The sequence below is a fragment of the Noviherbaspirillum phoenicis genome, from assembly GCF_047237965.1.
Lineage (GTDB): Bacteria > Pseudomonadota > Gammaproteobacteria > Burkholderiales > Burkholderiaceae_D > Noviherbaspirillum_A.
In genome coordinates, this window is sequence record NZ_JBDFLX010000001.1 from 2047687 (window position 1) to 2105357 (window position 57671).

The 57671-nt window shown below is 64.0% G+C and carries 47 protein-coding genes (2 of these 47 only partly in view); 21 read left to right on the forward strand and 26 right to left on the reverse strand.

Translation table 11 applies throughout. The features are described 5' to 3' along the window. Window positions 1-195: the beginning of an MDR family MFS transporter gene (locus ABC383_RS09360; RefSeq protein ID WP_413013378.1), read on the reverse strand. The gene continues 1329 nt to the left of window position 1, outside the view; 195 of the gene's 1524 nt are visible here — the first part of the coding sequence; the start codon lies at window positions 193-195; its stop codon lies off the left edge, out of view. 228 nt (window positions 196-423) lie between these two features. On the opposite strand from ABC383_RS09360, the gene ABC383_RS09365 reads away from it, so the two are divergent. The 3 genes from ABC383_RS09365 to ligD all read left to right on the forward strand — a co-directional run bounded on the left by ABC383_RS09365 (window position 424) and on the right by ligD (window position 4393). Then, complete coding sequence (locus ABC383_RS09365) at window positions 424-615, forward strand: hypothetical protein (protein ID WP_413013380.1); 192 nt, start codon at window positions 424-426, stop codon at window positions 613-615. 290 nt (window positions 616-905) lie between these two features. After that, window positions 906-1787 (forward strand): non-homologous end joining protein Ku, encoded by an 882-nt coding sequence (ku, locus tag ABC383_RS09370; RefSeq protein ID WP_413013382.1) that lies wholly within the window; start codon window positions 906-908, stop codon window positions 1785-1787. Continuing rightward, window positions 1784-4393 carry a DNA ligase D gene (ligD, locus tag ABC383_RS09375; protein WP_413013384.1) on the forward strand — a complete coding sequence of 870 codons (2610 nt, stop codon included), beginning with the start codon at window positions 1784-1786 and terminating at the stop codon, window positions 4391-4393. Before ku ends, ligD begins: the two co-directional genes overlap by 4 nt. Window positions 4394-4479: 86 nt before the next feature. On the opposite strand, the gene boxA is transcribed toward ligD, so the two are convergent. From boxA to ABC383_RS09400, 5 genes are all read right to left on the reverse strand, one after another. Further along, window positions 4480-5727 (reverse strand): benzoyl-CoA 2,3-epoxidase subunit BoxA, encoded by a 1248-nt coding sequence (gene boxA / locus ABC383_RS09380; RefSeq protein WP_413013386.1) that lies wholly within the window; start codon window positions 5725-5727, stop codon window positions 4480-4482. Window positions 5728-5775: 48 nt separating this feature from the next. Next, a complete protein-coding gene (gene boxB / locus ABC383_RS09385; RefSeq protein WP_413013388.1) occupies window positions 5776-7203 on the reverse strand; it encodes a benzoyl-CoA 2,3-epoxidase subunit BoxB in 1428 nt (475 codons plus the stop codon). A 51-nt stretch (window positions 7204-7254) separates the two neighbouring features. After that, window positions 7255-8913 (reverse strand): 2,3-epoxybenzoyl-CoA dihydrolase, encoded by a 1659-nt coding sequence (gene boxC, locus ABC383_RS09390; RefSeq protein ID WP_413013390.1) that lies wholly within the window; start codon window positions 8911-8913, stop codon window positions 7255-7257. A gap of 180 nt (window positions 8914-9093) precedes the next feature. Further along, window positions 9094-9879 carry a hypothetical protein gene (locus ABC383_RS09395; RefSeq protein WP_413013392.1) on the reverse strand — a complete coding sequence of 262 codons (786 nt, stop codon included), beginning with the start codon at window positions 9877-9879 and terminating at the stop codon, window positions 9094-9096. 97 nt (window positions 9880-9976) lie between these two features. After that, window positions 9977-10876 (reverse strand): helix-turn-helix transcriptional regulator, encoded by a 900-nt coding sequence (locus ABC383_RS09400; RefSeq protein ID WP_413013394.1) that lies wholly within the window; start codon window positions 10874-10876, stop codon window positions 9977-9979. Window positions 10877-11065: 189 nt separating this feature from the next. Here ABC383_RS09400 and ABC383_RS09405 point away from each other — a divergent pair, with 189 nt between their 5' ends. The 9 genes from ABC383_RS09405 (at window position 11066) to ABC383_RS09445 (ending at window position 19516) form a co-directional block, all read left to right on the forward strand. Next, a complete protein-coding gene (locus ABC383_RS09405) occupies window positions 11066-11536 on the forward strand; it encodes a DUF4863 family protein (protein ID WP_413013396.1) in 471 nt (156 codons plus the stop codon). A 96-nt stretch (window positions 11537-11632) separates the two neighbouring features. Then, window positions 11633-13198 (forward strand): benzoate-CoA ligase family protein, encoded by a 1566-nt coding sequence (locus ABC383_RS09410; RefSeq protein WP_413013398.1) that lies wholly within the window; start codon window positions 11633-11635, stop codon window positions 13196-13198. Window positions 13199-13200: 2 nt separating this feature from the next. Continuing rightward, a complete protein-coding gene (locus ABC383_RS09415; protein WP_413013400.1) occupies window positions 13201-14007 on the forward strand; it encodes an alpha/beta fold hydrolase in 807 nt (268 codons plus the stop codon). A gap of 56 nt (window positions 14008-14063) precedes the next feature. Continuing rightward, window positions 14064-15233, forward strand: coding sequence for an ABC transporter substrate-binding protein (locus ABC383_RS09420; RefSeq protein WP_413013402.1), 1170 nt, complete (start codon window positions 14064-14066; stop codon window positions 15231-15233). A gap of 629 nt (window positions 15234-15862) precedes the next feature. Continuing rightward, window positions 15863-16126, forward strand: coding sequence for a hypothetical protein (locus ABC383_RS09425; RefSeq protein ID WP_413013404.1), 264 nt, complete (start codon window positions 15863-15865; stop codon window positions 16124-16126). Window positions 16127-16152: 26 nt separating this feature from the next. After that, complete coding sequence (locus ABC383_RS09430) at window positions 16153-17025, forward strand: branched-chain amino acid ABC transporter permease (protein ID WP_413013406.1); 873 nt, start codon at window positions 16153-16155, stop codon at window positions 17023-17025. A gap of 2 nt (window positions 17026-17027) precedes the next feature. Further along, complete coding sequence (locus ABC383_RS09435; RefSeq protein ID WP_413013408.1) at window positions 17028-18050, forward strand: branched-chain amino acid ABC transporter permease; 1023 nt, start codon at window positions 17028-17030, stop codon at window positions 18048-18050. Further along, entirely contained in the window at window positions 18040-18807 is a 768-nt protein-coding gene (locus ABC383_RS09440; RefSeq protein WP_413013411.1) for an ABC transporter ATP-binding protein, read from the forward strand. The genes ABC383_RS09435 and ABC383_RS09440 overlap by 11 nt, the downstream gene beginning before the upstream one ends. Before the next feature lie 7 nt (window positions 18808-18814). Next, window positions 18815-19516 (forward strand): ABC transporter ATP-binding protein, encoded by a 702-nt coding sequence (locus tag ABC383_RS09445; RefSeq protein WP_413013413.1) that lies wholly within the window; start codon window positions 18815-18817, stop codon window positions 19514-19516. A gap of 283 nt (window positions 19517-19799) precedes the next feature. Here ABC383_RS09445 and ABC383_RS09450 read toward each other — a convergent pair whose 3' ends face one another. Together ABC383_RS09450 and ABC383_RS09455 are read right to left on the reverse strand one after the other, a co-directional pair. Continuing rightward, window positions 19800-21224, reverse strand: a complete 1425-nt coding sequence (locus tag ABC383_RS09450) for a DUF4135 domain-containing protein (RefSeq protein ID WP_413013415.1) — start codon at window positions 21222-21224, stop codon at window positions 19800-19802. Further along, window positions 21218-21697 (reverse strand): GNAT family N-acetyltransferase, encoded by a 480-nt coding sequence (locus tag ABC383_RS09455; RefSeq protein ID WP_413013417.1) that lies wholly within the window; start codon window positions 21695-21697, stop codon window positions 21218-21220. Before ABC383_RS09455 ends, ABC383_RS09450 begins: the two co-directional genes overlap by 7 nt. Before the next feature lie 740 nt (window positions 21698-22437). Between ABC383_RS09455 and ABC383_RS09460 the strand changes: the two genes are divergently transcribed. The 5 genes from ABC383_RS09460 (at window position 22438) to ABC383_RS09480 (ending at window position 28446) form a co-directional block, all read left to right on the forward strand. Next, on the forward strand, window positions 22438-23250 hold the full coding sequence (locus ABC383_RS09460) for a phytanoyl-CoA dioxygenase family protein (protein ID WP_413013419.1): 813 nt from the start codon (window positions 22438-22440) through the stop codon (window positions 23248-23250). 334 nt (window positions 23251-23584) lie between these two features. Next, entirely contained in the window at window positions 23585-24748 is a 1164-nt protein-coding gene (locus ABC383_RS09465) for an ABC transporter substrate-binding protein (protein ID WP_413013421.1), read from the forward strand. 95 nt (window positions 24749-24843) lie between these two features. After that, on the forward strand, window positions 24844-25899 hold the full coding sequence (locus ABC383_RS09470; protein WP_413013423.1) for a branched-chain amino acid ABC transporter permease: 1056 nt from the start codon (window positions 24844-24846) through the stop codon (window positions 25897-25899). Beyond that, window positions 25899-27680: a branched-chain amino acid ABC transporter ATP-binding protein/permease gene (locus ABC383_RS09475; protein WP_413013425.1), complete on the forward strand. Its 1782-nt coding sequence runs from the start codon at window positions 25899-25901 to the stop codon at window positions 27678-27680. Before ABC383_RS09470 ends, ABC383_RS09475 begins: the two co-directional genes overlap by 1 nt. 16 nt (window positions 27681-27696) lie before the next feature. Next, the gene (locus tag ABC383_RS09480) at window positions 27697-28446 is read left to right on the forward strand and encodes an ABC transporter ATP-binding protein (RefSeq protein WP_413013427.1); all 750 of its coding nucleotides are present in this window, start codon (window positions 27697-27699) and stop codon (window positions 28444-28446) included. 161 nt (window positions 28447-28607) lie between these two features. On the opposite strand, the gene ABC383_RS09485 is transcribed toward ABC383_RS09480, so the two are convergent. After that, on the reverse strand, window positions 28608-29636 hold the full coding sequence (locus ABC383_RS09485; RefSeq protein WP_413013429.1) for a Rieske 2Fe-2S domain-containing protein: 1029 nt from the start codon (window positions 29634-29636) through the stop codon (window positions 28608-28610). A gap of 3 nt (window positions 29637-29639) precedes the next feature. Continuing rightward, a complete protein-coding gene (locus ABC383_RS09490; protein ID WP_413013431.1) occupies window positions 29640-30143 on the reverse strand; it encodes a nucleoside deaminase in 504 nt (167 codons plus the stop codon). Window positions 30144-30545: 402 nt separating this feature from the next. Between ABC383_RS09490 and ABC383_RS09495 the strand changes: the two genes are divergently transcribed. Next, window positions 30546-30701 (forward strand): hypothetical protein, encoded by a 156-nt coding sequence (locus tag ABC383_RS09495; protein WP_413013433.1) that lies wholly within the window; start codon window positions 30546-30548, stop codon window positions 30699-30701. A gap of 263 nt (window positions 30702-30964) precedes the next feature. On the opposite strand, the gene ABC383_RS09500 is transcribed toward ABC383_RS09495, so the two are convergent. The 3 genes from ABC383_RS09500 to ABC383_RS09510 are packed head-to-tail and all read right to left on the reverse strand — an operon-like array spanning window position 30965 to window position 33635. Beyond that, complete coding sequence (locus tag ABC383_RS09500; protein WP_413013435.1) at window positions 30965-31816, reverse strand: ABC transporter permease; 852 nt, start codon at window positions 31814-31816, stop codon at window positions 30965-30967. A 3-nt stretch (window positions 31817-31819) separates the two neighbouring features. Continuing rightward, a complete protein-coding gene (locus ABC383_RS09505; RefSeq protein WP_413013437.1) occupies window positions 31820-32653 on the reverse strand; it encodes an ABC transporter ATP-binding protein in 834 nt (277 codons plus the stop codon). After that, window positions 32637-33635 (reverse strand): ABC transporter substrate-binding protein, encoded by a 999-nt coding sequence (locus ABC383_RS09510; protein WP_413016289.1) that lies wholly within the window; start codon window positions 33633-33635, stop codon window positions 32637-32639. The genes ABC383_RS09505 and ABC383_RS09510 overlap by 17 nt, the downstream gene beginning before the upstream one ends. Before the next feature lie 405 nt (window positions 33636-34040). Between ABC383_RS09510 and ABC383_RS09515 the strand changes: the two genes are divergently transcribed. Continuing rightward, a complete protein-coding gene (locus tag ABC383_RS09515) occupies window positions 34041-35438 on the forward strand; it encodes a metallophosphoesterase family protein (RefSeq protein WP_413013439.1) in 1398 nt (465 codons plus the stop codon). 85 nt (window positions 35439-35523) lie between these two features. Here the strand turns inward: ABC383_RS09515 and ABC383_RS09520 are convergent, their stop codons facing one another. Together ABC383_RS09520 and ABC383_RS09525 are read right to left on the reverse strand one after the other, a co-directional pair. Beyond that, window positions 35524-36387 (reverse strand): pirin family protein, encoded by an 864-nt coding sequence (locus tag ABC383_RS09520; RefSeq protein ID WP_413013441.1) that lies wholly within the window; start codon window positions 36385-36387, stop codon window positions 35524-35526. A 122-nt stretch (window positions 36388-36509) separates the two neighbouring features. After that, window positions 36510-37535: an XdhC family protein gene (locus tag ABC383_RS09525; RefSeq protein ID WP_413013443.1), complete on the reverse strand. Its 1026-nt coding sequence runs from the start codon at window positions 37533-37535 to the stop codon at window positions 36510-36512. A gap of 254 nt (window positions 37536-37789) precedes the next feature. Here ABC383_RS09525 and ABC383_RS09530 point away from each other — a divergent pair, with 254 nt between their 5' ends. Continuing rightward, window positions 37790-39394 carry a histidine kinase famiy protein gene (locus ABC383_RS09530; protein ID WP_413013445.1) on the forward strand — a complete coding sequence of 535 codons (1605 nt, stop codon included), beginning with the start codon at window positions 37790-37792 and terminating at the stop codon, window positions 39392-39394. Between the two features lie 28 nt (window positions 39395-39422). Here the strand turns inward: ABC383_RS09530 and ABC383_RS09535 are convergent, their stop codons facing one another. The 6 genes from ABC383_RS09535 to dcd all read right to left on the reverse strand — a co-directional run bounded on the left by ABC383_RS09535 (window position 39423) and on the right by dcd (window position 51298). Next, complete coding sequence (locus ABC383_RS09535) at window positions 39423-44531, reverse strand: cadherin domain-containing protein (RefSeq protein WP_413013447.1); 5109 nt, start codon at window positions 44529-44531, stop codon at window positions 39423-39425. Between the two features lie 333 nt (window positions 44532-44864). Beyond that, window positions 44865-46256 carry an HlyD family type I secretion periplasmic adaptor subunit gene (locus ABC383_RS09540; RefSeq protein ID WP_413013448.1) on the reverse strand — a complete coding sequence of 464 codons (1392 nt, stop codon included), beginning with the start codon at window positions 46254-46256 and terminating at the stop codon, window positions 44865-44867. Further along, entirely contained in the window at window positions 46243-48438 is a 2196-nt protein-coding gene (locus ABC383_RS09545; RefSeq protein ID WP_413013450.1) for a type I secretion system permease/ATPase, read from the reverse strand. The genes ABC383_RS09540 and ABC383_RS09545 overlap by 14 nt, the downstream gene beginning before the upstream one ends. Before the next feature lie 90 nt (window positions 48439-48528). Next, window positions 48529-48774 carry a hypothetical protein gene (locus tag ABC383_RS09550; RefSeq protein WP_413013452.1) on the reverse strand — a complete coding sequence of 82 codons (246 nt, stop codon included), beginning with the start codon at window positions 48772-48774 and terminating at the stop codon, window positions 48529-48531. A 140-nt stretch (window positions 48775-48914) separates the two neighbouring features. Continuing rightward, the gene (locus ABC383_RS09555) at window positions 48915-50717 is read right to left on the reverse strand and encodes a chorismate-binding protein (RefSeq protein ID WP_413013454.1); all 1803 of its coding nucleotides are present in this window, start codon (window positions 50715-50717) and stop codon (window positions 48915-48917) included. Window positions 50718-50728: 11 nt separating this feature from the next. After that, window positions 50729-51298, reverse strand: a complete 570-nt coding sequence (gene dcd / locus ABC383_RS09560) for a dCTP deaminase (RefSeq protein ID WP_194715837.1) — start codon at window positions 51296-51298, stop codon at window positions 50729-50731. Between the two features lie 427 nt (window positions 51299-51725). Between dcd and ABC383_RS09565 the strand changes: the two genes are divergently transcribed. Further along, window positions 51726-53105: an IS701 family transposase gene (locus tag ABC383_RS09565; RefSeq protein WP_413012379.1), complete on the forward strand. Its 1380-nt coding sequence runs from the start codon at window positions 51726-51728 to the stop codon at window positions 53103-53105. Between the two features lie 661 nt (window positions 53106-53766). Here the strand turns inward: ABC383_RS09565 and ABC383_RS09570 are convergent. The 5 genes from ABC383_RS09570 to ABC383_RS09590 form a co-directional block, all read right to left on the reverse strand. Further along, on the reverse strand, window positions 53767-54060 hold the full coding sequence (locus ABC383_RS09570; RefSeq protein WP_413013456.1) for a hypothetical protein: 294 nt from the start codon (window positions 54058-54060) through the stop codon (window positions 53767-53769). After that, on the reverse strand, window positions 54057-54308 hold the full coding sequence (locus ABC383_RS09575) for a MoaD/ThiS family protein (protein WP_217345455.1): 252 nt from the start codon (window positions 54306-54308) through the stop codon (window positions 54057-54059). The genes ABC383_RS09570 and ABC383_RS09575 overlap by 4 nt, the downstream gene beginning before the upstream one ends. A gap of 9 nt (window positions 54309-54317) precedes the next feature. After that, entirely contained in the window at window positions 54318-55577 is a 1260-nt protein-coding gene (locus ABC383_RS09580) for an NAD(P)/FAD-dependent oxidoreductase (protein WP_413013459.1), read from the reverse strand. Window positions 55578-55651: 74 nt separating this feature from the next. After that, the gene (locus ABC383_RS09585) at window positions 55652-57499 is read right to left on the reverse strand and encodes an aldehyde ferredoxin oxidoreductase family protein (protein WP_413013461.1); all 1848 of its coding nucleotides are present in this window, start codon (window positions 57497-57499) and stop codon (window positions 55652-55654) included. Window positions 57500-57519: 20 nt separating this feature from the next. Further along, window positions 57520-57671, reverse strand: partial view of a 4Fe-4S dicluster domain-containing protein gene (locus ABC383_RS09590; RefSeq protein ID WP_194715832.1) — the final stretch only. 334 nt of this gene lie beyond the right edge of the window; only the last 152 of its 486 coding nucleotides appear in the window; its start codon lies beyond the right edge, outside the window — the gene reads right to left on this strand; it ends in the stop codon at window positions 57520-57522.

A 57671-nucleotide genomic window follows, 5' to 3' on the forward strand; every position in this document is an offset into this window, starting at 1 on the left:
ATAGCCGGACACGACCCAGGCCAGCCAGGCGAAGCCGCCCAGTTCGGCCGACAGCACCGGCAAGGCAACCGAGATGATGGTCTGGTCCAGCGCGCCCATCAGGATGGCGAGCAGCACGCCGATGATGATGGAGCGGACCTGGGCATGGGTAAAGGCGGGACGTTCGGTTGCGGCGGGCTGGGACAGATCGGTCATGATGCGAGGATGGCGGACGCGGGTGGCATGGCAAGGCGGCAAGTATCGCAGATTGGCGCGGCGGGCGTATTGCGGCGAATCGGGCGGGCGCATGACGCGCCGAAAGGGAAGAACAGCGTCAATTCCTGAAACGATGGGAATTTTTTTGGTAATTACATAAGCAAGCGGGCGGCCCGTTGCACAAAGCAGGCCATCGCTTTCCCTGTTCTTCCCAAGCAAAGGATCACCATGAAATTCGAAAACAACAGCAGCAAGCAATTCCAACCACGCGGCAATAATGCGGGAGTCCAGTTGGATGACACAGCCCTCGATGCGATTTCCGCTGGCGACAAGGATGCAGTCAAGGTGCTGTTAGCACCTATTGCCGCGATGATCGACGACGCAATTAACGCCATTGCTGCTATTTTCAAAAAAAAGTAGCCCAATCAATTCTGAAACGGATGATGCGAAGTGCCGACGTGGCGTGGCACTTCCTATCTTGCCATGGCACATGGAAACATGCCGTTGCTGGAAGCACTAGACCGCTGCCTTTCATCGAAACTGGCACCTTTTTCAATCAAGGTCGAGATTCCTCGGCTGTCCTGCAGACGCAGTGGCCAAGCTGCACCGCCTGCATGCCATTCCTACATTGTTTTCAGTAATTGTCCTATGGCGTGCCTGACTGCCCTGTCCTAGCCTGAAATGGGGCAAGGTAAAACAAGGAGGACGCCATGCAGAGAAGCCTGTGGAAAGGCGCGATCAGCTTCGGCCTGGTTCATATCCCGGTACAGATGTTTTCCGCCGAGGACCGCGGCCACGAGCTCGATCTCACCATGCTGGACAAGCGCGACTTCGCGCCGATCGGCTACAAGCGGGTCAACAAGGACACCGGCAAGGAAGTCGACTGGGACGACATCGTCAAGGGCTACGAATACGAGAAGGACCATTTCGTCGTGCTGTCGCCGGAAGACCTGCGGCGCGCCAATGTCGAAGCCACCCAGACCGTGGACATCATGACCTTCGTCGATGCCGCCGAAGTGCCGGTGGTGTACTTCGAGCATCCCTATTACCTGACGCCCGACAAGGGCGGCGAGAAAGTGTATGCCCTGCTGCGCGAGGCGCTGTCCCGCTCCGGCATGATGGGCATTGCCCAGGTGGTGATACGCGCCCGCCAGCATCTGGTCGCGTTGCTGCCCATGGGCGACATGATCGTGATGAACACGCTGCGCTACAACGACGAGATCCGCAGCGTAGACGACTTCGAACTGCCGCGCAGCAATAGCCGCAAGCTGGCGCTGCAGGAAAAGGAAATCGAGATGGCGCTGGCGCTGGTCAAGGGCATGGCCGGCGACTTCGCGCCCGCGGACTATCACGACACCTACCGCGAAGACGTGCTGGCCCTGGTGCAGCGCAAGATCAAGGCCAACCAGACCAGGCTCATCACGCCGCCCGAAGCCGAAGAGGAAGCGCCGGCCCGTGGCGACAATATCGTGGACCTGATGGCGCTGCTGCGGGAGAGCGTCAACAGCCGAGGCAAGCCGGCCGCGAGGAAGGCGCCCGCAAAAAAGGCGGCGAATCATGAACCCGCCAGGAAAACCCGGGCCCGCGCATGACACTCGATAAATATGACGCCAAGCGCGATTTCAGCAAGACGCCGGAGCCACGCGGTGAAATGGCCCAGTCCGGCTCCCGGCTGTCATTCGTGATCCAGAAGCATGCGGCCAGCAAGCTGCATTACGACTTCCGGCTTGAGCTGGACGGTACGCTCAAGAGCTGGGCCATTCCCAGGGGCCCCAGCCTTGATCCGAAGGAGAAGCGGCTGGCAGTCCACGTGGAAGATCACCCAGTGTCCTATGGCAGCTTCGAAGGCACCATACCGGCGCATGAATATGGCGGCGGCGAGGTCATCGTATGGGACCGCGGCAGCTGGGCGCCGGTTGGCGACCCGGCCGAGGGCTATCGCAAGGGCCATCTGAAGTTCAGGCTGGACGGCGAGAAGCTGTCCGGCGGCTGGGCCCTGCTGCGCATGCGCAGGCCGGGCTCGGACAAGGACAATTGGCTCCTGGTCAAGGAGCGCGACGAGGCCGCGCGCGACGGCCCGGAAGCGGAGATCACGGAGCGCCTGCCGGACAGTGTGTTGTCAGGCAAGGAAATCGGCAAACCGGCGCGGGCAGCCCGGGCCAAAGCCGGGAAAGCCGCGGCACCCGTCCGCGCCGAGGCCAAGCCCAAGGCCGCGAAGCGAGCCAGCCCCGCCAGGACAGGCCAGGGCGTCAAGGCGCCGTTGCCCGCCATGCTGGAGCCGCAACTGGCCACGCTGACCGACCGTGCGCCGGAAGGCGACGACTGGCTGGCCGAGATCAAGTTCGACGGTTACCGCGCCCTGTGCCGTATCGACAAGGGCAAGGCGGTGTTTTATACCCGCGCCGGCAATGACTGGACCGCAAAGTGGCCCGACATTGTGCAGGCCGCCGCACAACTGCCGGCCGACAATGCCTGGCTGGACGGCGAAGTGGTGGCGCTGGATGAAAAGGGCAATGTCAGCTTCCAGATGCTGCAGAACATGGCGCAGCACCGCGGCCGCCTGGCCTACTATGCGTTCGACCTGCCTTACCTGAACGGCTATGACCTGCGCGCAATGCCGCTATCGCAGCGCAAGGAGCTGCTGCGCACGCTGCTGGAGAAGGCCGACCCGGCCGGACCGGTGCGCTACAGCGACCATCTGCAGGGCAAGGTGGCCGACGCCTTTTCGCATGCCTGCATGCATGGCCTGGAAGGCATCATGGTCAAGCGCGCCGATGCGCCCTACGCCGCCACCCGCAGCGAAAGCTGGCTCAAGGTGAAGTGCCAGCAACGCCAGGAGTTCGTGGTGGGCGGCTATACCGACCCGGCCGGCAAGCGCGAGAAGTTCGGTGCGCTGCTGCTGGGCGTGTTCGAGGACGACGGCAGCCTGCGCTACGCGGGCCGGGTCGGCACCGGCTTCAATGCCGACACCTTGCGCGCGCTGCACAAGGATTTTGCCGATCTGGCCACTGATGCGCCGCCGTTTCGCGACCCGCCGAAAAAACGCGGCGCGCCTGGCCTGCACTGGCTGCAGCCCAGGCTGATCGCCGAAGTGAAGTTTGCGCAATGGACCAATGACGGCCTGATACGCCAGGGCGCCTTCATGGGCATGCGCAGCGACAAGCCGGCGCGCGAGATCCGCCAGGAACGGCCGGTGCCGGTGGAAGAGGCCGAGCAGCATGCGCGGGAAGAAGCCGGCGACGCCGCGCCAACTGCCGCCACGACCGCCCGCGCAAAGCGCGGCGCAGGCAATGGCAAGCCCGCGCCAGACCAGGCCGTGGTGGCCGGCGTCAGGCTCAGCCATGCAACCCGCATCCTGTTCAGCGAGGCCCGCGTGACCAAGCTTGACCTGGCGCATTACTACGAAGACATCGCCGACTGGATCCTGCCCCACCTGAAACAGCGGCCGCTGACCCTGGTGCGATGCCCGCAGGGCCATCACTGCTTCTTCCAGAAGCATGCGAACGAGACCACGGCCGAAGGCGTGGGCCGCATCGAAGTGCCTACCGGCGGCGCCACCGCAACCTACATGAGCGCCGGCACCCTGCCCGGCCTGATTAGCCTGGTGCAGATGGGCGTGCTGGAACTGCACACCTGGGGCGCCCGCGAAGGCCATCTGGACCGGCCCGACCGCATGATCTTCGACCTCGACCCGGATGCCGACCTGGAATGGAAGAACGTGGTCGAAGGCGCGCAGTTGGTGCGCTCGCTGCTGCAGGACATCGGCCTGACCAGCTTCGTCAAGACCACCGGCGGCAAGGGCCTGCATGTGGTGGTGCCGCTGGCGCCGCGGCATACATGGGATGAGGTCAAGGCGTTCTCGAAGGCGGTGGCGGCGCAGCTGGAGCAGGTGCTGCCGGACCGATTCATCGCCAACATGAGCAAGGCCAAGCGCGGTGGCAGGATCTTCGTCGATTACTTGCGCAATGCGTCCGAGGCGACCGCGGTGGCGGCCTACTCCACCCGCGCCAAGCCGCATGCGCCGGTGTCGACGCCGCTGCACTGGGATGAGCTGGCCGACAGCGATCTACGCTCGGACCGTTACACCGTGCTGAACCTGCGGCAGCGGCTGGCCGACCTCAAGCAGGACCCGTGGGCGGACTACTTCAAGCTGAAGCAGGAGATCAGCAAGAAGATGCGCAGCAGGTTCGAGGTGTGATGCTGTGATGCTGGCGGGCCTGCGCCTGCGGCCGCTGTTGCCGCAGGCGCAGGCCCGCCAGCCGCAACAGGCTGGCCGCCTCTGGTTCAGTACGTCTCGACGTGGAAACGCCCTTCCTTCACCATCTTTGCATGCAGTGCGGCCCAGTCCATGCCGGACGCGGCGCAGGCTTCGCGCAGCGCTTCCATCACGCCCGCCTCCATGCCCTTCAGGCCGCAGATGTAGACGTAAGTATCGCCGCCGAGCAGCTCGGTCACGGCCGTGCCGGCCTCGCGTATCTTGTCCTGCACATAAGCGCGCGGCTGGTCGGGTTGGCGCGAGAAGGCCAGGTGCATGTCGATGAAGGCCGGCGGCAGCTTGAGCAGCGGTCCGAAGTACGGCAGCTCCTCGGGCGTGCGGGCGCCGAAGAATAGCATCAGCTTGCCGTCCAGCGGCTGGCCCCTGGCGAACATGCGGCGGCGGTGCTCGGTCATGGCGCGCATCGGCGCCGAGCCGGTGCCAGTGCAGATCATCAGGATGTTGGAGCCGGCATGGTTGGGCATCAGGTAATTGGCGCCGAACGGGCCCGTCACCTGCACCTGGTCGCCCTTCTGCAGGTCGCACAGATAGTTGGAGCCGATGCCCCTGACCGCCCTGCCCTCATGGTCCGACACCACCCGTTTCACCGTCAGCGACAAGTTGTTGTAGCCTTCGCGCTCGCCGCCGCGCGGGCTGGCGACCGAGTACATGCGGATGTAGTGCGGCTTGCCGTTCTCATCCAGGCCGGGCGGGATGATGCCGATCGACTGGCCTTCCAGTATCGGAAAGAACTGGTTGCCGAAGTCGAGCACGATGTGATGGATGTCGCTTTCGGTGTCGGCCGCCGTGAGCCGGTAATTGCCGGCGACGGTGGCCGTCACCGGGTTCTTGTTCAGGTACAGGTTGATGTAGGGATGGGCTGCCGACCATGGCGCGATCGCCGAAGTGGGCGACACCGCGGCATTGATCTGCATGCCTTCGGCCAGCGCCTGCTCCACCGCGGTCTCGGCCGGGGTTTCCACCGCGCTGTCTTCCGGCACGTCCTGCTGCGGCGGCAGCTCGTCCCAGCTGAACTGTTCTTCCAGGCTGTAGGCCGCGCTCCTGGGCAGGGTGCGCCAGTGGTCGATCGAGCCGGTGGGGCATGGCGAGATGCAGGCATTGCAGCCGTTGCAGACCGCGGGGTCGACCACGTAGTTGCGGCCGTCATGCGTGATCGCGTCGATCGGGCAGGTCTCCTCGCAGGTGTTGCAGCGTATGCAGACCTCGGGATCGATCAGGTGCTGGCGGATCAGGACAATCTGTTCGGGAGCGTTCATGGGGCTGATTCCATCGAAGGCGCGCCGGACGGCGCGCCTGTGCATTGCTTAATTGAAGCGGACGTACTCGAAGTCCACCGGCTGGCGGTTGATGCCCACCGGCGGCGGCGCGATCCAGTTCGCCATCTTGCCCGGCTCGACCACGCGGCCCATCAGCGAGGCCACATAGGCACGGTCTTCTTCGGTAGGCAGCCAGTTGCGCACGTTCGCAGCCCATTCGGCTTCGGAAATCACGCGGCCGTCCGGCGACACCTTCTGGCCGGCGAAGGTGCCGATGTGGCGGTTGAAGGCCTTGTGCGGCGTGACCAGGCGGAATGCCAGGCCGGCCTTTTCCAGCACCCGGTTCCAGCGCGCCACGCCGGCCACCGAGTCGCGGATGTAGTCGTCGCGCAGCACTTCGTTCAGGGCATTCAACATCGGCACTTCGCGCTCGACCAGCTGGCCGTTGGCGATGTCGAGGATCTTGTACTGGTTGTTCTTCAGCAGATGGTCGTCATCGCGCTTGGTCTCTTCATAGCGGCCCTTCAAGCCCGTGCTGTAGAAGGTGGCCGCATTGGACGACTGGTCCGCGCCGAACAGGTCGATGGTCACGCTGAAGTGGAAGTTCAGGTAACGCTGTATGGTCGGCAGGTCGATCACGCCATGCTTCCTGACTTCTTCCGGGTCCTCGATGCCATGCTGCTTCATGATGGCGGCGGTGCGCGAGAGCACGCGGGAAATGCCCGACTCGCCCACGAACATGTGATGCGCTTCCTCGGTCAGCATGAAGCGGCAGGTGCGCGACAGCGGATCGAAGCCGGATTCCGACAGCGCATTCAACTGGAACTTGCCGTCGCGGTCGGTGAAGTAGGTGAACATGTAGAAGGCCAGCCAGTCCGGCGTTTCCTCGTTGAAGGCTTCGAGGATGCGCGGATTGTCCTGGTCGCCGGAATTACGCTGCAGCAGCGCTTCGGCTTCCTCGCGGCCATCACGGCCGAAATACTTGTGCAGCAGGTAAACCATGGCCCACAGATGGCGGCCCTCTTCCACGTTGATCTGGAACAGGTTGCGCAGGTCATAGTTGGATGGCGCGGTCAGGCCCAGGTGGCGCTGCTGCTCGACCGATGCCGGCTCGGTGTCGCCTTGGGTGACGATCATGCGGCGCAGGTTGGCGCGGTGCTCGCCCGGCACTTCCTGCCAGGCCGACTCGCCCTTGTGCTCGCCGAAATTGACCTTGCGGTTCTCGTCCTGCTGCGCCAGGAAGATGCCCCAGCGGTAGTCCGGCATCTTCACATGGTCGAAGTTGGCCCAGCCTTCCGGGGTCACATTGATGGCGGTGCGCAGATAGACGTCGAAATTGTTCGAGCCGTCCGGCCCCATGTCGCGCCACCACTGAAGGTAGTTGGGCTGCCAGTGCTCCAGCGCGCGCTGCAGGGTGCGGTCTTCCGAGAGATTGACGTTGTTCGGGATCTTTTCGCTGTAGTCGATTGTGCTCACAATATTTCCCTTTAAGAGAGGCTGTTGCCGATGTGCTGACTGTGTATGTGATTAAACGCGGTTCATGTCGAACTGGGCCTTGTTGCCGCTGCCGTAGACCTTCAGCGCGCCAAGCTCGCCCACCGCGTTCGGGCGGATGAAGATCCAGTTCTGCCATGCGGTGAGGCGGCCGAAGATGCGGGTCTCCATGGTCTCCGGGCCGTTGAAGCGCAGGTTCGCTTCCAGGCCAGTCAATGCGTCCGGCGACATGCTGGCCCGCTCCTCGATCACCATCCGGGTTTCATCGGCCCAGTCGATGTCGTCCGGGTTGGAAGTGATCAGGCCGAGCGCCATCGCCTGATCGGCATCGAGCGGCTGGCCCAGGGTCTCGCGCACCTTGGCGATGGTCGCCTCGTCGTCATAGAAGCGGCGCTGCAGGCGCGACTGGCGGGTCACCATGGGCAAGGCGCCGAAATTCATCTCGGACACCGCAATCTTCGGCGCCTTCTCGGGGCTGTCCGGCAGTGCCAGCATGTAGATGCGGTCGGCCGACAGCGCCACTTCCAGCAGCGAGCCGGCAAAGCAGGAGCCTTCCTCGATCAGTGCAAACAGCGAGCGCGAGGACACGTCCAGCCGGGCAAAGGTGCGGCGCATCAGGCCCATGGTCTGGCGCACCAGCCAGTGCGACTGGTTGGCCAGCATCACGGCATCGGCATCGAGCACGGCCTGCACGTCGCCCTCGGTCTTGAGCAGCCAGGTGCCGATGTCGAGTTCATTGGTGCGCATGTGCAGGATCGCATTGTCGAGTTCACGCGCCATCTGCAGCGGCCACCATTGCACGCCGGCTTCCTCGATCGCGGCAACCGTCGCCGGTTGCGGGCCTTTCGGGCCGCGCACCGTCAGCACCGCATTGCGGGCGGCGCGGTCGATGGTAACGCTTACATGGTCGTAGTCGATGCTGTTGTCGCCGACCTTGCGGTTCAGGGGCGTGAGCTTGACGCCGCGGCCGTCGGCCGGACGGTCGCTCTGCGCCGCCAGTTCCTGGGCGCGCTTTTGCACCGCTTCCTTGAACTGGGCTGGCTTGGCGATGGCATCCACTAGTTTCCAGTCCACCGCGCGCTGGCCGCGCACGCCTTCGGACGTAGTGCAGAAGATGTCGGCATGGTCATGGCGCACACGCCTCTTGTCGGTCAGGCGGGTCAGGCCGCCGGTGCCCGGCAGCACGCCCAAAAGCGGCACTTCCGGCAGGCTGACCGACGAGGAACGGTCGTCCACCAGGATGATTTCATCGCAGGCCGCAGCCAGTTCATAGCCGCCGCCGGCGCAGGCGCCATTGACCGCGGCGATGAACTTCAGGCCTTCATGGCGGCTGGAGTCTTCCAGGCCGTTGCGGGTTTCATTGGTGAACTTGCAGAAGTTGACCTTCCACGCATGGCTGGACTTGCCCAGCATGAAGATGTTGGCGCCGGAACAGAAGATGCGGTCCCTGGCGCTGGTGATCACCACCGTCCTGACTTCCGGATGCTCGAAGCGGATGCGCTGCACCGCGTCGTTGAGTTCGATATCCACGCCCAGGTCATAGGAATTGAGTTTCAGCTTGTAGCCTTCGCGCAGGCCGCCATCCTCGTTCACGTTCATCGTTAAGGTCGCTACCGGGCCGTCGCAGCTCAGGGTCCAGTGCTTGTACTGCTCGGGGGAAGTTTGATAATCGACCTGCGGCGTAGTGCTCATGACGTCATCCTTGAAAGCAATATGGTGCATTAACGAAGTGGTGAACGCACTATATTGCATCAATGTGGAGGCGTCAAGAATTTAAATGCAGTTTAATTCGACATGCATATGCAGCAATTGGCTACGGCCTGCCATCACCCGTCGGGGACGAAAGGCTTAGTGCATGTACCTTCTATTTGATTAGGCCGCGAAACTTTTTTGGAACTGGACGACCAGTTCGTCCAGAAACCCGAGTTTACCGGTGCAAACGGTATGTTTATGCCGTTCGGGCTTTAGCGCCTTCTGGCCAGCCCATGCCGTGCAAAACTGGCGCGCCTGCTCGACAAGATGCTGCCGCGTGTCCACAGGAACGAGTCTGAAATCATCGCTCTGAAGCCCTTCGGCGAACGCAATGAATTTTTCGAACATATCATCGGCCTTGCTGCAGCGTGGCGACAAGCCCACGCATGACCGCATATAAACAATCTGGCTCCCGGCAAAACCCCATTGGCTTGGCAAGTAGCCCTTGCCCGGATGGCGGTCCAGAACTGTCCGGAATGCTTCAGCGGCTTGTTGCCATGAAATACGGAATGCGGCGGACGCTTTCTTGCGCGGTTCGACCTTGTCGTCGAGCGTCCTTATCGTGATACGGTCTTTTTCAAATAAGGACGTCAGAAATGTTTTTTTCTCGGTGCCCTGCCACTCCGGAAAGGCCCGCTCGACAAGCTGTCTGCCGAGCTTCTGGTCCTGCCTGCTGAAAAACCAGTTCTCGATCGATTCGAGGATGGATTCCTTGCCGGTGCGGACAAACAGCACAGTCACTGTTATTTCAGAACCATCAGCAGCCTTGCTCTTGAGCTCCCTGGCGCGCACGCTCCGGTCAGGATCAAAGCCGGCGGTTTTTCTTGCCATTTCCATTAGCCTGACCAACTGCCTACGCTGTTCGGAAGCATGCTTGCTTGCAATAAGGGAGACATGATTTTGCATGGGAAGTCCTGACACAGAAGGATCCGGGCAGGGTCCTTGGTTGATTCAGTCAGTACTCAGTTGCGTGCTACCCGTTCCGGCGCCATGCGTCCAAAGATCAAGCCACTCCCTTCGCCCCCGCCAGCGCCTTGCCCCGCAACTGCTCCGTCAACCCGACAAACGCCGCCTCCTGCGTGATGTCACTCGTATCGAAGGTCAGGTCCGCCTTCGAATAGAACTGCGCGCGGCTGTCTAGGATGTTCTTCAGGTCGTCCATCGCTTCCCGGTTGCCCGACATCGGACGCTTGTCGCCCTGCGCCAGCACCCGCTCCATATGTTCCTCGGGCGTGGCCTTGAGCCAGACCGTATAGCAATGCGACAGCAGCAGGTTAAAGGAAGCCGGGTCGGACACGATGCCGCCGGGAGTGGCGATGACGGCAGTGGGAAAGCGCCGGATCGCGTCTTCCAGCGCCCGGTATTCATAGCGGCGGTAGGCATTGGCGCCGTACAGCGCATGGATCTCGGCGATGCTGCAGCCGGCCAGCGCCTCGATCTGTCGGTTCAGTTCAACGAAGGGCACCATCCAGGTATCGGCCAGCATCTGGCCCAGCGTGGACTTGCCGGCGCCACGCAGGCCCACCAGCGCCACCCGCTGGCGCCGCGCGCTTTCGCTGGTGGGCGTTTCGAACAGGTCGGTCATCGCGGCGCGCGCCTGTGCCAGTTCGGCTTCGGACCGGCCGCGCAGGATCTCGCGGATCATCAGCCATTCCGGCGAGGAAGCGGTTTCGTCGCCGATCATCTCGGCCAGCGTGCAGTTGAGCACCAGGGTAAGTTGCCGCAGGAACTGGATCGAGGCATTGCCAACGCCCGACTCCACATTGGCCAGATGGCGTTCGGACACGTCGGCCAGCCTGGCCAGCGCCTTGCGCGTCATGCCGCGCCGGGCGCGCAGCGTCTTGAGGCGTTCGCCCAGGGTAATCAGGAAAGGGTCTTTGATTGGGTCGGATAAGTCCGTCATGCTGTTTTTACCCTTGATTGCCGCTCGCCTGGGCCAGCCGCATTTTTGCGATGAATTATATTATGACTTACGGTATTGACCGTTGCAAGATAGTGCATGTACACTCGATTTCAGATGCAATATAAGTTGCGGTCTTAACGAAAATAAAGGCACTCACTATAAGCGAAGTGCTGTTCGAGGAGAACCTGTGTGGATGTTCAACAATTCCAGCAACGCATTAGCCGTTTGACGTCGGAGATCTCGGGCGCGCCGCTCGATGCATCGCTCGAAGCTCACCTGAATGCCGACCATGGCCCTGGCAGCGACACCTATGAAGCGCTGTTCGCTGCCTGCCAGGCCGGCGTCGCCGAAGGCTGGCTGTGCAATCGTGAAGGCGGCGGCATCAAATACGGCCGGGTGCTCAAGGCCACCGACGCCACCCATGGCTTCTCGGTCGACGTGGTCGACATGCAGGACCTGGCCGGCCCGCACCACAGCCATCCGAACGGCGAGATCGACCTGATCATGCCGCTGACGCCCGGCGCCCGCTTCGACGGCTGCCCTGCCGGCTGGTGCGTGTATGAAGCCGGCAGCGCCCACCACCCTACCGTGACCGACGGCCGGGCGCTGGTTCTGTACCTGCTGCCGCAGGGTTCGATCCAGTTCACCGCCGCGGCCTGACCATGAGCAAACCGCCGCGCCACCGCATTCCTGGCGCGGCGCCACCGGGCTAGCCGGCGGCACCGCACCAAGACTTCAGCAGCTGGAGGAGACACCATGCAGCACCCACACAAGCAGCCGCCCGAGCGGTTCAACTTCGCGCAACACATCCTGGAAATCAATCGCAGCCGCGCTGGCAAGCCCGCCTATATCGATGACCGAGAGACCCTGAGCTATGGCGATCTGGACGAACGGGTGCGCCGCTGCGCGGCTGGCCTGCTCGCCCTAGGCCTTCGCCCGGAAGAGCGGGTGCTGGTCATCATGCACGACACCACCGACATGCCAGTGGCGCTCTTGGGCGCGATGCTTGCCGGCATCGTGCCGGTGCCGGTCAACACCCTGCTGCCGGCGGCCGACTATGCCTACATGCTGGCCCACTGCGGCGCGCGCGTGGTGCTGGCCTCGGCCGGCCTGCTGCCAGTGGTGCAGGACGCCATTGCCCAGTCGGGCAGAAAGCCGCAGCTGGTGGTATCGGGCGACGCGCAGCAACTGCCCGACGGCGCGCTTGGTTTCAACGCGCTGCTCGACGCCCGGCCGCTGCCCGAAGGCAGCCATGCCGACACCCATGCCGACGACTTCGCCTTCTGGCTCTATTCCTCCGGCTCGACCGGCCGGCCCAAGGGCACGGTGCATTCCCATGCCAACCTGTACTGGACCGCCGAACTGTATGGCAAGCCGGTACTGGGCGTGCGCGAGGACGACGTGGTGTTCTCGGCCGCAAAGCTGTTCTTCGCCTATGGCCTGGGCAACGGCCTGACTTTCCCGCTGTCGGTCGGCGCCACCACGGTGCTGATGGCCGAGCGTCCGACGCCGCAGGCGGTGTTCAGGCGGCTGATCGAGCACAGGCCCACGGTGTTTGCCGGCGTGCCCACGCTGTATGTCGGCATGCTGGCCTCGCCCGAGCTGCCGGCGCGCGAGCAGGTGGCGCTGCGCATCTGCGCCTCGGCCGGCGAAATGCTGCCGCGCGAAGTCGGCGAGCGCTTCCGCGACCATTTCGGCGCCGACATCCTCGACGGCCTGGGTTCCACCGAGATGCTGCATATTTTCCTGTCCAACCGCAGCGGCGACGTGCGCTATGGCGTGACCGGCAAGCCGGTCGAGGGCTATGACATCGAGCTGCGCGACGAACTGGGCAAGCCGGTCGGCGTCGGCGAGGTCGGCGACCTGTACATCCGCGGCCCGAGCGCGGCGCTGATGTACTGGACCAACCGCGACAAGACACGCGCCACTTTCCAGGGCGAATGGGTCAGGAGCGGCGACAAGTATGTGAAGGACGCCGAGGGCTACTACAGCTATGCCGGCCGCAGCGACGACATGCTCAAGGTCAGCGGGCAGTATGTATCGCCGATCGAGGTCGAGTCGGCGCTGATTGCCCACCCGGCGGTGCTGGAATGCGCGGTGGTCGGCAAGCCCGATGAACAGGGCCTGACCAAGACCATGGCCTATGTGGTGCCGCGCGCCGGCCAGGCCGCCGGCGATGCGCTGTGCGCCGAGCTGAAAGCCTTCGTCAAGGGCCGGCTGGCGCCGCACAAGTACCCGCGCGACATCATCTTCGTGGAAGACCTGCCCAAGACCGCCACCGGCAAGATACAGCGCTTCAAGCTGCGCGCGCTGGAGGCATGAGGATGGCCGAGCAGAATCCCGCCCTCGCCTCTTCCTTCATCGAGCTGGACTGGCGCGGCCGGCCGCTGTCGCTGGAGTACCAGTGGGTCGGCAGCGCCGATGCCGGCCGGCCGGTGGTGGTGTTCCTGCATGAGGGCCTGGGCTCGGTGGCGATGTGGAAGGACTTCCCGCAACGCTTCTGCGACGAGCACGGCCTGCGCGGCCTGGTCTATTCCCGCTATGGCTATGGCGAGTCGACGCCGCGCCCGCAGGGTGAACACTGGGCGCCGGACTTCATGCATCGCCAGGCGCATGAAGTGCTGCCGGCGCTGCTCAGCGCGCTGGGCATCGAGCGGCCCTGGCTGTTCGGCCATAGCGACGGCGGCTCTATTGCCCTTTTGCATGCGGCACGCTTTGCAGAACACCTGCGCGGTGTTATCGTCCTCGCTCCGCATATCTTCGTCGAGGACATCAGCGTCGCCAGCATCGCGGCGGCGCGGGAAGCCTACCTCTCGCAGGGCCTGCGCGAGCGGCTGGCGCGCTATCACGCCGATGTCGATTCAGCCTTCTGGGGCTGGAATGACATCTGGCTGGATGCTGCCTTCCGCGACTGGAACATCGAAGCCGAACTGGCGCGCATCGGCTGCCCGGTGCTGGCGGTTCAGGGCGAGGACGACGAATACGGCACGCTGGAACAGGTCCATGGCATTGCCCGCAAGGCGCCGCAGACCAGGGTCCTGGTGCTGCCGCAATGCGGACATTCGCCCCACCGCGACCAGCCGGCGGCGTTGAGCAGGGAAGCTGGCAGATTCATCAACGGCCTGGCCTGAAGAAGCCTGGCAAACAGCAGTCATACAACAAACAAGAACGTAAATCAGGAGACACCATGCAGATCAGATTCACGCCCGCACGCCTGGCCATCGCCGCCGCCGTATTCGCCCTGGGCAGCCAGGCCCATGCGCAGAACGCGCCGATCAAGGTCGGCCTGATGCTGCCGGCCACCGGCACCTTCGCCAATCTCGGCACGATGATAGAAAACGGCTTCAAGCTGTATGTCGCCGAGCAGGGGGGCAAGCTGGGCGGCCAGGAGGTGCAGTACTTCAAGGTCGACGATGAATCCGACCCCGCCAAGGCGGCCGACAATGTCAACAAGCTGATCAAGCGCGACCAGGTCGACGTACTGGTGGGCACCGTGCATTCGGGCGTGGCGCAGACCATGGCCAAGGCGGCGAAGGAATCGAACACCCTGCTGATCGTGCCCAATGCCGGCGCCGACGTCGTCACCGGCCCGATGTGCGCCAAGAATATCTTCCGCAGTTCCTTCTCCAACTGGCAGCCGGCTTATGCAATGGGCAAGGTCGCGGCCGAGCGCGGCCACAAGAAAGTGGTCACCATCACCTGGAACTATGCAGCCGGCAATGAATCGGTGAAGGGCTTCACCGAAGGCTTCGAAGCCGCCGGCGGCAAGGTCATGCAAGCGCTGACCCTGCCCTTCCCCAACGTCGAATTCCAGGCGCTCCTGACGCAGATTGCGGCGCAGAAGCCGGATGCGGTGTATGCCTTCTTCGCCGGCGGCGGCGCGGTCAAGTTCGTCAAGGACTATGCGGCCGCGGGCCTGATGAAGAGCGCGCCGCTGTACGGCCCCGGCTTCCTGACCGACGGCACGCTGGAAGCGCAGGGCGAGTCGGCGCAGGGCATGTACACCACGCTGCACTATGCCGACAACCTCAACACCCCGCGCGACAATGCCTTCCGCCTGGCCTTTGCCAAGGCGTACAAGGTCAATGCCGACGTCTATGCGGTGCAGGGCTACGACGCGGCGCAGATGCTGGCGGCGGGCCTGAAGGCGGCCGGCGGCGACATCAAGAACCGGGACAAACTGGTGGCGGGCATGGAGAAGGCCGAGATCGACAGCCCGCGCGGCAAGTTCAAGCTGTCGTCCGCGCATAACCCGGTGCAGGACATCTATCTGCGCCAGGTAAAGGGCAACCTGAACGAGGTCAAGGGTGTGGCGGTGAAGGCGCTTGCCGATCCGGCCAAGGGATGCAAGATGTAATGTGGGGGCGGCCCGGCGTACCGGCCGAAGCGGCGCGTATGGAGGACTGTCGGGGTTGTCTTTGACGTACGCGCAGCGACAGTTGCCGTTGCTTTTGAAGTGGCCGTTGCAGTTGCAGTTGCTTTTGCTTTTGAAGTGGCCGTTGCCGTTAGGGTCCCCGTCTGTGTACCGCCGTGACGGCGGTGCCCGGAGCGGGAAAAGGTGCGGCGTCTGTCTGAGCGCCGCGCAGCGGAGCGAGTTTAGCCGCGCCCCGCTCCGGGCATCGACGGCACGGGAACCCCGCGTAGCGGGGCGGCACAGTCGGGGTCGCCTTTTCTTGCCTACTTCTTTTGGCGAAGCAAAAGAAGTAGGTCGCCCGCCGGGGCGAACACCCGGCCTGGTCATGACGACAGTGCAGTGGGCTTGTTTCACCCGGCGGAAAGACGTCACTGCGAAGCAGCAGTTGCTTTTGAAGTTTGAAGTTTGAAGTTTGCCGAAAAACGTCAAAAGCAAAGACGACAGTGCTGCCCGTGCCTTGCCGGGTGACGCAAGGCGGCTGCACTGCCGTGGAGACAAGCCGGGAATCCGTCCCGGCGGCCGGGTCACTTTTTTTGCTTCGCCAAAAAAAGTAACCAAAAAAAGGCGACCCGGTGATCGCGCCCCGCTGCGCGGGGTGCCCGTGCCAGCGGTACCCGGAGCGGGGCGCGGCTAAACTCGCCAAGCTGCGCTTGACTCAGACAGACGCCGCACCTTTTCCCGCTCCGGGCACCGCTGACACGGCGCGCTCAACGGGATTTCACGGCAACGGCAACGGCCACTGCAACGGCAACGGCAACGGCTACGGCTACGTCAAAAGCAACGGCAACTGTCGCTGCGCGTACGTCAAAGGCAACGGCAACATTAGAGGCATCTGAAATCTGATTCACAAATAGACATCATCATGGATCTCCCCACCTTCCTCATCCAGTGCCTCAACGCCATCCAGTATGGCCTGCTGCTGTTCCTGGTCGCCAGCGGCCTGACCCTGATCTTCGGCATCATGGGCGTGATCAACCTGGCTCATGGCAGCTTCTACATGATCGGCGCCTACATGGCCTTCGCCCTCGCCCCGCTGTTCGGCGAACAGTTCATCCTGCAACTGCTGGCCGGCATCGTGCTGGCGGTGATCCTGGGCTTCGTGCTGGAGTGGGTGTTCTTCAGCTACCTGTACCAGCGCGACCACCTGCAGCAGGTGCTGATGACTTATGCGCTGATCCTGGTATTCGAGGAGGTGCGCAGCATGTTGTTCGGCAATGACGTGCACGGCGTCACCGCCCCGCCCTGGCTGTCAGGCGGCATCTCGCTCGGCGGCATGATGACCTACCCGGTCTATAACCTGTTCGCCTCGGCGGCGTGCATCGTCGTCGCCATCGGCCTGTACTTCGTGGTCAACCGCACCCGCCTGGGCATGATGATCCGCGCCGGCGCCAGCAACCGTGACATGGTGCGCGGGCTGGGCATCAATATCCGCCTGCTGTACCGTATCGTGTTCGCCGCCGGCGTGGCGCTGGCGGCGCTGGCCGGCATGATCGCCGCGCCGGCCGCTTCCGTCTATCCGGGCATGGGCGGGCAGATCCTGATCATCTGCTTCGTGGTGGTCGTCATCGGCGGCATCGGCTCGATTTCCGGCGCCCTCATTGCCGCGCTGCTGGTGGGCTTCGTCGATACCTTCGGCAAGGTGTTTTTCGCGCAATACAGCGGCATCAGCGTCTACCTGCTGATGGCGCTGATCCTGATCTGGCGGCCGGAAGGCCTGAAGAGCAAAGGTTACTGATCATGAACAGCACGCCTCTTTCCCTTCCCGTAACCCGCACTTCGCGCCGCGGCCTGCAAGCCTCGCTGCTGCCGCTGGCAGTGGTGCTGCTGCTGGCCGCCCTGCCCGCCTTCATGTCCTCGTACAGCGCCGACCTGGTGCTGCGCATCATGGTCTATGCGATCTTTGCGCTGAGCCTGGAACTGCTGGTGGGCACCACCGGCCTGGTCAGCCTGGGCCATGCCGGCTTCTTCGGCATCGCCGCCTATGTCACAGTGCTGGCCTCCGGCGACAATGCCGCGTCGGTGTTCTGGCTGCTGCCGGCATCCATGCTGGCGGCCGGGCTGTATGCGCTGGTCACCGGCGCGCTCAGCCTGCGCACCCGCGGCGTGTACTTCATCATGGTCACGCTGGCCTTTGCCCAGATGGCCTACTTCGTCTTCCACGACACGCCGGTCGGCGGCGGCAGCGACGGCATCTTCCTGACCTCGCGTCCAGTGCTGGCCATCGGCGGCGCCACCCTGCTCGACCTGGAAAAGTCCAGCCACATGTACTACCTGGCGCTGGCCTGCCTGGTCGGCACCTATGCGCTGCTGGCCGCGGTGCTGCGCTCGCGCTTCGGCCATGCGCTGGCCGGCATCCGCATCAACGAGCAGCGCATGCGGGCCGCCGGCTTCAACACCTATTTCTACAAGCTGGCCGCCTTCGTGCTAGCGGCGATGCTGGCCGGCGTGGCCGGCTTCCTGATGGCCGCCAAGAATGGCGCGGTCAACCCGGAGCTGCTGTCCTGGCACGAGTCGGGCGGCGTGCTGATGATGATCATCCTGGGCGGCCTGGGCAGCCTGCGCGGCGCGGTGCTGGGCGCGGTAGCCTTCGTGCTGTTGAAGGAGTTCTATGCATCGTCGGACATCTTCGGCGCCTTCGCCGAGCGCTGGCAGCTGACGCTGGGCCTGACCATGATCCTGTTCGTGGCCCTGCTGCCGCAGGGCCTGATCGGCCTGGCGCGCCGTTTCACACGTTCACCGGAGTCGCATCATGCGCACTGAACAAACCGCTACCACGCCCCTGCTGCAGGCCGGGTCGCTGACGCGCCGCTTCGGCGGCCTGACCGCCGTGCGCAATGTGTCGATCGACCTGCATGTCGGCGAACTGCATGCCGTGATCGGCACCAACGGCGCCGGCAAGTCCACGCTGATCAACATGCTGTCCGGCGAGATCGCCGCCTCCGAAGGCGTGCTGAAGTTCGACGGCGTGGATGCCACCGCCTGGCCGCAGCCCAGGCGCTCGCGCGCCGGCATCGGCCGCAGCTATCAGCGCACCACCATCTTTCCGCAGTTCTCGGTGCTGGAAAACTGTCGCCTGACCGCGCAGGCCGCGCTGCAGCGGCCTTGGCACCTGTGGCAGTCGGCGCGCGACTGCGAACACAGCGTGGGCATCGCGCGCGAGGTGCTGGAAGTAGCGGGCCTGGCGTCCTTCGCCGAGCGCCCGGCCGGCAGCATGAGCCATGGCCAGAAGCGCCAGCTGGAAATCGCGATGTGCCTGGCAACCCGCCCGCGGGTGCTGCTGCTCGACGAGCCGCTAGCCGGCATGGGCGCCGAGGAATCCGAGCGCATGCTGTCGCTGCTGGAACGTTTGAAGCGCGACCATGCGGTGCTGCTGGTCGAGCATGACATGGACGCGGTGTTCCGCGTGGCCGACAAGATCACCGTGATGGTCAACGGCGAAGTCATCGCCAGCGACATCCCCGACAACATCCGCACCAATCCCGACGTCCAGACCGCCTACCTGGGCGAGGCCCACTGATATCGCCATGCTAGATCTCACCGGAATCAACACCTACTACGGCGACAGCCACATCCTGCAGGGCGTGGACCTGCACATCCCGGCCGGGAAGGCCGTGGGCCTCCTGGGCCGCAACGGCATGGGCAAGACCACGCTGATCCGCTCGCTGATGGGCTATGTGCCCATGGCCGGCGGCAAGGTGGTGTGGAACGGCCGTGACGTCACCGGCTGGCCGCCGGAGAAAATGGCGCGGCTGGGCATGGGCTATGTGCCGGAAGGCCGCGGCATCTTTCCCAACCTGTCGGTGAAGGAAAACCTGATCATGAGCGCGCGCCCCGGCGTGGATGGCGGCAACGCATGGACCTACGACCGGGTGCTGTCGCTGTTCCCACGTCTGACCGAGCGGCTGGAGAACGGCGGCGGCCAGCTCTCCGGCGGCGAGCAGCAGATGCTCTCCATCGGCCGCGCGCTGATGACCAACCCGACCCTGATGATTCTTGACGAAGCCACCGAAGGCCTGGCGCCCCTGATCGTGCAGGAAATCTGGCGCGTGATCGGGCAGATCCGCGAAACAGGCATCAGCACGCTGATCGTGGACCGCAATTACCGGATGGTGTTGGCCAACACGGACCTGGCGGTGGTGATGGAAAAGGGACGCATCGTGCTGGCCGGCGAGTCGGCCGGGCTGGCGCAGGATCATGAGGCGCTGACGCGGTACCTGGGAGTGTAGGTGTGCGATGGAATAAAAGTGCGCGCTCTACTAGATAGCTGGAGAGGACGACTCGGACGTCGGCTTTACTCTCCAGAGTGGCCCGATAGCAAGCTAACAAATTGACGACGCTGGCAGATACTTCAAACGGGTTAAGCAATCAAAATACAATGATTCAGGCAATTTTTGTTACAAAGCAAAAATTCAAACAGAAACTGCCCTTATCGAATTTTTATTGTTGATTTTCGAATCGCCGTCGTTCTTGATTATAAAAGAAGCTGCAATATTAAAATGCAAGATGCAGTTAGGCGCCCACTAATGAAATATCAATATCTAAGAAATTATTTATTGTTCGTATATGCTCATCAAAATTCAGATCACGTAGCATCTGGAGATGGTTAATTGCACGACTTCTAACAGTTCCTTTTAAATTAAGGTGATGCACGACACCCGATTGATGCGTAACGATACCATTTTCACCAGCCCTCGTCCAAAAATAGGGGATGTCACGTCTTTTTATGTCTCCTATTTCAGCATTTATTAATTTCTCAGAAATAGATTCTGGAAAAAATCCTGAATTTCGGAAGCGTTTCAGAACGTACTCCATCCACAAATTATAATCTTCTTCAATAGGAAGGTTTAACATATATATAACAGACGCATAGTGTCGAGTTTTTCTAGCTAAAAAGCGAACACGAAAATCATCTGGGACGTTTTCGATAATAAATTCGCTTAGTTGATCGGCATTTTCGACGAACCATCTATATCCCGCGTGGTAACCCGCTAAGATTTCATTTCTATAGTTACAGGGATCAGCATACGATCCATCAGCCAATTTCACTTTATTTCTGTGACTACTAACGGGCTTTTTGTAACGCAAAAATCCGTCCTCGTCAACGCACATGCTGAAGTCATATAACGGAACGGCTGATGAAATCCCGCCTCTCAATGCGGATAAATGTACGTTATGACTCAAAAACCCTGTATTTAACAACCGCTCAGAAACGGACTCACCATCAGAGAAACAATAAAAAATACATTCCGGATCGATAATTATTGGTTTATTATCTTTTACAATTATGTTCTCAAGATGAAGATCGACAAAGCCGAGACAAAAGGCGACCGAGGTTAACACTCCCATACCAAACATCAATAGTGAAGGATCACAAGGCCTATGGTGATCATTTTCGGCAACATAATCGACGCAATACCATTGATTATCTGGCGCTGCGAAGCATGCCGGAGGATTTAAATCAACAGATAATGCTTCAGACAATCTTTTCAGAATTTCAGCCAAAAACTGATAAGGGCGAGGATCGGCAAACTTTATGACTGTCGGCTTCAACCCAGGCCCTGTCAGCAGAAAAGGTCGAAACCCTTCTCTATGAGAATCACCTGACAGCGCATTTAAATCAAAAACTTTTCCTTCGTGATTCCATAAGGTGTGGTTGCCGTAGTATAAAGAAGCGTCAACGGCCGCCTCTACCGCCTCAATCACTCGACCAAGACGTTCTTCCGCAATTTTTATTAAATTCTTTGAAACAGAGGAGAAAGAATGTGGACCACTTTTATCAGAATGATGAAACTGAAGAGTGCTCAGCGTTGGCTGCAAGATTTCAAATAAATCAGCCTTGACAATATTTTTAAGACTCTGTTTATTTATTTTATGAAATTTATTACAATCATTCAAAAAGCCTGCAATTATTTTCTCTGCAAGCTCGTCTAACATTTTGCACCCGGCATTTTTTTAGTTAAGTCTATTGAATCCGGCGAGGCATGGTTTGGTCTTCCCGCACGACTGCATGCCACCAACCTTTTTTTAGGGCTTATACCGCGCTTGGAATAAAAACCCTCTACTCCGGAAAGGGCTTCCACATAAATGGCGGTGTGCCCAGATCTTTCTAGCACCATATCCAGGAGTCCATTTCCTACGCCGTGGTTGCGCCACTCAGGATGCACGCACAATTCAGCTATCCATGAGCATATTTTGTTATCGCTAAACACTCGAGCCATGCCAATGAGGACTTTATTTTGACCAAAGGCGAAGCATCGGTAACTACCATGCGCAAAAAAAGCAGACTTGAATTCAATATCATTAAGATAGAATTCTGAAGATCCGAATCCAACACTTTCATAAAGATCAGCCACCTCTTTAAAGGTTACGAATTCATCACAAGCAGTATAAATTATCGCTGTATTCATATTGAATATCTCTTTCGAATTCCATAAAATAACCAAAACATATCATTGTTATAGAAAGTCCAAATAAAATAGTCGGTTAATTAAAAAAATACTGCACACTTTGTGTGCAGTATTTTTCATTGATAACAAAGATCAGTGATCGATGTCGCACGTTCCTGTGCCACAGCATTTAGTACTACCGCCCGCCGAACCATTATTTCCTGTCTTATAATACGAAACGTCATTATAAACCTCAAAAGTCTTCACTAAGCTTTTGGTCTTAACTGCCTTATTGGAATCATCAACCAAAGCTTGGTAAGTCTTGTCAATGCCAAATTGGACTTTCATTCATAACTCCCTTTTCAACTGGTTTATTTAAAATACATTTTTCGGCTTAGTGCAAATCATTGCAGTCTTTTTACAGCGTCGCAATGACGCGCAAAACTAACATCCCGACGAGAGGCCAAACTATATTTATTAATGACCTCTGAAAATATTAACCACCTCTCAGGGTAAAGGCGAAAATTTTATATGAGAGCATATCTATATCATTTAACATACGAAGCAATATGGCGATAACAATTCTTCGCCAACTTATCTTTCAATAGCTTTTGCGCGTTGCGAGTGTCATTATATTTTTTTACTCTTTCAGTTGTCAGTCAAAAATTTCTTATAAAATCCAATTTTGTTGCCGCCTCTTTAGATCATCAACTTGTGTTTTACCATCCATATTTCAGCACTTCCTCAAACAAGGCAAGACTATGAAGATTTCGGACTTTTCAACCGAATTTGAAAAAAAAGTTCGCGAGGCAAAAAGACAGTTTTTACTTGAAGGATTTGCGATTATTCCTGAAGTCTGGAATATACCGTCGCTAGATAAGGTGTTACATGCATTGGAAGAAGTGATTGCATCCGCGCATGCGGATCCAGTTAAGTGGAGCGAATACGTCCTTTGGCAAAAGGACATTCCAATTGCCCAACTTAATGGCATCCCAGAAAGCAAAATGCGGGATGCATTTTCGCAGATCTATATTTTCGGAGACATTGCAATGCATCATTTTGAATTAAGAAATATAATTCTTTCTCCATATTGCATAGCGGTAGCTCAGCATATATTGGGCGAAGAAGTCATATGCCATTTCAGCAATTTTACGGGCCGTGCAGCAAGAATAGGAGCATGTTGCCAATGGCATCGTGATTGGCCAAATTCTTACTGCTCTACTCGCGATGGCTTCCAAATCCGCCTCATGATTTGCTTGGATGGGATGAAAAGCGGACAGGGTGCAACCCGAGTGATTCCAGGAAGTCAGCATTGGGACAATGCGAGGTTTAAAAGTTGGCAACGACATAAATGGCCGTTGGAAGCAATGGGGAAGGCGCTACTCTGCCCATCGGGTAGTCTAGTTGTTCTAGGGCCAACAATTGTCCATGGCGCTGAGGGCAACCGTTCGTCAAAAGCTCGCCGTAACCTCATTGCCCAGTGGGGGCGAAAACGTGACACTTTATGTATGCAATCAGTCGAAAGCCTAACTGGCTATATTCCCCAATGCCCGCACTTTTTCACCAATATTTAGGCTTTAGCTGAACACGACCGCTGTCCCAGCCTAGACCTTAATGCGGCGTGATCCTGGCCAACTTTCATTACACTTACAATCGGGTCAGATCTCCAGCACTTTTAACAAGGGCACCCAATGCCCTATAGCAAGCAAATCGGGACCTTCCCACCCTCTTTGATGCTATAGTTCGGCGAGCAAAAATCCCGGAGTTCCAGCTGGCATGCACCGCCGGCCATCCGGCCCAGGCGCCCGGGCCATGCCGCCCGCGCCCTTTTAGCCCGCCCAGGATCAACGCGACCAACAACCGACGGGACCACCCCGCAAACCGCTTTTCCCAATCCGGAGACCCAACATGAAAAAAACCTTCGCCGCCGCCCTGCTGCCCGCCCTGATCGCCCTGGCCTATGCCGGCACCGCCGCTGCCCAGATCAAGGTCGGCGTGAGCGTCTCGGCCACCGGCCCGGCCGCTTCGCTCGGCATTCCGGAAAAGAACACCATCTCGCTGCTGCCCAAGACCATCGCCGGCAAGACCGTCGAATACATCGTGCTCGACGACGCCACCGACCCGACCACCGCGGTGAAGAATGCCCGCAAGCTGGTCAGCGAGGACAAGGTCGACCTGCTGATCGGCTCCACCGTCACGCCCAACTCGCTGGCCATGACCGACGTCGCCGCCGAGTCCGAGACGCCGATGATCTCGATGGCCGCGTCGGCCTCCATCATCGAGCCGCAGGACGCCAAGCGGCGCTGGGTGTTCAAGACGCCGCAGAACGATTCCCACATGACCACCGCCATCCTGTCGCACATGGCCGACAACGGCGTCAAGACCGTGGGCTTCATCGGCTTTTCCGATGCCTACGGCGAAGGCTGGTACCGTGAAATCTCCAAGCTGGCCGACACCCGCAAGATCAAGCTGGTGGCCAACGAGCGCTTCGCCCGCCCGGACACCTCCGTCACCGGCCAGATCCTGAAGATCCTGTCGGCCAATCCGGATGCGGTGCTGATCGCCGGCTCCGGCACGCCGGCCGCGCTGCCGCAGAAAACCCTGAAGGAGCGCGGTTACAAGGGCAAGATCTACCAGACCCACGGTGTGGCCAACAATGACTTCCTGCGCGTCTGCGGCAAGGACTGCGAAGGCACCTGGCTGCCTTCCGGCCCGATCCTGGTGGCCGAGCAGCTGCCTGACTCGAACCCCGTGAAAAAATCCGCCCTGGCCTACAAGTCCGCGTATGAAAAGGCGTATGGCGCAGGCACCGTGTCCACCTTCGGCGGCCATGCCTGGGATGCCGGCGCGCTGCTGGCCAATGCCGTGCCGGCCGCGCTCAAGGCCGGCCAGCCGGGCACGCCGGCCTTCCGCAAGGGCCTGCGCGACGCCATCGAGAATACGAAGGAAGTCGCCGGCGCCCATGGCATCTTCAACATGAGCCCGACCGACCACCTCGGCTTCGACCAGCGCTCGCGCGTGATGGTGCAGATCGTCGACGGCAAGTGGAAGCTGGGCGGCGACGCCAAGTAGGAAACGGCGAACACGGCGACGCCACAGGCGGTCGCCGAAACCGGGGCGCGATTATAATCGCGCCTTTTTAACGTCCTCCATCCGGGGAATCAAACATGGATTTATCAATCGCCGCCATCCTGGCCCAGGACGGCATTACCAGCGGCGCGATCTATGCGCTGCTGGCGCTGGCGCTGGTGCTGGTGTTTTCGGTCACGCGCGTGATCTTCATTCCGCAGGGCGAGTTCGTCGCCTTTGGCGCGCTGACCGTGGCCGCGCTGCAGTCCAGCCGCTTTCCGCATTCGGCCACGCTGCTGGTGGCGCTGGGCGTGGCCTGCTTCCTGTATGAGGTGGTAGGCACGCTGCGCAACGCCGAACGCCGGCATGGCGCGGCGCGCAGCATCCCGGTGGCGGCATTCAAATTCCTGGTGTTCCCGATTGCCCTGTTCTTCGTCGCCCGCGCGGTGGCGGCGGCGCAGGCGCCGATGCTGGCGCAGGTGGCGCTGGCGCTGGCCATCGTGATCCCGATGGGGCCGATGGTGTATCGCCTGGCCTTCCAGCCGCTGGCCGAGGCCAGCACCCTGGTGCTCCTGATCGTGTCGGTCGGGACCCACTTCGCGCTGATCGGCCTCGGCCTGGTGATGTTCGGCGCCGAAGGCTCGCGCACCACGCCGTTTTCCGATGCCCGCCTCGAGGTCGGCGCGCTGGCCATTTCCGGCCAGAGCCTGGTGATCGTCGCGGTGTCCATCCTGCTCATCGTCGGCCTGTATCTCTACTTCGAGCGTACCCTGTCGGGCAAGGCGCTGCGCGCCACCGCGGTGAACCGCTTGGGCGCGCGCCTGGTCGGCATCGGCACCACCCAGGCCGGCCGCCTGGCCTTCACGCTGGCCGCCGCCATGGGCGCGCTGTGCGGCGTGCTGATCGCGCCGCTGACCACGGTCTATTACGACAGCGGCTTCCTGATCGGCCTGAAGGGCTTCGTCGGCGCCATCATCGGCGGCCTGGCAAGCTATCCGATCGCCGCCGCCGGCGCGGTGATGGTGGGCCTGCTGGAATCCTATTCCTCGTTCTGGGCCAGCGCGCTGAAGGAAGTGATCGTCTTCACCCTGATCATCCCGGTGCTGCTGTGGCGCTCGCTGACCTCCAAGCATGTCGAGGAGGAGGAAGAATAATGAACAAGTCCTTTCTGCTGTTTGCCGTGATCATGGCGGCGCTGCCGCTGCTGCCCACGCCGGAATTCTGGATCACGCTCGCCAATTACATTGGCCTGTATTCCATCGTTGCATTGGGCCTGGTGCTGCTGACCGGCGTCGCCGGCCTGACCTCCTTCGGCCAGGCGGCCTTCGTCGGCCTGGGCGCCTACGCCACCGCCTACCTGTCCACCCAGTTCGGCCTGTCGCCGTGGGTGGGCCTGGCGGCCGGCCTGCTGGTGACCGCCGGCGCGGCCTTCTTCATCGGCGCCATCACGATGCGGCTGTCCGGCCACTTCCTGCCGCTGGGCACCATCGCCTGGGGACTGTCGCTGTATTTCCTGTTCGGCAATCTGGACTTCCTCGGCAAGTACGACGGCCTGAACGGCGTGCCGCCGATCACGCTGTTCGGCATCACGCTGGGCAGCGGCCGCGCGATGTTCTACCTGATCTGGTTCGTGGTGCTGGCCACCGTGATCGCGCTGCAGAACCTGCTCAATTCCCGTCCCGGCCGCGCGATCCGGGCACTGAAGGGCGGCGGCGTGATGGCCGAGGCGATGGGCGTCAACACTGCCTGGATGAAGATCGTGATCTTCGTCATCGCCGCGCTGCTGGCCTGCATCTCGGGCTGGATGTATGCCCACATGCAGCGGGCGGTGAACCCGACGCCGTTCGGCCTGAACCAGGGCATCGAGTACCTGTTCATGGCAGTGGTGGGCGGCGCCGGCCATCTGTGGGGCGCGATCCTGGGCGCGACGGTGCTGACCGTGCTGAAGGACCAGCTGCAGTCGCTCTTGCCCAAGCTGCTGGGTGCCAGCGGCAACTTTGAAGTCATCGTGTTCGGCATCCTGATGGTGCTGCTGCTGCAGCGCGCGCGCGAAGGCCTGTGGCCCTTCATCCGCCGCCGCTTCCCGCAGAAGCCGCAGGTGGTGGCGCCGGCGTCGGCGCCTGCCCTGCCGATGCGCGCGAAGCAGACCGGCGGCGAGATCGTGCTGGAAGTGGACAAGGCGCGCAAGGAGTTCGGCGGCCTGGTCGCGGTCAACGACATGCAGTTCAATGTGCGGGCCGGCGAGATCATGGGCCTGATCGGGCCCAACGGCGCCGGCAAGTCCACCATGTTCAACCTGGTGACCGGCGTGCTGCCGGTAACGCGCGGCGAGATCCGCTTCAGGAGCGGCGGCCAGCTGCAGCGCATCGACGGCCTGGCCTCGCGCGAGATCGTGCGGCGCGGCATTGCCCGCACCTTCCAGCATGTGCGGCTGATGCCGACCATGAGCGTGCTGGAAAACGTCGCCATCGGCGGCCATCTGCGCGGCACCCACGGCGACGTGGCCGGCATCGCCACCAGCATCGTGCGCGCCAACCGGGCCGAGGAACAGGCGCTGCTGTTCGAGGCGAAGACCCAGCTGGAACGGGTCGGCCTGGGCCACCTGATGCACGAGGAAGCCGGCAGCCTGGCGCTGGGCCAGCAGCGCATCCTGGAAATCGCCCGCGCGCTGTGCTGCGACCCTACCCTCTTGCTGCTCGACGAGCCGGCGGCCGGCCTGCGCTACAAGGAAAAGCAGGCGCTGGCCGAGCTGCTGAAGAAGCTCAAGGCCGAGGGCATGAGCATCCTGCTGGTGGAGCATGACATGGACTTCGTGATGAACCTGACCGACCGCCTGGTGGTGATGGAATTCGGCACCAAGATCGCGGAAGGCCTGCCGGCCGAGGTGCAGCAGAGCCCGGCGGTGCTGGAAGCCTACCTGGGCGGCATAGACTGAAGCGGCGGGAAAGACAATGAGCACACCTATTCTTGAAGTAAGCGACCTGCATGTGGGATACGGCAAGGTCGAGGCGCTGCATGGCGCCAGCCTGACGGTCGGCGCGGGACAGATCGTCACCGTGATCGGTCCCAACGGCGCCGGCAAGTCCACCATGCTGAACGCGATCGCCGGCGCCTTGCCCGCCGCCGGCGCGGCCCGCGGCCGGGTCATGCTGGACGGCCACGACATGACCGGCGTGGCGATCGAGTCGCGGGTGGCGCGCGGCATGTGCCTGGTGCCCGAGAAGCGCGAACTGTTTGCCAGCATGACGGTGGAAGACAACCTGCAGCTGGGCAGCTACCGCCGCTACAAGGCGCGCGAGAGCCATTACAACGACCAGCTCGACGAGGTCTACCGCCTCTTTCCGCGCCTGAAGGAAAGGCGCAAGCAGGAAGCCGGCACCCTGTCCGGCGGCGAGCGCCAGATGCTGGCGGTGGGCCGCGCGCTGATGGCCAAGCCGCGCCTGCTGATGCTGGACGAGCCCAGCCTGGGCCTGGCGCCGCTGATCGTGAAGGAAATCTTCCACATCATCGTCGGCCTGAAGGAAACCGGCGTGGCGATCCTGCTGGTGGAGCAGAATGCCCGCGCGGCGCTGCAGGTGGCGGACCATGCCTATGTGCTGGAAACCGGCGACATCGCGCTGGAAGGCCCGGCGCAGCAGCTGGCCAATGATCCCAAGGTGATCGACACCTACCTGGGCCTGACGCGCAAGGCGCAGGACTAGGAGCCTGCGCGGCAGAAGGCGGCGAAGCGAAACGTGCGAAAAACGAGGCCAGTTTGGTAGTACCGACAAGCCCAGGGTGGCCCCCTGGGCGCAGGTGGTGATACCGAACTGGACCGTTTTCTCGCGCGTTGCAGCCGCCGACCCTTCTGCCTTACATGCTCCTAATACCGGCCCTGCCCGGCCTGCAGTACCCCATAGCGCAGCCCGATGCGCTTCAACATGCGGCGATAGGCCGCCGACAGCCGGTCGGCCCGCTGCGGCACTTCCAGGCCCGGTTCCAGCGGTACCCGCTTCGGCCGCTGCGATTCCAGTATCTGCAGGTCCTGCAGGAAAATGCGGTCCTGGAAGGCGCGCAGGTCGTCGTCGCTGGAACTGTCGTTGTGCATGGCCAGCACGATCCAGGCGTGGGCATGCTCCTCGTCCAGCGGCTGCACATGCAGGCTGATGGCTTCGGTCAGGCCGTCCGGCGTCTGCGGCAGCTTGGTCAGGATGGCCGTGAGCGGACGCACCACGCGGTAGGTGTATTCCACCATGGCGCCGTCGGCGGCCAGCAGGTTGGCCTGCGGCTGGTAAGCCCGGCAGCCGGTGGCGATCACGCCTTCCATGCCCTGCGCGCCCAGGCCGTCGTCATACGGATCGACCCAGTAGTCCGGTACTTCGGTGAATTGCGGGTCGCCCAGGATGCCGGTGTGAATGAACGGGAAATGCGCCATGTCGAGGAAGTTCTCGATGATGCGCGGGCCGCAGGCATGCACCGGATAAGGCCCGCACAGCACCTGCCGCAACTGGTCGTTGCCGTGTTCCGGAAACGGCGGCAGCGCGCGCGCCGGTTCGCCCAGGCAAACCCAGACCATGCCGTAGGCCTCCTTCGCCTGGAAGCGCGTGGCGCAGGCGGTGCGCGGCGGCGTGTCGTGCGGATGGGCCGGCTGCAGGCGGCAGGCGCCGGCATGATCGAACTGCCAGCCGTGGTAGGCGCAGACCAGTCGGTCGTCCTTCACCCAGCCCAGCGAAAGCCGCGCGCCGCGATGCGGGCAGCGGTCGTCCCAGGCCTGCACCGCGCCGTCAGCGCTGCGCCAGATCACGAGGTCCTGCTCCAGCAGCCGCACCGGCTGCATCGCGCCAACGGCCAGGCTGGCGCCGGCGGCAACCGGATGCCAGTCATTCCACAGTACCGGATCGATGGTTTCCATCGCCTACTCCCAGAAGCCGATATGGGGAGCGGCCGCTTCCTGCTCCATCTCGGGCAGCGGACCGACGACCTCGGTCGGCCGCTGGCCGCTGGCGAACACGGTGCGGCAAGGCAGCGCCAGGGTGGGGTTTTCCGGATGGCTGCCGGTCAGTTCCAGCAGCTTTTCCTCGGACATCGCATATACCACGCGGCCAATGTTGCACCAGTAGATGGCGCCGGCGCACATCGCGCACGGTTCGGCGCTGGTGTAGAGCGTGCAGCGGGCCAGCGCTTGCGGCGCCAGCTTCTGCGCCGCAAGCGCCGCGGCCACGCGCTCGGCATGCTGGGTCGGGTCGCCCTGCGGCGGCATCGAATTATTGCCGGCTTCGGCAATGATGTTGCCCTGCTCGTCGGCGACGACGGCGCCGAAGGGATGGCGGCCGGCGGCCTTGGCGCGCTCGGCAACGGCAAGGGCCGCGCGCATCAGGCGGCGGTCGGTTTCGGTGAAGGATGCGTTGGATAGAGACATGCGGTTTCCTGATCAATGGTCCGTGGGCCTGGTCAAAGCCCGGGACGGTTCTGCCAGCTGTTTCGGGCGGCACTATACCGGTATTTGGCGGGCAATGGATCGGCGCTGCCGACCGCATACGCCCGCGCCGGCCTGGTCGAGCAATTTTCGTGCGATGCCGTCGCTGGTGCGGCAGGCTGCAGCGAGGCCGGCACCAGGAAGAATGGCGGCCTGATGTGTCTGGCGCACCACAAAAGACCAAACGCCTGCCCCGCCGGCGCTCCACTATCACCACCAAGTAGCAAGGGAGCGCCCCTGGCATTCATTGACGTGATAACTCACATCAAAGATCGCAATTGGCTTTCCAGTGCGGCCGGCCTTATCTTCGCCCTATAGAAAAATTCACCTTCAGGAGCAATCGCAATGACCACCGCAACACTGCCATCCCTGTACGTCCCGTTTGAAGAAGCGAAAAAAATCCCGGCGAAACTGGCTGCCATCTTTGCCGTGCTGTTCATGGTCGATTTCCGTGAAGCGCAGTCGGACGAGTCCTGCAGCTACGCCGCCTACCTGGCATAAGCGTCAGCCGCGATACGGGCTGCCCACAGCCCGCCGCCAGCAGAAAATCGGAAAAGCCGCCAGTCAGGGCGGCTTTTTTTATTGCGTCGGACGCCGTCCTAGGAGCCTGCGCGGCAGAAGGCGGCGAAGCGAAACGTGCGAAAAACGAGGCCAGTTTGGTAGTACCAACAAGCCCAGGGTGGACCCCTGGGCGCAGGTGGTGATACCGAACTGGACCGTTTTCTCGCGCGTTGCAGCCGCCGACCCTTCTGCCGCGCAGGCTCCTAGAGCCGCTCGGTCTCACCCGATTTCGGCTGCCACTTCATCAGCCGCTTCTCGATCGCGCCGACCAGCCCGTCCAGCACCAGCGCAAACAGGGTGAGCACGACGATGCCGGCGAACACCGTGTTGATGTCGAAGGTGCCTTCGGCCTGCAGGATCAGGTAACCGACGCCGCGCGCCGAGCCCAGGTATTCGCCGACGATGGCGCCGACGAAGGCCAGGCCGACCGAGGTATGCAGGCTGGAAAACACCCACGAGGTGGCTGAAGGCAGGTACACCGAGCGCAGCAGCTGGCGGGCATTGGCGCCCATCATCCTGGCATTGGCCAGCACCACCGGGCTGACTTCCTTGACGCCCTGGTAGACGTTGAAGAAGACGATGAAGAACACCAGCGTCACCGCCAGCGCCACCTTGGACCAGATGCCCAGGCCGAACCACATCGCGAAGATGGGCGCCAGGATCACCCGCGGCATCGAGTTGGCCGCCTTGATGTAGGGGTCGAGTATGGCTGACGCCACCGGCGACAGCGCCAGCCACAGGCCCACCACCAGCGCCAGCGCGGTGCCGATCACGAAGGCAAGCAGCGTCTCGGTCAGGGTGACCAGCAGGTGCGGATAGATTTCGGCCGGAAAATGGAGCGTGAACCAGGTGTTGTCGCCGGTGCCCACGTCGAGCGTGCCGCTGCCCACCGTGAACCATTGCCAGATCCTGACCAGCACCTTCAGCGGTTCACCGAAGAAGAACGCGGCCTGCGGATTGCGGGTGGCGACGTGCCAGACCAGCAGCACCGCCACCAGCACCAGGAACTGCCAGACGCGCATGTTCCTGTGATTCGGTTTGATGACATTCCACATGCTCTACGCCAGCCTCTTCTGTTGCTGATAGCCTTTCAGTACCTCGTCGCGCAGCACGGCCCAGATCTGGCTGTGCAGCGCGACGAAGCGCGGATGCGCGCGCACTTCGGCGACATCGCGCGGACGCGGCAGGTCGATGATGAATTCGCCGATCGGATGCGTGGCCGGGCCGGCCGACAGCACCACCACCCGGTCCGACATCGCGATCGCCTCGTCCAGGTCATGGGTGATGAACAGCACCGCCTTGCGCCGGGCGCTCCACAGGTCCAGCACTTCGTTTTCCATCAGCTGGCGGGTCTGGATGTCCAGCGCCGAGAACGGCTCGTCCATCAGGATGATGTCCGGGTCCAGGATCAGGGTCTGCGCCAGCGCCACCCGCTTGCGCATGCCGCCCGACAGCTGATGCGGATAGCGGTCGCCGAAGCCCTGCAGCCCCACCCTGGCCAGCCACTGCTCGCCCAGCGCGCGGGCATCGGCATCGGGCATGCCGCGAAACTGCAGGCCGGCAATCACGTTCTCCAGCGCGCTGCGCCACGGCATCAGCGCTTCGGCCTGGAACATGTAGCCGGCGCGGCGGTTGATGCCGTCCAGCGGCTCGCCGAATACGCTGACCTCGCCCGAGGACGGCTGCAGCAGGCCGGCGCCGACGTTGAGCAGCGTGGACTTGCCGCAGCCGGTCGGCCCCACTACCGACACGAACTCGCCGGGCGCGATGGCCAGCGTGGTGTTGGCCACCGCGGTATAGCGCTGGGCCCGGTTTTCCTTCGAAACGAAGGTGCAGCTGATGTCGTTCAACAGCAGCGCCGGCGCCAGGTCCGGATTACTTGACCTTGGCATTCGCTTTGGCCACCAGCTCGTTGGTGAAGGTCTTGGACAGGTCGATGTTCTTGCCCGAGAGTTCGGGCTCGAATGCCTGCAGGGTCTTCAGCGCGGTCTGGGCGCCCGCTTCCGGGAAGCGGCCATCCGGCGACAGCGCCTCGCGCACCTTGGTGAAGGTCTCGAGATACAGCGCGCGGTCGCCCAGCTGGTAGCTCTCCGGGACCACCTTGACGATGTCGGACGGCCCGGCCTTCTGCAGCCACTTCAGCGCACGCACCATCGCATTGGTCAGCGCCTGCGAGGTGTTCGGATTCTTTTTCAGGAAGGCTTCGGTGGTGTAGAGGGTGGCGGCGGGCATCGGTCCGCCGAACAGCTCATTGGTGTCCTTCAGGGTGCGGGTGTCGGCGATGACCTTGATCTCATGCTTCTGCTCCAGCATGGTGACGACCGGATCGAGGTTGGAAATGGCGTCGATCTGGCCGGAACGCAGCGCCGACAGCGCGCCGGCTGCGGTGCCCACGCCGATGAAGGAAACGTCGCTGGGCTTCAGGCCGCCCTTGGCCAGCACGAAGTTGGCCACGATGTTGGTGGACGAGCCAGGCGCGGTCACGCCGATCTTCTTGCCCTTCAGGTCGGCGATGGACTTGTAGTTCGGCATGGTCTTGCTGGAGACGCCGAACACGATCTGCGGCGCCCTGCCCTGCAGCACGAAGGCCGTGATCACCTGGTTCCTGGCCTGCATGTTGATGGTGTGCTCGAACGCGCCGGACACCACGTCGGCGCTGCCGCCCACCAGCGCCTGCAGCGCCTTGGCGCCGCCGGCGAAGTCGCTGATCTCGACCTGCAGGCCTTCGTCCTTGAAATAGCCGAGCTGCTCGGCAATGGTCAGCGGCAGGTAATAGAACAGGTTCTTGCCGCCAACGGCGATCGACACCTTCTGTTTTTCCAGCGCCTGCGCCCAGGCGCTGCTGCTGGTGGCGAGGATGCCGATGGCGGTCATGCCGACCATGGCGGCGAATTTCTTCAAGCGGATTTTCATGCTGTCTCCTGGTCTCCCGTGCGGCTCGCGGCGCCTGTGCGCCAGGCATCGCGGCCATGGATTGTTTTGGGTTCGTTGCGGCGTCTTTTTGACGACGTGAAACATTAACATAAACTTTTTGAAGTCCAGGCCTGCCGGCCTTGCCGCGGTGTCGATTCGCCACGTCCAGTCCGGCCTCCCACCTGTGCTTTCAGCGCTCACAGGCCCGTCTTGCCGTAGGCGAATCACAGGATGCCGCCCGGATTTCACGGCGCCGTTAATAAAGTGAACCGGCTAAACGGTAGCGGCAACAGAACATTGCCCACGCGGCTGCAACACGCCGCCCCTTCCCATTCCGTCCGGGCCGGAACCAATCAAGGACAAGTCATGCAAAAACTCATGGGGCTGGCGCTTGCCATGCTCGTCGCCGGTTGTAACGGCCTCTCGGATGACAATGATGAAGCAAGCCAGCCTGAATACCTGCAATACAGCTATGTGGTGGTTGGCGCAGATGGCGCGGCGGTTGCCCGGGCAATCAGCACCTACGGCGCCTGCCCCATCATCAACATTGGCAGTGTGGGGAAACGCATGCAGTTGCGGGCGGGCAGCGGTACCATGCCGCAGCGTCCCACCGCCAGTGCGCCCGCCGACTCCAAGCCATCCGACTTCCCGGTGATTACCTGCGAGGCGACCCTGCCGGCCGGTGCCGCCAGCGCCAGCATCGGCGGCCAGACCTTGCCCTTGCCCAAGGCGCAGCCGCAGCGCATCGTCATCCTGGGCGACACCGGCTGCCGCATGAAGAAGGCCGACAATGCCTTCCAGGACTGCAATAACGCCGACCAGTGGCCGCTGGCACGCATTGCCGCCACCGCGGCCAGCCTGAAGCCCGACCTGGTGCTGCACGTTGGCGACTACCATTACCGCGAAACCGCCTGCCCGGAGGGCAATGCCGGCTGCAAGGACAGTCCCTGGGGCTATGGCTGGGATACGTGGCAGGCCGATCTGTTCAAGCCGGCCGCGCCGTTGCTGGAGGCGGCTCCCTGGGTGGTCGTGCGCGGCAATCACGAGGAATGCGCGCGCGCCGGCCAGGGCTGGTTCCGCTTCCTGGCGCCCGAGCCCTATACGCCGGCACGCAGCTGCAATGATGCGGGCAACGACACCGTGGCCAACCTGTCGCCGCCGTACGCGGTGCCGCTGGGCGGCGGCGACCAGTTCATCGTGTTCGACTCGTCAAAGGCGGGGTTTGCCAAGCTGGCCGTGGATGATCCGAAGTCGCTGAACTACCAGCAGCAGATGATGAGCGTGGCCCGGCTGGCCGGCGGCGTGCGCGGCGGCAGCTTCTTTGCCAGCCATCATCCGGTGCTGGCCTACGAGATGCTGGATAACGGCAAACTTGTCGGCGGCAATGTGCCGCTACAGGACGCCATGGCGCAGGTCAATGGCCTTGCCTATTATCCGGCCGGCATACAGCTCGCGCTGCATGGCCATGTGCACAGTTTCCAGGCGCTCACCTTCGCTACGGACCATCCGGCCACCATCGTCAGCGGCAATGGCGGCGACGACGTCAGCCCTGCCCTGCCATCGCCCCTGCCGCCGCTGGCGCCGGCCCCGGGCGTGACGCTGGAACGCATTACCCACAGCACCACCTTCGGCTTCATGCTGATGGAGCGCGGCGGCAACGGATGGACCTACAAGGCCTATACCGCCGGCGGCAAGGTGATGGCGACCTGCAGCCAGCAGGGCCGGCGCCTGCTGTGCGACCGCACGGGCCGGATCGCGGCCTGATGGCAGGCGGCAGGCCACGCACCTGCGCAATCGTGCCTGCCATTCCCGTGGCTGCCGCGCGGGATGCGGCGATTTCCTTGCGCCGCTAGAGCGCAGCCCCGAACTTGCCGTCCATGTAGTCGCGGGCGGCCTGCTGGATCTCCTCGCGGGTGTTCATCACGAACGGGCCGTGGGCCACCACCGGCTCGCCGATGGGCTGGGCATGGCCGAACAGCAATACCGCATCCGAGTCGGCGACGATGTCGACCATGTCGCCTTCGTCGCTCAGCTGCAGCAGCCGGTGCTGCTGCGCGGCTTCATCGCCGATGCGGATCGTCCCGCGCGCCAGGTACAGGAACACATGGCGCCCGGCCAGTCCCTCGAAGCGTACGCTGCCGCCGGCGGCCAGCGTCACCGTGCTCATGAATACGCCCGTCAGCGACTGGAACGGGCCCTGCCGGCCCTGCCAGCTTCCGGCGATCAGGTTGACCGTGCCGCGGCCGTCCGCGGTGGGGAGCGCCGGTATCGCTTCCTTCTGCAGGCCGGTATAGCGCGGCTGCGTCATCTTCAGCCGCGCCGGCAGGTTGACCCACAGTTGCAGGATCTCCAGCGGCCCGCCGCTTTCCAGGAAGGCCCGTGGCGACACTTCCTCATGGATCAGGCCGCTGCCGGCCGTCATCCACTGCACCCCGCCCTCGTCGATCACGCTTTCATGGCCGCCGCTGTCGCGGTGCGCCAGCGATCCCTGCAGGATGAAGGTCACGGTCTCAAAGCCGCGATGCGGATGCGGGCCGAATGGCAGGCCGCGGTTGTCGCGGCCATAGACCTGCGGTCCGTGGTGGTTCAGGAACAGGAAGGGGTCGAGCCGGCGCGTGTCCAGGCCGGGGCCGGGCAAGGGGCGGCGCGTGATCAGGTCTCCGATATCGTCGCGCAGCGCCTCATGCTGGCGTTGCAGTGTCTTGCTGCTCATGGCGCATCCTTTCATGCATTTGGCACAGGCTGCAATGATGGGGACGAAACGCCGCGGCGTGAAGACGGCCCTTGCGGGAAACAGCATGCCGCGAGCGGCACAATGCGCCGCTTCGCAGGCTCCTAGCCGGTGATGCCGCAGGACGCCGCGCTCTGCGCCTGCTGCGCGGCGCGCTTGGCGGCCTCCACCTGCATCCCGGCCGGCAGCTGCACGCCATTCTTTACCGCCGTCAGCTCGGCCAGGATCGAAATGGCGATCTCGGCCGGCGTCTTGCTGCCGATGTAGAGGCCGATCGGGCCATGCAGGCGCGCCAGTTCCTCATCGCTGACGTCGAACAGCTTCAGCCGCTCGCGGCGCTTGGCGTTGTTGGCGCGCGAACCGATGGCGCCGACATAGAAGGCCGGCGACTTCAGCGCTTCCATCAGGGCCAGGTCATCGAGCTTGGGGTCATGCGTCAGGGCCACCACCGCGCTGCGCGCGTCGAGCCGCATGTCGAGCACGAGGTCGTCCGGCATCGCATGCACCACGTCCACGCCCGGCACGTTCCAGCTGCTGCGGTATTCCTCGCGCGGGTCGCACACCGTCACCTGGTATTCCATGCCGATAGCGATCTGCGCCAGAAAGGCCGACAGCTGGCCGGCGCCTATGATGAGCAGGCGCCAGCGTGGTCCATGCACCGTCGTCAGCGCCGACGACGACACCTGCATGCTCATGCCGGGGCTGGCCGGGCTCAGCGTCACGTCTCCGGTGGCGAGGTCGAGCCGGCGCGCCACCAGCTGGTGCCGGCCGAGCTGCGCCAGCAGTTCGCCGATGCGGCTCCTTGCCGACAGCGGCTCGATCGCCAGTTCGATGGTGCCGCCGCAGGGCAACCCGAAGCGATGGGCCTCGTCGGCGGTGATGCCATAGGTCACGATCTCTGGCCGGGTATGGGTAATGCCCTCGGCCCGTACCCTGGCGATCAGGTCGTCTTCCACGCAGCCGCCCGAGACTGAACCGATCACCTGCCCGTCGCCGGACAAGCCGAGGGTGGCGCCTTCGGGGCGCGGGCTGGAGCCCCAGGTGCGGATCACCGTCACCAGCTGGCAGGGTCGGCCCTGGGCGATCCACTGCTCGCAGGTCTTGAGTACGTCGAGGTCTATGCTGTCCATGGCGAAAAGAGTCCGGGAAACCGCCAGACTATGCCACATCCGGCAGCGGCCGATGTTGATGCGGATGGAGGTGCGTCGGACCATGGCAACGCAATGCCGTACTTTCCGAAAAGTCAAAATCCTACATAGTTCCTGCCGCTGCGCTTACAGACAGCCGCGGAAAAGCTGCCTAGAGTACAACATCCATAACTCGCAACTCATCAGCAAGCCGTGCGGAAAGGTGCTCGCGGCTGCACTGGCGACGCCCCGATACCATGCCCACATCAGAAACCCAGCGCCACCGCCAGACAACCGCACCAGCCAACGACGCGCTGGGCGAACGCGATATCTTCTTTGCCGCGGTCGAGAAGACCCGCATGCCGATGGTCGTGACCGACCCGCGCAAGCCCGACAACCCGATCGTGTTCGCCAATCCGGCCTTCCTGCAGATGACAGGCTACGCCGTGGAAGAAGTGGTGGGCAATAACTGCCGTTTCCTGCAGGGCCCGGAAACCGATCCGGCCACCGTGGCCGAGATGCGCCAGGCGATCCGCGAGCGGCGCGATGTCGCGCTGGAAATCCTGAATTACCGCAAGAACGGCTCGTCCTTCTGGAATGCGCTGTTTGTCTCGCCGGTGTTCGATGCCAGTGGCGAACTGGTCTATTTCTTCGGTTCGCAGCTCGACGTCAGCCGGCGCCGCGATGCCGAGGAAGCGCTGGGGCAGGCGCAGAAGATGGAAGCGCTGGGCCAGCTGACCGGCGGCATTGCCCACGACTTCAACAACCTGCTGCAGGTGATGGCCGGCTATCTCGAGATGATGGACCTGAACCTGACCACGCCCAACCCGGACCGTGGCCAGTTGCGCCGCCACGTCGACAGCGTGCGCAGCGCCGTCAACAAGGCATCGTTGCTGACGCAACGGCTGCTGGCGTTCGCGCGCAAGCAGCGGCTCTACGGCCGCACCCTCAACCTCAACTCGCTGACCGAAAACCTGGCCGACCTGGCGCGCCGCACGCTGGGCAGCGAAATCACGCTGCGCACCGAGCCCGCGCCCGATCTATGGAACTGCCAGGTCGATCCGACCCAGATGGAAGTGGCCCTGCTCAACATCCTGCTCAATGCGCGCGACGCCATGCCGGGCGGCGGCCTGCTGACGCTGCGCACCCGCAATGAAGTCATCAACGAGGAAGACCTGCATATCTTCTCCGGCCTGCAGGCTGGCCGCCACGTCTCCATCGCCGTCACCGATACGGGCGCCGGCATTGCGCCGGAACTGCTCAACCGGGTGATGGACCCCTTCTTCACCACCAAGGAGGAAGGCAAAGGCACTGGGCTGGGCCTGTCGATGGTGTATGGCTTTGCCAAGCAGTCCGGTGGCGCGGTCTACCTGTATTCCGAAGTCGGCGTCGGCACCACGGTGCGGCTTTACTTTCCCGCCACCGAGAACGCCATTCCTGGCACCACCTTTACGCCGGCCTTCACGCCTGATGCCGGAACCGGTGAAACCATCCTGGTGGTGGACGACAGGATGGAGGTGGCCGAACTGGCGCAGGCCATGCTGGAGAGCCTCGGCTACCACAGCATCGTGGTGACCAGCCCGGCCGAGGCGCTCAAGGCGCTCGACAGCACGGCCGGCATTGCGCTGCTGTTTTCCGACCTGATCATGCCAGGCGGCATGAACGGCGTGATGCTGGCGCGCGAGGCCAAGCGGCAGCATCCGGGACTGCGCATCCTTCTGACCACCGGCTATGCCGATCCGGCGCTGGAACGCAACGAGACCGGGCATGCCGAATTCGACATCATCAACAAGCCTTATCGCCGCGAGGAACTGGCGCGGCGGGTCAAGGCGGTGCTGGCCGGGCCTTCCGGCGTGAGCTGAAAACCCGCAGGCGCCGGAGAGCCTGCGCTCACAGCACGTAGTTGGCGGTATCGGACTGCAGCAGCAGCGTGCCGTTCAGCGTGGCCAGCGTGACGAAGCTGTTGGCGCCGCCGGTGCTGTCGACCCGCACCACGGTATTGGCGCCAGACGACGTATCGAACTGCAGGTAGCCGCCGCTGAAGGCATTGGCGCCGTTGTAGCCGGTGAACGTGAGCAGCAGGTCATGCAGGTTCAGGGTATCGACGCCGTTGGTGCCGGTCTTGCTGAAGGCGGTGATGATGTCGCCGGTGGTGCCGCGGTCGCTCAGCGTGTTGTAGTCGTAGACATCGTTGCCCAGCCCGCCGGTGAGCGTATCGTTGCCCGCGCCGCCAGTCAGGATGTCGTTGCCGGCGCCCCCTACCAGGATGTCGTTGCCCGCGCCGCCGTTGAGCACGTCGTTGCCGGCGCCGCCGGTGAGGTTGTCATTGCCGGCGCCGCCGCTCAGGGTATAGACGGTGCCGGTGTCGGTCTCGGCCGAGGCATTGACGGTCAGGCTGTTGGCGCTTCCCAGCCCGAAGCCCTCCACGCTGGCCTGCTGGGTGCCGGTCAGCATGGCGTTGTTCATGGTCAGGTTGTAGTTGTTGCCAGCCTGGACCACGATGACCTCGACGCCGACCAGGGTGCTTGCGCCGAAGGTCAGGCCGGCGCTGTAGTCGCCGCTCAGGTAGAGCGTGTCGACGCCGGCGCCGCCGTTGAACTGGTCGGCCGCGGTCATCGCCGCGCCGGCATATACCGAGTCGCGGCCGGCATTGCCGGTGACGATGTCGTTGCCGCCGAAGCTGATGTCGAAGTAGTCCGACCAGGCGCCGCCGGTGAGCACGTCGTTGCCGGCGCCGCCGGTGATGGTATAGGACGACTCCGTCTCGGCGCTGGCATTGATGGTCATGGTATTGGCCGCGCCCAGGGCCGAGCCGTCGACGGTGACGGTGGTTGCCACCGCGTTGGCATCGTTGAAGGTCAGGCTGTAGCTGTTGCCTGCGCCGAGCGTGATCTCTTCGACATTGACCAGCGTGGTCGCGGTGAGCGTGACGCCTGCGGCATAGTCGCCGTTGAGCGCCAGGGTGTCGGTTTCCACCGTGTCGTCGGCCGGCGAGCCGCCGTCGATGCGGTCATTGGCGTTGAACGCGGCGCCGGCAAGGATGGTGTCGCTGCCGGCGCCCGCCGTCACCGTGTCGTTGCCGCCGGCGCTGATATCGAAGACGTCGGTGCCGGTGGTGCCGTTCAGGGTGTCGTTGCCCGCGGTGCCGGCGATGGGTTCCACCAGCACATTGGTCACTGTCACCGTGACGGCCTGGCTGGCGGCGAGAGCGCCGTCGCTGGCCTGTACGGTGACGTTGTAGACGTTGTTGGCGCCGACATCGACCGGCGCCTCGAAGTCCGGCGCAGTCACGAAACGGAGCGCGCCGGTGGCGGCGTTGATGGCGAAGCGGGCCGCATCGTCGCCGCCGGCGATGCTGTAGGTCAGCGTCGGGCTGTCGGCATCGGTGGCAGTGATCGTCGCCACTGCAGTAGTGTTCTCCGCCACGTTGTAAGCCGCTGTCGGCGAGGAAAACACGGGCGCCGTATTGGCCGGCGCCTCGACCACGTCGGTGACGGTAATGGCAATCGCCTGCGTGGTGTTCAGCGTGCCATCGCTGGCCTGCACGCTCAGGTTGTAGACGTTATTGGCGCCGATATCGGCCGGGGCTTCGAAGTTGGGCGCGGTAATGAAACTCAGTGCGCCGGTGGCGGCGTTGATGTTGAACAGCGCCGCGTCGCCCCCTGTCACCAGGCTGTAGGTCAATGCCTGGCTCTCGGCATCGGTTGCCGCCACCGTGCCCACCGCGGTGCTGTTCTCGGGAATGCTGAAGGCATTGGGCGATGTGAAGGTCGGCGCGGTGTTGTTGCCCGCCGGGCTGCCGCCCACCACACCGATGAAGTCGGTTGCCACCGGCACCAGCGCCTGCGTGTTGCGCAGCTCGATCATCAGCTCCGGCGGCGGCTGGCCGTCGCCGCCGACATCCACATAGATGAAGGTGCTGGTGCCCGACTTGGCGTACCACACCGTGTTGCTGTTGCCGGTCTGCCCGCCCCAGGCCAGGTCGGTGGCGCCCAGCAGCGCCGACAGGTCGATGCGGTCCGTGCCCTGGGTGAAATCGGTGATGGCGTCCCAGGTGCGGGTGACAGTCGCGTCCGGCGGCGTCTGCCAGTTCGCATTGGGCGTGGACTCGGTCGTAGTCTGGTACACGAACACATCGCTGCCGCCGCCACCGGTCAGGGTATCCGCCCCGCCCGCGCCGCTGATGGTGTCGTTGCCGCCTGCGCCCACCAGCGTGTTGGCATTGGCGTCCCCGGTCAGGACTTCATTGACCACGTTGGTCACCGTCACCGCAACCGCCTGGCTGGCCGACTGCGTGCCGTCGCTGGCCTGCACCGTGACGTTATAGACGTTGTTGGCGCCCACATCGGTGGGAGACTCGAAGTCGGGCGCGGTCACGAAGCGCAAGGCGCCGGTGGTGGCGTTGATGGCGAAGCGGGCCGCATCGTCGCCGCCGGCGATGCTGTAGGTCAGCGTCGGGCTGTCGGCATCGGTGGCGGTGATGGTGGCCACCGCGGTGCCGTTCTCGGCCACGTTGTAGGCAGCCGTGGCCGAGGAAAACACGGGCGCCGCGCCGGTCGGGTTCTCGTTGACGTCGGTCACGGTGACGGCAATTGCCTGCGTGGTGTTCAACGTGCCGTCGCTGGCCCGCACGGTGACGTTATAGACATTGTCGGCGCCGACATCGCCCGGCGCCTCGAAGTTGGGCGCGGTGATGAAACTCAATGCGCCGGTGGTGGCATTGACGTTGAACAGCGCCGCGTCGCCGCCCGCGACCAGGCTGTAGGTCAGGGCCTGGCCTTCGGGATCGGCCGCCGCCACGGTGCCGGCCGCGGTGCTGTTCTCGGCCATGCTGAAGGCTTGTGGCGAGGTGAACGCCGGCGCCTCGTTCACATTGGTGACCGTTATCGCAATCGCCTGCGTGGTGTTCAGCGCGCCGTCGCTGGCCTGCACGGTCAGGTTGTAGACGTTATTGGCGCCGACATCGGTCGGGACCTCGAAGTTGGGCGCTGCCGCAAAGCTCAATGCGCCTGTGGTGGCATTGATGGTAAACAGCGCCGCGTCGCCGCCTGCCACCAGGCTGTAGGTCAGCGCCTGGCTCTCGGCATCGGTTGCCGCCACCGTGCCCACCGCCGTGCTGTTCTCCGCCACGGTGAACGTAGCCGGCGATGTGAAGGTCGGCGCGGTGTTGTTGCCCGCCGGGCTGCCGCCCACCACGCCGATGAAGTCGGTTGCCACCGGCACCAGCGCCTGCGTGTTGCGCAGCTCGATCATCAGCTCCGGCGGCGGCTGGCCGTCGCCGCCGACATCCACATAGATGAAGGTGCTGGTGCCCGACTTGGCGTACCACACCGTGTTGCTGTTGCCGGTCTGCCCGCCCCAGGCCAGGTCGGTGGCGCCCAGCAGCGCCGACAGGTCGATGCGGTCCGTGCCCTGGGTGAAATCGGTGATGGCGTCCCAGGTGCGGGTGACCGTCGCGTCCGGCGGCGTCTGCCAGTTCGCATTGGGCGTGGACTCGGTCGTGGTCTGGTACACGAACACATCGCTGCCGCCGCCACCGGTCAGGGTATCCGCCCCGCCCGCGCCGCTGATGGTGTCGTTGCCGCCTGCGCCCACCAGCGTGTTGGCATTGGCGTCCCCGGTCAGGACTTCATTGACCACGTTGGTCACCGTCACCGCAACCGCCTGGCTGGCCGACTGCGTGCCGTCGCTAGCCTGCACCGTGACGTTGTAGACGTTGTTGGCGCCCACATCGGTGGGAGACTCGAAGTCGGGCGCGGTCACGAAGCGCAAGGCGCCGGTGGTGGCGTTGATGGCGAAGCGGGCCGCGTCGTCGCCGCCGGCGATGCTGTAGGTCAGCGCCGGGCTGTCGGCACCGGTCGCGGTGATGGTGGCCACCGCGGTGCTGTTCTCGGCCACGTTGTAGGCCGCCGTGGCCGAGGAAAACACGGGCGCCGCGCCGGTCGGGTTCTCGTTGACATCGGTGACAGTGACGGCAATTGCCTGCGTGGTGTTCAACGTGCCGTCGCTGGCCCGCACGGTGACGTTATAGACATTGTCGGCGCCGACATCGCCCGGCGCCTCGAAGTTGGGCGCGGTGATGAAACTCAATGCGCCGGTGGTGGCATTGACGTTGAACAGCGCCGCGTCGCCGCCCGCGACCAGGCTGTAGGTCAGGGCCTGGCCTTCGGGATCGGCCGCCGCCACGGTGCCGGCCGCGGTGCTGTTCTCGGCCATGCTGAAGGCTTGTGGCGAGGTGAACGCCGGCGCCTCGTTCACATTGGTGACCGTTATCGCAATCGCCTGCGTGGTGTTCAGCGCGCCGTCGCTGGCCTGCACGGTCAGGTTGTAGACGTTATTGGCGCCGACATCGGTCGGGACCTCGAAGTTGGGCGCTGCCGCAAAGCTCAATGCGCCTGTGGTGGCATTGATGGTAAACAGCGCCGCGTCGCCGCCTGCCACCAGGCTGTAGGTCAGCGCCTGGCTCTCGGCATCGGTTGCCGCCACCGTGCCCACCGCGGTGCTGTTCTCGGCCACGGTGAACGCAGCCGGCGAGGTGAAGGACGGCGCGGTGTTGGGAGGCGCTGCCACGCCGATGAAGTCGCTGGCGCTGAGCACGGTGCCGCTTGCCATGTTCTGCAAGTCGATCCGCATTTCCGCCGTTCCCGGCGCGCCGTTGGTATCGACGAAAACGGAGATGGTCGTGCCGCTCCTGGTGTACCAGACGCCGTTGGCGGTGGGCGTCGTACCGCCCCATACCAAGTCGGTGGCGCCGAGCAGGGCCGACAGGTCGATCCGGTCGGCGCCCCGGGTGAAGTCGGTGATCAGATCCCAGTTGCCGCTCGCGGCCGAATCGGTGACTGCCAGGTAGACGAAGGTGTCGTTGCCGGCGCCGCCGGTCAGGGTGTCGCGCCCGCCGTTGCCGCGCAGCGTGTCATTGCCGTTGCGCCCGTTGATGGTGTCGGCAGTGCTGGTGCCGACCAGGTTGTCCGCACCGTTGGTGCCATTGATGGTAGCCATGCCCGAATCCCCGCAAACTTCCACCCAGCAGCGGTGCCGCCGGATGCTTGGTCAATCTTATGACGCTAAAGCAGCGTCGCGAACCAATGACGATATGGATCAACAGCGCGGCTGCCAGGCCTGACGCCGATCAGACAGTCGCCAGTTGCTCTAGGAGCCTGCGCGGCAGAAGGGTCGGCGGCTGCAATGCGCGAGAAAACGGCCCAGTTCGGCATCACCACCTGCGCCCAGGGGTTCGGCAAAGCAGTGCTTTGCCCCCTGGGCTTGTTGGCACTACCAAACTGTCCTCGTGTTTCGCACGTTTCGCATCAAAGCCTTCCGCCGCGCAGGCTCCTAGCGCTCCCGCAACATGCCGTCCTTGACCTTCATGATCGGCTTGAGCAAATAGTGCAGCACGGTCTTGCGCCCGGTGCGGATGTCCACGCTGGCGACCATGCCGGGCATGATGGACAGCGCCGCGCCGCCGCCGGTGGGCGTGCTGCCGCGGGTGCGCACCTGCACCGGGTAATAGCTTTCCGCGCGTTCGCCCGGACGTTCCGGCGTCACCGTGTCGGCGCCGATATGCTCCAGCGTGCCGGGAAAGCCGCCATAGATCGTGAAGTCGTAGGCGCTGAGCTTGACCATGGCCTCCTGTCCGACGCGCAGGAAGGCGATGTCGGCCGGCCGCACCCGCGCCTCGATCAGCAGGCTGTCCTCGCGCGGCACGATCTCCATCAGCTCCATGCCGGGCTGGATCACGCCGCCCACCGTGTGCACCTTGAGCTGCTTGACCACGCCGGCCACCGGCGCCCTGACCTCGGTGCGGCGCAGCCTGTCTTCCAGCTCGGTGTTGGCCGCGGCCAGCGCCTGCTGCTCGGCGCGCGCCAGGCTGAGCTCCTTCATCGCGTCGGCGCGAAAGCGCGACGCCAGTTCATCGACCTTCTCGCGCGCCTCGCGCAGCGCCGCTTCCAGGCGCGGCAGCGCCAGGCGCGCGGCGTCCAGTTCGCCCTGCAGGTCATTGGCCTGGCGCTCCAGGCGCACCGCGTCGAGCTGGGTGATATAGCCCTGGTTGGCCATGGGCCGCACCATGCCCAGCTCGCGGCTCACCAGCGCATGGCTCTGCTGCAGCTGCTGCTGGCGGGCGCGCTTCTCCGCCAGTTCCTGTTCGCGCTGCCCCAGCTGCTGGCGCAGCACCGCGAGATTGGCGCGCAGCGCCTGCTGCCGGCTGGCATACAGCGCCGACTCTTGCGCCACCAGCGCCGGATGGCTGCCGGCAAGCTGTTCGGGCGCGCTGAACGGCTGGCCGCTGGCCTCGGCCGACAGGCGCGCAATGCGCGCCAGCAGCGCCCGGTTCTTGGCCCTGCCCTCTTCCGACTGCGATGCGAAGCGCACCTTGTCGATGCGCAGCAGCGGCTGGTCGCGGGCCACGCTGTCGCCGTCCTTCACCAATACCTCGGCGATGATGCCGCCTTCCAGGTTCTGCACCTGCTGCACTCGCGACGACGGAATCACCTTGCCTTCGGCCACCGTGAATTCATCCACCTTCGCCAGCGCCGCCCAGGCCAGCGCCACCAGCCAGAACAGGAGGCCCAGCCAGAACGCCCAGCGGGTGACGCGGCGTGGACCGTGCGCCAGCATGCCGGCCACGCCATGCAGGTAGTCGGCATCATTGACCGGCTCCGGCAGCGCCGCCGTCGCCGGCTCCCAGCCCGACACCGGGCGCGCCTTCTGTTCAGCGCGCGACATGGACCTTGCCCGCCGCCAGCGCGGCCAGGACGGCATCGCGCGGCCCGTCGGCCACCAGCCGGCCTTGGTCCATCACCAGCACCCGGTCCACCAGTGACAGCAGCGAGCCGCGGTGCGACACCAGCACCAGGGTGCGTCCCGCCAGCTGCGCGCCCAGCCTTTCCTTGAACAGCTGCTCGGAACGGGCGTCCATCGCGCTGCTGGGCTCGTCGAGCAGCAGGATGGGCGGCGCCAGCAGTTCGGCGCGGGCGATCGCGATGGCCTGGCGCTGGCCGCCCGACAGATTCACGCCGCGCTCGCCGACCTGCTGATCGTAGCCCTCGGCCGACGCCGCCACGAAGTCGGCCACGCCGCCGATGGCGGCCGCGCGCAGCATGGCCTCGTCGTCCACGCCGCTCTCGCCCAGCACGATGTTGTCGCGGATGCTGCCGTAAAACAGGTTGATGTCCTGCGGCACATGGCCGATCTGGCGCCGCAGCAGCGCCGGGTCGAGCTGGCGCACATCGGTGCCGTCGACCAGCACCGCGCCGGCGTCCGGCGCATACAGGTTCATCACCAGCTTCTCGATCGTGGTCTTGCCCGACCCGATGCGGCCGATGATGGCCACGCGCTCGCCAGCGGCGATGCGCAGCGACACGCCGGCCAGCGCCTCGGCCTGCTGGCCGGGATAGGCAAAGCGCACGTTGCGCAGCTCGATCTCGCCACGGATAGCCCCGCGCTGCAGGAACTGGCGGCCGGCCTCATGCTCCACCGGCAGCGCCATGATCTTGCCGGTGGCGTGCAGCGCATTGCGCGCCTGGTGGTAGCGGGTCAGCAGCGTGGCCAGTTGCGACCAGGGCGCCAGCGCCCGCCCGGCCAGGATGGTGCAGGCGATCAGGCCGCCCAGCGTCAGCCTGTCTTCCGCGATCCTGAGCGCGCCGAACACGATCACCAGCAGATACGCCGCCTGCTGCGCAAACTGCGCGAAATTGACCGCGCAGGCCGACAGCAGCCGTGCCCGCAGGCCCATCCGCGCCAGCTGGCTGACCAGGGCTTCCCAGCGCCGCTGCAGCATGCCCTGGGCGCCGGCGGCCTTGATCGCTTCCAGGCCGACCAGGCTTTCCACCAGCACCGCCTGGCGCTGCGCGCCGAGGCGGCTGCTGCTTGCCACCAGCCGCGCCAGCGGCAACTGCAGCAGCAGGCCGACGCCGACGATCACGGGGATGGCCAGCACCGGTATCCAGCCCAGGCTGCCGCCGACCCAGAACATCGCCGCCAGAAACAGCGCGACAAAGGGCAGGTCCACCAGCGCGGCCATGGTGGCGGAGGTGGCGAAGTCGCGCACGCTTTCGAATTCCTGCAGGTTGTTGGCGAATGCGCCGGCCGACTGCGGCCGCGCCGCCATCTTCAGGTCCAGCACCCGCTGGAACACCTGCGAGGACAGCTGCAAGTCGATGCGGCGGCCGGCGATGTCGATGAAATAGCCGCGCAGCATGCGCATGCCGAAGTCGAACACCAGCACGATGGCCATGCCCGCGGAAAGCGCCCACAGCGTGGCCTCGGCCTGGTTGGGCACCACCCGGTCATACACATTCATCGAGTACAGCGGCATGCACAAGGCGAACAGGTTGATCATCAGCGAAGCCGCCAGCACTTCGCCATACAGCGGCCACAGCGGCAGCACCGCGTCGCGCAGCCACTGCGCACGGGCCGGCGGCGCGCTGGCCGCGCTGCGGGCGTCGGCCGACACCAGCGGCCGGGCCAGGATCACCACGCCGGCATGCCGCTGCCGCAGCAGCGCCAGCGGCAGCACGACGGCGCCTTCCTGCGGCAGGATCAGCTGCGCGCTGTCGCCTTCGACGCCGGTCAGCACGCAGGCATCGCGGCCGTCGAGCAGCAGCACCACCGGCAGCATGCCGGCGCTGACCTGGTCGAGCGACCGGCGCGACAGCGCCGCATCCAGGCCGAAGCGACGCGCCGCGCGCACGAACAGTTCCGGCGTCAGGCGAGCGTCCACCAGCGGCAGGCCGGCCAGCACCGCCGCGGCGCTGATGGTCCGTTCATGCAGCCGCGCCAGCGCCAGCAGGCAGGCCAGCAGCGGGTCGTCATGCGCCATTGCGGCGGCGGGGACCTGCCAGTCCGCATCTGGCGTGGCGGCGTTCTCGGCGCTGTCGGCGTGATTCAGGGCATCGGCATGGGGCATGGCGCCAGTCGCAAAAGTCGTTGCCTTACCCTAACGGCAGGTGGGCCGGACGACCTTGAGATTGCACAAGCGGCGCGTTGCACCCAGGCTTCAGTCGCGCCCGGGCAGGTCCAGCGAGCCGGTCACGCTGAGATTTTTCACCACGAGTTCGTCGATTTCCAGACGGCGGATGCGTGCCCTGCCGACCGACAGCGCGCCGATGGCAAGCGCGCCGATGGCCAATGCCCCGATGGCCAGTGCACCGGCGGCCGCGGCGCCCAGCGCCAGGCTGCCCGCTGCCTGGGCGCCGGTGGCGCGCAGCGGCGAATGAAGACGTGGATGGGTAGTGGTAGGCATGGCGGTTCCTTTGCAGTGTGATGCGGAGAGGAGCGCAGCCGGCAATGGCAGCGCCCGGCGCGACGGCGGGCATGCCGCAGCCGTTCAATACCATGCCCGCCCCTGCCCCAGGGCGCAATACCCCGCAGCGGCATCGCGCCCTAGGCCACCCCACCAGCGACCCGCGCCCGCATCGCCCCGCGCAGCGCATTGCACACCACGATCTGCTCGGCCCGATGCAGGTCCGCCATCGTCAGGCGCGCCTGGCGCGTGCGCCAGGCCGGGTCGTCCAGCAGCACGCCGCGCATCACGCCCGGCAGTACGCCAGCCTCCAGCGGCGGCGTCAGCCACTGGCCGTCCAGCCGGAGGAAGACATTGCTGCGGCCGCCTTCGGTCAGTTCGCCCTTCTCGTTGTGGAACAGCATGTCGAATGCGCCCTGCTCCTGGGCGCTGCGCCAGGCCTGGTCGTAGCGCGCGCGCAGGCTGGTCTTGTGGCGCAGGAAAAGGTCGTCGGAGACAGTGGGCTGCGGCGCCAGCAGCACCGACACCGGCTGCGGCCAGGGCGCCAGCAGACTGGCCGCAAGCGTCGCCTCGCCGTTAAAGGACAGCACCAGCTTCAGCGCATGCTCGCCCTCGCCGAGCGCGATGCAGGCGGCGGCGATCCGGGCGCGCAGTGCCGGCTCGTCCCAGCCAAAGCCGAAATAGCGGGCCGAGGCAGCCAGCCGCGCGAGGTGCCGCTCCAGATGCCGGCAGCCTGCATCGCGCGTTGCATGCATGGTCTCGAACAGCGTGAATTCCTGCGGCAGGCCGGTCAGGAAGCGCGCCTTCTGCAGGCATTCCTGGTACTCGTCCTGCGCCCGGCTGTCATGCACGATGCCGGCGCCCACGCCCAGCACGCCGGCGCGCACGCCGCCTTGCGGCGCGGCCAGCGCCAGGGTGCGGATCGGCACCGACAGGCAGAAGTCGCCCGAAGCCTCCAGCCAGCCGATCGCACCCGTGTAGATGCCGCGCGGCGTGTCTTCCAGTTCACGGATGATCTGCATTGCGCGCCGCTTCGGCGCCCCGGTGACCGAGCCGCAGGGATAGAGCGCCGAGAGGATGCGGGCAAAGCCGGCATCGGTGCGCCGCGTGGCCTTGACGGTGGAGGTCATCTGCAGCACCGCGCCGTAGCGGTCGACCTGGAACAGCGCCGGCACCGTCACCGAGCCGGTCTCGGCCACCTGCCCGAAGTCGTTGCGCAGCAGGTCGACGATCATCAGGTTCTCGGCCCGGGTTTTGGGATCGGCCTGCATCTGCGCCGCGGTGACGGCATCGAGCGCGGCGTCGCCGGCGGCGGGCGCGGTGCCCTTCATCGGCTGGGCCGTCAGGGTGCGGCCTTGCTGGCGCATGAACAGTTCGGGCGACAGCGACAGCACGGCGGCGCCGTCGGGCAGCAGCGCCAGCGCGCCGTAAGGCACAGGCTGGCGCGCGCGCAGGCGCCGGTACAGGGCGGCAGGCTCGCCCCAGACATCGAAGTGGAAGCGCCAGGTATGGTTGATCTGGTAGGCGTCGCCGGCTTCCAGCCAGGCGTGGATGCGGCCGATGGCATCGGCGAAACGGTGCGCGTCCTCGCCCGCCTTCAGTCCAGCGATGCCGGCCGGCGCCTCACCGGCCTGGGCAGCCAGCCAGTCGTCGGCCTGCTGGCGCGACAGCCGGCGACACTGCGCAAACAGCAGCGCCCGTGCGGCCGGCCCCTGTCCTGGCCGCACGGCGATGCCATGCAGCCCGGCGCCCAGCTCGTAATCGCAGAGCAGCACGGCGCAGCGGCCGCCGTCGAGCGCTTCCTGGATCTGTGCCATCCAAATGTTGAGTCCGCCGGCATCGGCGCATTCCAGGGTCTCGCTGTAGCCCGAATACAGGCGCGAGGTGGGCGCGTCGGCCTTGGCATTGCAATCGTCCAGCAGGACCCAGCATTCCTGCTGCATGGCAGTCCGGCTCAGGTCTTGGGCAGGGTCACGCCGCGCTGGCCCTGGTACTTGCCGCCGCGGTCGCGGTAGGAAGTTTCGCAGACCTCGTCGCTTTCGAAGAACAGCACCTGGGCGCAGCCTTCGCCGGCATAGATCTTGGCCGGCAGCGGCGTGGTGTTGGAAAACTCCAGCGTCACATAGCCTTCCCATTCCGGCTCAAAGGGCGTGACGTTGACGATGATGCCGCAGCGGGCATAGGTCGACTTGCCCAGGCAGATGGTGAGCACGCTGCGCGGAATGCGGAAGTATTCGATGGTGCGGGCCAGCGCGAAGGAGTTCGGCGGGATGATGCAGACATCGCTCTTGATGTCGACGAAGGAGTTCTCGTCGAAGTTCTTGGGGTCGACGATGGTGCTGTTGATGTTGGTGAATATCTTGAATTCGTCGGCGCAGCGGATGTCGTAGCCGTAGGAAGACGTGCCGTAGGACACGATCTTTTGACCGTTGGCCGCGGTGCGCACCTGGCCCGGCTCGAAGGGTTCGATCATGCCGTGCTGTTCGGCCATGCGGCGTATCCACTTGTCGGATTTGATGGTCATGTGGGTGCTATCGGGAAGAAATGGGGATAGCGCGCGATTTTACGCGAAAAGCGGCGCGGGACCGATGGGAAGGCGGTGGCGCAATGCCGTGGCCGTGGCCGTTGCCGTTGCCGTGGCCGTGGCCGTTGCCGTTGCCGTGGCCGTTGCCGTTGCTTCTGCCGTGGCCGTTGCCGTTGCTTTTGAAGTTGCAGTTGCTTTTAAGTCCCGTTGAGCGCGCCGTGACGTCGGTGCGTGGAGCGGGAAAAGGTGCGGCGTCTGTCTGAGTCAAGCGCAGCTTGGCGAGTTTAGCCGCGCCCCGCTCCATGCATCGACGGCACGGGGACCCTCGCGCAGCGAGGGCGCGATCACCGGGTCGCCTTTTCTTGCCTACTTCTTTTGCTGGACTTTGTCCATTTTTCCACAGCGGGTAAGCCCGAAGAGTTCTACCATGAAGCACCGACTCCGCAACGAGAGGTGCATCATGCCATCGTTCCCCGAGCTTACCGATTGCAGTTTAGTATTCCGTCCCCTGTTTTCCAAGCGGGTATGGCACTCCGTTCAGATCCTGATCAAGGGGGCCATCCTTGCTGTGGGTTCGCGCACCGTGACGGCCATCCTGCGCGTCATGGGCCTGTCTGAAGACCAACAGTTCCAACGCTTCCATCGGGTGCTCAATCGCAACACATGGTCGACCCTGCAGGCAAGCCGGCGTTTGCTCATGGCACTCATCGACGCCTTCGCTCCCTTGGGCCCTCTGGTCATGGCGCTGGACGATACCATCGAGCGCCGGCGCGGCGCCAGGATTGCCGCTCGTGGCATCTACCGCGACCCGGTCTGGTCCAGCCACAGCAATGTCGTCAAGACCAGCGGCCTGCGATGGCTTTGCCTGATGCTGGTGGTGCCCATTCCCTGGGCACAGCGTCATTGGGCCTTGCCCTTCTGTTGCGCTCTGACGCCCTCGGCGCGCTACTACGCCAACCGCCGTCGCCAGCCGGTCACGCTGACGGACCGAGCCCGTCAGATGCTGCGCCAGGTGCATCGCTGGCTGCCCGATCGGCGCATCGTGGTTGTGGCCGACAACAGCTTCTCGGTGCTTCATCTGCTTGCCGCGGTGCGGCGCGACGTGACCATGGTCACGCGCCTGCGACTCGATGCAGCCTTGTACGAACCGGCGCCTGCGCGGGTGCCCGGCACGCGCGGGCGGCCACGGCTCGTCGGCCATGCACTGCCGAAGTTGCAGCAGGTGCTGGATGCCGCAGATACGCAATGGAAAGCCATCACGCTGGCTTATTGGTACGGGCACACGCACAAGCGGCTTGACGTGGCCACCGGCACCGCCCTGTGGTACCACGGTGGCGCGCCGGCAGTGCCCCTGCGCTGGGTGCTGGTACGCGACCCTATGAAGCAACTCAAGACCCAGGCCTTTCTCTGCACCGACCAGAAGGCCAGTGCGCCGCAGATCCTGAACTGGTTCGTCAAGCGCTGGCAGATCGAAGTGACCTTCGAAGAAGCACGTGCCCATCTGGGCGTGCAAACCCAGCGGCAATGGTCTGACCGCGCCATTGCCCGGGCTACGCCCGCCATCCTGGGCCTGTACTCGGTGGTGACGTTGCTGGCAAGTCAACTGCTGACATCACAAGTCATCACGGTTCGTCAGGCAGCCTGGTATCGCAAGGAGTGCGCCACCTTCTCCGACACCATTGCCATGGTACGGCGATGGCTGTGGCAAGCCGATCATTTAGCGATCTCTGAAAAACCACCAGACATGATAAAAATCCCGACGGATTTGTTTCTGCGCCTGACTGATACGCTCAGTTACGCCGCTTGAATGGACAAAGTCCAGCTTTTGGCGAAGCAAAAGAAGTAGGTCGCCTGCCGGGGCGAACACCCGGCCTGGTCATGATGCGAGGACATGCGCATTGGGTCACCAGGCGTAAAGACGTCACTGCGAAGCAGCAGTTGCTTTTGACGTTTGAAGTTTGAGGTTTCAACACGAACGTCAACGTCAACGTCAACGTCAACGTCAACAACAACACCGACAGTGCTGCCCGGGCGTTGCCGGGTGACGCAATGCGATTGCACTGCCGTGGAGACAAGCCGGGGGTCCGTCCCGGCGGCCGGGTTACTTTTTTGCTTCGCCAAAAAAGTAACCAAAAAAGGCGACCCGGTGATCGCGCCCCGCTGCGCGGGGTCCCCGTGCCAGCGGTACCCGGAGCGGGGCGCGGCTAAACTCGCCAAGCTAAAGCTTGGCTCAAACAGACGCCGCACCTTTTCCCGCTCCGGGCACCGCTGACACGGCGCGCTCAACGGGATTTCACTACAACGGCCACTTCAAAAGCGACTGCAACTGCAACTGCAACCGCAACGGCAACTTCCGTACATTGCCCCCGCGGGCCACTCCGCCCTGCCTCGGTACCTCACCCAAGCAATCATCTCGTAGGGCGCAATACCCGAAGGGCATTGCGCAACCGGTCATGCGCAGGAACGGCTCAGCCGCCCCCGCGCCGGGTGTAATGATCGAAATACTTCAGAAACGCCGACCACTGCGCCTCCTCCATGGCGACGAACCGGAAGCGCACGCCCAACACCGGCAGCGTGATGCTGGCGATGCGCCGTGGCGGCAGTTCGCTCAGGGCGATCTCCACAGTGCCCTGGTCAGACAGCACGGTATGCAGGTCGCCGATGCTGATGATGGGCGCGTTGCGAGTTGCGCCCGGCAGCCAGCGCAAAAACTCCTCCCGGGTGCAGCCCATCTCCCGGTACAGCTCGTGGTCGGCCGTCATCCACCCGCGACCGGCGGCCAGATCGCCAGCGCGTCGCCGGCTTCCAGCGTGCGCGCCATGCGCTGCGACGGCTCCACATAGACGCCGTTGACCAGCACCAGGTGCACCAGCTTCTTCGGCAGGTTGAAACGCTCGATCAGGTCGCCGATGGTGGTGGCCGGATCGATATCGAGTTCCACCGCGTTATGGCGCTGCCCTGCCGGCAGGTAGTCAGACAGGGTCGCATACAACTTGAAGGTAATCCTCATGCCACGGACTCAGCTTGCATGCCGCCACACTTCCTGCTGCTGGGCACAGGCGATATAGGCTTCCATCAGCCGCGTCGGGTCTTCCTTCAACCGGTCCTTCCAGGCGCCCAGCCTGACCCGTTGCGAGATCAGGCCGCGCAGCACGCCGGCATGCTGGGTATGGCCGACCGCGTTGGAACCGATCAGCCGGTCGCCTTCGAATTCCAGGCGCAGGAAGCGGAATGCCGGCACGTCGATCAGTTCGGCATGCTCGCCGCCAGGCACGCCGTCCCAGCGCCCGAAGGAAGTGGAGATCAGGCCCAGGGTGTCGAGCACATTAATCTGCGGCACATCGGTCATGCGCAGCGCGCGCCCGACCATGTTCATGCCGGCGCAGCGTCCCTGCTCGGCCGCATTCGGCTGGATCGCCGACACCACGGTGTGACCGGTGGCCTGGTCGAATGCCTCGGCGCAGTCGCCGGCGGCATAGATGCCGGGCACGCTGGACTGCATGGTGGCGTCCACCAGGATGCCATCCTTGCAATGGATGCCGCTGTCCCTGGCAATGTCGATCTGCGGCTTGACGCCGGTGGCGGAAATGATCAGGTCGGCTTCCACCACCTCGCCGCTGGAGAGCGTAAGACGCAGCGGCGTGCCAGGCTCGATGGCGTTGACCCGTGTCGACGTATAGACCTTGATGCCCTTGTGCTGGCACCAGGCCTTGATCATGTTGCCGGCGCCGGCGCCCATCATGCGCGGCACCATGCGGTCGCCCATCTCGATCACGGAAAGATCCACGCCGCGCGCGGCGAGCGCTTCCATGATGATGCAGCCGATGAAGCCGGCGCCCATCTGCACCACCCGCGCGCCAGGCTGGGCCAGCTGCATGATGCGGCGCGCGTCTTCCATGGTCCAGCAGGTATGCACGCCGGGGCTGTCCATGCCCGGAATCGGCGGCGCCACCGGCGACGAGCCGGTGGCCAGCAGAAGCCGGTCATAGCTCAAGCCGCGGCCATCGGCCAAGTGGACGATGCTGGCCGCTGTGTCGATGCTCCTGGCGCGGCCATGCTCCAGGCGGATGCCGCGGCTGCTGAAATGCTGCGGGTCCTTGCGCAGGTAAGTGCCCTGCTCGGTGATGTTGCCCATCAGCAGATAGGGAATGGCCATGCGCGAATAACTTGGTTCCGGTTCGTCGCCCAGCAGCACGACCTGGTCCTGCGGCGCATGGCCGACGATGGTCTCGGCGGCGATCACGCCAGCCGGACCGTTGCCTATGATCAGATGTTTCATGGTGGTTTCCGGTAAACAGGCAAGGCGTCGCCGGCGCCTTGCCGGCGACGCCTGCCCTGCATGAAAGACGCGGCCTACAGCGCCAGCCGGCTGCGGGTTTCCTCGGTCAGCTGCCCTTCGGCGTTCCAGCCGCGGATGCGGTAGTACTCCGGCAGCATCTGGTCGAGGCCATTGACCAGGCCCTTGGCCGGGCCGGTCTGGGCGGCCTCGGTCAGCAGGCGCTTGGGCAGCGTGTCATCGAGGTTGGTGAAGCCGGCGCGATTGTTGAAGTCGCGCTCCATGTTCCAGATGCGCTCGCCGATCTCGCCCAGCTTTTCCATCGTGAACGACTCGTCGCAGGCGGCATGCAGCTGCGGCTGCAGGTCGGCCAGGGTCCAGGCGAAGGTGGTGAAGACGCACACGCCGGCCGAGTCGAACACCGCGGTGGCGTCCTGGAAGGCCTTGACCAGCTCGGCCTTGCCCTCGGTCACCAGCGGGTCGGTCTTGACCGGGATGCCCAGCACTTCCGAAGCCACGGTGTAGCCGCGCAGGTGGCAGGCGCCGCGGTTGGAGGTGGCGTAAGCCAGGCCCATGCCCTGGATGCCGCGCGAATCGTAGGCCGGGAATTCCTGGCCCTTGACCGACATCGACAGGTCCGGGTAACCGTACTTCGCGGTCAGGCGCTTGGAGCCCTGGCCGATCTCCACGCCGAAGCCCTCGCCCTTGGCGGTGATCTCGACGAAATGGGTCAGCGCCTCGGCGCTGCCGAACTTGGCGTCGATGCCCAGCTGCTCCGCGGTCAGCACGCCCATTTCATACAGCTCCATCACCGCGCCGACGGTGGCGCCGAAGGAGATCGGGTCCATGCCCTGTTCGTTGCAGATGAAGTTGGCATAGGTCAGCGCTTCCAGGTCGTTGACGCCGTTGGCCGAGCCCAGCGCCCAGGCCGCTTCGTATTCCAGGCCGCCGGAGGCGCCCCAGTACTGCGGCTTGTTCTGCACCGTGAAGTGGTTCTCGTCGATCTTGGAAATGCGGCCGCAGGCAATGGTGCAGCCGAAGCAAGCCTGGTTGGTCACCAGGTTCTTCTTGCCGTCGGTCGGGCGCGGCGTATGCATGGCTTCGCCGGAAATGTCCTTGGCGCCTTCGAACTGCACCTCGCGGTGATTGCGGGTGGGCATGGCGCCCATCTCGTTGATCACGTTCATCAGCACCTGGGTGCCGTAGGTCGGCAGGCCCTGGCCGGTGACGGCATTGTCGGCCAGCACCTTCTTGGCGGCCACGGTGGCCTTCATGAAGGCGCGCGGATCGCGGATATTGCCCACGCCCTTCTTGCCGCGCACGGCGATCGCCTTCAGGTTCTTGCTGCCCATCACGGTGCCCACGCCCGAGCGGCCGGCGGCGCGGTGCAGGTCGTTGACCACCGCGGCATACAGGCAGCCGGTCTCGCCGGCGCGGCCGATGGTGGAAACGCGCATCAGAGGGTCCTGGTGCCGGGTCTTGATCGCCGGCTCGGTTTCCCAGACCGACTTGCCCCACAGCCAGGAGGCGTCGAGCAGTTCGGCATGGTCATCGTTGATCGACAAGTAGACCGGGCTGGCGGCCCGGCCTTCGAAGATGATCATGTCCCAGCCGGCCATCTTCAGTTCGGCGCCGAAATAGCCGCCCGAATTCGAGCAGGCGATCGCGCCGGTCAGCGCACCCTTGGTGATCACGGAGTAACGCCCGCCCGTGGAGGCCATGGTGCCGGTCAGCGGGCCGGTGGCCCAGATGATCTTGTTCTCGGCCGACAGCGGATCGACCGCCGGGTCGACTTCATCGACGAAATACTTGGTCGCCAGGCCACGCTGGCCCAGGTATTCCTTTGCCCAATCCATCTTCAGCGGTTCGGCGACGCAGGTGCCGGCCGTCAGGTTGACCCGCAGTATTTTTCCAGTCCACGACATGATGTGCTCTCCTCGCTGATTCAGGCCGCGGGTGCGGCGGCGTTGCTGTTGCCGAGCTTGTCGGCCCACTGGCGCATGCGGTCCAGGCCGGTCCAGTCGGCGTCCACATAGGTGATGGCGCCGGTCGGGCAGGCATCGGCGCAGGCCGGGTCGCCGCCGCACAGGTCGCACT

Excerpts from the sequence above, each read along its gene's own strand:
- ABC383_RS09365 (WP_413013380.1), top strand. The coding sequence starts at position 424 with ATGAAATTCGAAAACAACAGCAGCAAGCAATTCCAACCACGCGGCAAT.
- ABC383_RS09530 (WP_413013445.1), top strand. The coding sequence starts at position 37,790 with ATGCCCACATCAGAAACCCAGCGCCACCGCCAGACAACCGCACCAGCC.
- ABC383_RS09400 (WP_413013394.1), bottom strand. The coding sequence starts at position 10,876 with ATGACGGACTTATCCGACCCAATCAAAGACCCTTTCCTGATTACCCTG.
- ABC383_RS09420 (WP_413013402.1), top strand. The coding sequence starts at position 14,064 with ATGCAGATCAGATTCACGCCCGCACGCCTGGCCATCGCCGCCGCCGTA.
- ABC383_RS09495 (WP_413013433.1), top strand. The coding sequence starts at position 30,546 with ATGACCACCGCAACACTGCCATCCCTGTACGTCCCGTTTGAAGAAGCG.
- ABC383_RS09460 (WP_413013419.1), top strand. The coding sequence starts at position 22,438 with ATGAAGATTTCGGACTTTTCAACCGAATTTGAAAAAAAAGTTCGCGAG.
- ABC383_RS09395 (WP_413013392.1), bottom strand. The coding sequence starts at position 9,879 with ATGCAAAATCATGTCTCCCTTATTGCAAGCAAGCATGCTTCCGAACAG.
- ABC383_RS09490 (WP_413013431.1), bottom strand. The coding sequence starts at position 30,143 with ATGTCTCTATCCAACGCATCCTTCACCGAAACCGACCGCCGCCTGATG.
- ABC383_RS09480 (WP_413013427.1), top strand. The coding sequence starts at position 27,697 with ATGAGCACACCTATTCTTGAAGTAAGCGACCTGCATGTGGGATACGGC.
- ABC383_RS09555 (WP_413013454.1), bottom strand. The coding sequence starts at position 50,717 with ATGCAGCAGGAATGCTGGGTCCTGCTGGACGATTGCAATGCCAAGGCC.
- ABC383_RS09510 (WP_413016289.1), bottom strand. The coding sequence starts at position 33,635 with ATGACCGCCATCGGCATCCTCGCCACCAGCAGCAGCGCCTGGGCGCAG.
- ABC383_RS09470 (WP_413013423.1), top strand. The coding sequence starts at position 24,844 with ATGGATTTATCAATCGCCGCCATCCTGGCCCAGGACGGCATTACCAGC.
- ABC383_RS09485 (WP_413013429.1), bottom strand. The coding sequence starts at position 29,636 with ATGGAAACCATCGATCCGGTACTGTGGAATGACTGGCATCCGGTTGCC.
- ku (WP_413013382.1), top strand. The coding sequence starts at position 906 with ATGCAGAGAAGCCTGTGGAAAGGCGCGATCAGCTTCGGCCTGGTTCAT.
- ABC383_RS09440 (WP_413013411.1), top strand. The coding sequence starts at position 18,040 with ATGCGCACTGAACAAACCGCTACCACGCCCCTGCTGCAGGCCGGGTCG.
- ABC383_RS09580 (WP_413013459.1), bottom strand. The coding sequence starts at position 55,577 with ATGAAACATCTGATCATAGGCAACGGTCCGGCTGGCGTGATCGCCGCC.
- ABC383_RS09410 (WP_413013398.1), top strand. The coding sequence starts at position 11,633 with ATGCAGCACCCACACAAGCAGCCGCCCGAGCGGTTCAACTTCGCGCAA.
- ABC383_RS09505 (WP_413013437.1), bottom strand. The coding sequence starts at position 32,653 with ATGCCAAGGTCAAGTAATCCGGACCTGGCGCCGGCGCTGCTGTTGAAC.
- ligD (WP_413013384.1), top strand. The coding sequence starts at position 1,784 with ATGACACTCGATAAATATGACGCCAAGCGCGATTTCAGCAAGACGCCG.
- ABC383_RS09585 (WP_413013461.1), bottom strand. The coding sequence starts at position 57,499 with ATGTCGTGGACTGGAAAAATACTGCGGGTCAACCTGACGGCCGGCACC.
- ABC383_RS09430 (WP_413013406.1), top strand. The coding sequence starts at position 16,153 with ATGGATCTCCCCACCTTCCTCATCCAGTGCCTCAACGCCATCCAGTAT.
- ABC383_RS09565 (WP_413012379.1), top strand. The coding sequence starts at position 51,726 with ATGAAGCACCGACTCCGCAACGAGAGGTGCATCATGCCATCGTTCCCC.
- ABC383_RS09465 (WP_413013421.1), top strand. The coding sequence starts at position 23,585 with ATGAAAAAAACCTTCGCCGCCGCCCTGCTGCCCGCCCTGATCGCCCTG.
- dcd (WP_194715837.1), bottom strand. The coding sequence starts at position 51,298 with ATGACCATCAAATCCGACAAGTGGATACGCCGCATGGCCGAACAGCAC.
- ABC383_RS09525 (WP_413013443.1), bottom strand. The coding sequence starts at position 37,535 with ATGGACAGCATAGACCTCGACGTACTCAAGACCTGCGAGCAGTGGATC.
- ABC383_RS09475 (WP_413013425.1), top strand. The coding sequence starts at position 25,899 with ATGAACAAGTCCTTTCTGCTGTTTGCCGTGATCATGGCGGCGCTGCCG.
- boxC (WP_413013390.1), bottom strand. The coding sequence starts at position 8,913 with ATGAGCACTACGCCGCAGGTCGATTATCAAACTTCCCCCGAGCAGTAC.
- ABC383_RS09435 (WP_413013408.1), top strand. The coding sequence starts at position 17,028 with ATGAACAGCACGCCTCTTTCCCTTCCCGTAACCCGCACTTCGCGCCGC.
- ABC383_RS09540 (WP_413013448.1), bottom strand. The coding sequence starts at position 46,256 with ATGTCGCGCGCTGAACAGAAGGCGCGCCCGGTGTCGGGCTGGGAGCCG.
- ABC383_RS09570 (WP_413013456.1), bottom strand. The coding sequence starts at position 54,060 with ATGACGGCCGACCACGAGCTGTACCGGGAGATGGGCTGCACCCGGGAG.
- ABC383_RS09545 (WP_413013450.1), bottom strand. The coding sequence starts at position 48,438 with ATGCCCCATGCCGATGCCCTGAATCACGCCGACAGCGCCGAGAACGCC.
- ABC383_RS09535 (WP_413013447.1), bottom strand. The coding sequence starts at position 44,531 with ATGGCTACCATCAATGGCACCAACGGTGCGGACAACCTGGTCGGCACC.
- ABC383_RS09515 (WP_413013439.1), top strand. The coding sequence starts at position 34,041 with ATGCAAAAACTCATGGGGCTGGCGCTTGCCATGCTCGTCGCCGGTTGT.
- ABC383_RS09455 (WP_413013417.1), bottom strand. The coding sequence starts at position 21,697 with ATGAATACAGCGATAATTTATACTGCTTGTGATGAATTCGTAACCTTT.
- ABC383_RS09500 (WP_413013435.1), bottom strand. The coding sequence starts at position 31,816 with ATGTGGAATGTCATCAAACCGAATCACAGGAACATGCGCGTCTGGCAG.
- ABC383_RS09575 (WP_217345455.1), bottom strand. The coding sequence starts at position 54,308 with ATGAGGATTACCTTCAAGTTGTATGCGACCCTGTCTGACTACCTGCCG.
- ABC383_RS09415 (WP_413013400.1), top strand. The coding sequence starts at position 13,201 with ATGGCCGAGCAGAATCCCGCCCTCGCCTCTTCCTTCATCGAGCTGGAC.
- ABC383_RS09520 (WP_413013441.1), bottom strand. The coding sequence starts at position 36,387 with ATGAGCAGCAAGACACTGCAACGCCAGCATGAGGCGCTGCGCGACGAT.
- ABC383_RS09445 (WP_413013413.1), top strand. The coding sequence starts at position 18,815 with ATGCTAGATCTCACCGGAATCAACACCTACTACGGCGACAGCCACATC.
- boxA (WP_413013386.1), bottom strand. The coding sequence starts at position 5,727 with ATGAACGCTCCCGAACAGATTGTCCTGATCCGCCAGCACCTGATCGAT.
- ABC383_RS09550 (WP_413013452.1), bottom strand. The coding sequence starts at position 48,774 with ATGCCTACCACTACCCATCCACGTCTTCATTCGCCGCTGCGCGCCACC.
- ABC383_RS09450 (WP_413013415.1), bottom strand. The coding sequence starts at position 21,224 with ATGTTAGACGAGCTTGCAGAGAAAATAATTGCAGGCTTTTTGAATGAT.